The organism is Bacillus sp. PS95 (assembly GCF_037963565.1).
Classification (GTDB): Bacteria; Bacillota; Bacilli; order Bacillales; family Bacillaceae; genus Bacillus; species Bacillus subtilis.
Genome location: NZ_CP150160.1, coordinates 2562681 through 2616804, shown reverse-complemented (window position 1 = coordinate 2616804; position 54124 = coordinate 2562681). Strand labels below are relative to the sequence as shown.

At 38.6% G+C, this 54124-nt stretch carries 72 protein-coding genes and 4 pseudogenes (2 of these 76 only partly in view); 63 read left to right on the top strand and 13 right to left on the bottom strand.

Going from position 1 to position 54124, the window contains the following annotated elements; genetic code table 11:
• Positions 1–437, top strand: partial view of a TetR/AcrR family transcriptional regulator C-terminal domain-containing protein gene (locus NSQ12_RS13610; protein ID WP_015714344.1) — the 3' portion only. 244 nt of this gene lie to the left of the window's left edge; only the last 437 of its 681 coding nucleotides appear in the window; its start codon lies off the left edge, out of view; it ends in the stop codon at positions 435–437.
• A gap of 403 nt (positions 438–840) precedes the next feature.
• Here the strand turns inward: NSQ12_RS13610 and NSQ12_RS13605 are convergent, their stop codons facing one another.
• From NSQ12_RS13605 to NSQ12_RS13595, 3 genes and pseudogenes are all read right to left on the bottom strand, one after another.
• Entirely contained in the window at positions 841–957 is a 117-nt protein-coding gene (locus NSQ12_RS13605; protein ID WP_003229898.1) for a hypothetical protein, read from the bottom strand.
• A pseudogene (locus NSQ12_RS13600) lies at positions 957–1349 on the bottom strand (sigma-70 family RNA polymerase sigma factor); the annotation flags it as partial. The pseudogene NSQ12_RS13600 and the gene NSQ12_RS13605, both read right to left, overlap by 1 nt.
• Before the next feature lie 5 nt (positions 1350–1354).
• Entirely contained in the window at positions 1355–1873 is a 519-nt protein-coding gene (locus NSQ12_RS13595; RefSeq protein WP_015714342.1) for an ImmA/IrrE family metallo-endopeptidase, read from the bottom strand.
• A gap of 268 nt (positions 1874–2141) precedes the next feature.
• On the opposite strand from NSQ12_RS13595, the gene NSQ12_RS13590 reads away from it, so the two are divergent.
• Together NSQ12_RS13590 and NSQ12_RS13585 are read left to right on the top strand one after the other, a co-directional pair.
• The gene (locus tag NSQ12_RS13590; protein ID WP_004399117.1) at positions 2142–2678 is read left to right on the top strand and encodes an AAA family ATPase; all 537 of its coding nucleotides are present in this window, start codon (positions 2142–2144) and stop codon (positions 2676–2678) included.
• 355 nt (positions 2679–3033) lie between these two features.
• A complete protein-coding gene (locus NSQ12_RS13585; protein WP_003229900.1) occupies positions 3034–3201 on the top strand; it encodes a hypothetical protein in 168 nt (55 codons plus the stop codon).
• A gap of 266 nt (positions 3202–3467) precedes the next feature.
• On the opposite strand, the gene sknR is transcribed toward NSQ12_RS13585, so the two are convergent.
• Positions 3468–3818 carry a transcriptional regulator SknR gene (sknR, locus tag NSQ12_RS13580; protein ID WP_004398704.1) on the bottom strand — a complete coding sequence of 117 codons (351 nt, stop codon included), beginning with the start codon at positions 3816–3818 and terminating at the stop codon, positions 3468–3470.
• Positions 3819–3995: 177 nt separating this feature from the next.
• Between sknR and NSQ12_RS13575 the strand changes: the two genes are divergently transcribed.
• The 31 genes from NSQ12_RS13575 to NSQ12_RS13425 all read left to right on the top strand — a co-directional run bounded on the left by NSQ12_RS13575 (position 3996) and on the right by NSQ12_RS13425 (position 23252).
• On the top strand, positions 3996–4226 hold the full coding sequence (locus tag NSQ12_RS13575) for a helix-turn-helix transcriptional regulator (protein WP_004398958.1): 231 nt from the start codon (positions 3996–3998) through the stop codon (positions 4224–4226).
• Positions 4227–4255: 29 nt separating this feature from the next.
• Positions 4256–4396 (top strand): hypothetical protein, encoded by a 141-nt coding sequence (locus NSQ12_RS13570; protein ID WP_003229902.1) that lies wholly within the window; start codon positions 4256–4258, stop codon positions 4394–4396.
• Positions 4397–4469: 73 nt separating this feature from the next.
• Positions 4470–5039, top strand: a complete 570-nt coding sequence (locus NSQ12_RS13565) for a helix-turn-helix transcriptional regulator (RefSeq protein WP_015714341.1) — start codon at positions 4470–4472, stop codon at positions 5037–5039.
• On the top strand, positions 5036–5293 hold the full coding sequence (locus NSQ12_RS13560; RefSeq protein ID WP_015714340.1) for a YqaH family protein: 258 nt from the start codon (positions 5036–5038) through the stop codon (positions 5291–5293). The genes NSQ12_RS13565 and NSQ12_RS13560 overlap by 4 nt, the downstream gene beginning before the upstream one ends.
• Entirely contained in the window at positions 5290–5463 is a 174-nt protein-coding gene (locus tag NSQ12_RS13555) for a hypothetical protein (protein ID WP_120028409.1), read from the top strand. Before NSQ12_RS13560 ends, NSQ12_RS13555 begins: the two co-directional genes overlap by 4 nt.
• On the top strand, positions 5423–5617 hold the full coding sequence (locus NSQ12_RS13550; RefSeq protein WP_003229905.1) for a hypothetical protein: 195 nt from the start codon (positions 5423–5425) through the stop codon (positions 5615–5617). The genes NSQ12_RS13555 and NSQ12_RS13550 overlap by 41 nt, the downstream gene beginning before the upstream one ends.
• 88 nt (positions 5618–5705) lie before the next feature.
• The gene (locus NSQ12_RS13545; RefSeq protein ID WP_072175921.1) at positions 5706–6677 is read left to right on the top strand and encodes a YqaJ viral recombinase family protein; all 972 of its coding nucleotides are present in this window, start codon (positions 5706–5708) and stop codon (positions 6675–6677) included.
• 2 nt (positions 6678–6679) lie between these two features.
• Positions 6680–7534: a recombinase RecT gene (locus NSQ12_RS13540; RefSeq protein WP_015714338.1), complete on the top strand. Its 855-nt coding sequence runs from the start codon at positions 6680–6682 to the stop codon at positions 7532–7534.
• Positions 7535–7610: 76 nt separating this feature from the next.
• Positions 7611–8288 (top strand): DnaD domain protein, encoded by a 678-nt coding sequence (locus NSQ12_RS13535; RefSeq protein WP_116758330.1) that lies wholly within the window; start codon positions 7611–7613, stop codon positions 8286–8288.
• Complete coding sequence (locus NSQ12_RS13530; protein WP_074794427.1) at positions 8170–9111, top strand: ATP-binding protein; 942 nt, start codon at positions 8170–8172, stop codon at positions 9109–9111. Before NSQ12_RS13535 ends, NSQ12_RS13530 begins: the two co-directional genes overlap by 119 nt.
• Positions 9102–9251: a hypothetical protein gene (locus NSQ12_RS13525; protein WP_074794430.1), complete on the top strand. Its 150-nt coding sequence runs from the start codon at positions 9102–9104 to the stop codon at positions 9249–9251. The genes NSQ12_RS13530 and NSQ12_RS13525 overlap by 10 nt, the downstream gene beginning before the upstream one ends.
• A 95-nt stretch (positions 9252–9346) precedes the next feature.
• Entirely contained in the window at positions 9347–9775 is a 429-nt protein-coding gene (locus tag NSQ12_RS13520; protein WP_032722181.1) for a RusA family crossover junction endodeoxyribonuclease, read from the top strand.
• Between the two features lie 81 nt (positions 9776–9856).
• Complete coding sequence (locus tag NSQ12_RS13515; protein ID WP_032722180.1) at positions 9857–10063, top strand: XtrA/YqaO family protein; 207 nt, start codon at positions 9857–9859, stop codon at positions 10061–10063.
• Positions 10064–10129: 66 nt separating this feature from the next.
• Positions 10130–10783 carry a hypothetical protein gene (locus tag NSQ12_RS13510; RefSeq protein ID WP_032722179.1) on the top strand — a complete coding sequence of 218 codons (654 nt, stop codon included), beginning with the start codon at positions 10130–10132 and terminating at the stop codon, positions 10781–10783.
• Positions 10784–10873: 90 nt separating this feature from the next.
• The gene (locus NSQ12_RS13505) at positions 10874–11329 is read left to right on the top strand and encodes a hypothetical protein (protein ID WP_032722177.1); all 456 of its coding nucleotides are present in this window, start codon (positions 10874–10876) and stop codon (positions 11327–11329) included.
• Positions 11330–11473: 144 nt separating this feature from the next.
• The gene (locus tag NSQ12_RS13500; protein ID WP_032722176.1) at positions 11474–11662 is read left to right on the top strand and encodes a hypothetical protein; all 189 of its coding nucleotides are present in this window, start codon (positions 11474–11476) and stop codon (positions 11660–11662) included.
• Between the two features lie 523 nt (positions 11663–12185).
• Positions 12186–12905, top strand: a complete 720-nt coding sequence (gene terS, locus NSQ12_RS13495) for a phage terminase small subunit (RefSeq protein WP_032722175.1) — start codon at positions 12186–12188, stop codon at positions 12903–12905.
• Positions 12898–14193, top strand: a complete 1296-nt coding sequence (locus NSQ12_RS13490) for a PBSX family phage terminase large subunit (RefSeq protein WP_015714325.1) — start codon at positions 12898–12900, stop codon at positions 14191–14193. Before terS ends, NSQ12_RS13490 begins: the two co-directional genes overlap by 8 nt.
• A gap of 3 nt (positions 14194–14196) precedes the next feature.
• On the top strand, positions 14197–15729 hold the full coding sequence (locus NSQ12_RS13485) for a phage portal protein (protein ID WP_015714324.1): 1533 nt from the start codon (positions 14197–14199) through the stop codon (positions 15727–15729).
• Positions 15726–16643: a phage minor head protein gene (locus tag NSQ12_RS13480; protein WP_015714323.1), complete on the top strand. Its 918-nt coding sequence runs from the start codon at positions 15726–15728 to the stop codon at positions 16641–16643. Before NSQ12_RS13485 ends, NSQ12_RS13480 begins: the two co-directional genes overlap by 4 nt.
• Positions 16644–16685: 42 nt before the next feature.
• A complete protein-coding gene (locus tag NSQ12_RS13475) occupies positions 16686–17252 on the top strand; it encodes a hypothetical protein (protein ID WP_015714322.1) in 567 nt (188 codons plus the stop codon).
• A 5-nt stretch (positions 17253–17257) separates the two neighbouring features.
• Positions 17258–18232: an XkdF-like putative serine protease domain-containing protein gene (locus tag NSQ12_RS13470; RefSeq protein WP_015714321.1), complete on the top strand. Its 975-nt coding sequence runs from the start codon at positions 17258–17260 to the stop codon at positions 18230–18232.
• Between the two features lie 18 nt (positions 18233–18250).
• A complete protein-coding gene (locus NSQ12_RS13465) occupies positions 18251–19186 on the top strand; it encodes a phage major capsid protein (protein WP_015714320.1) in 936 nt (311 codons plus the stop codon).
• Positions 19187–19196: 10 nt separating this feature from the next.
• A complete protein-coding gene (locus NSQ12_RS13460; protein WP_015714319.1) occupies positions 19197–19508 on the top strand; it encodes a YqbF domain-containing protein in 312 nt (103 codons plus the stop codon).
• A 4-nt stretch (positions 19509–19512) separates the two neighbouring features.
• Positions 19513–19908 (top strand): DUF3199 family protein, encoded by a 396-nt coding sequence (locus tag NSQ12_RS13455; RefSeq protein WP_015714318.1) that lies wholly within the window; start codon positions 19513–19515, stop codon positions 19906–19908.
• A complete protein-coding gene (locus tag NSQ12_RS13450) occupies positions 19905–20267 on the top strand; it encodes a YqbH/XkdH family protein (RefSeq protein ID WP_015714317.1) in 363 nt (120 codons plus the stop codon). Before NSQ12_RS13455 ends, NSQ12_RS13450 begins: the two co-directional genes overlap by 4 nt.
• Complete coding sequence (locus NSQ12_RS13445; protein ID WP_015714316.1) at positions 20264–20767, top strand: HK97 gp10 family phage protein; 504 nt, start codon at positions 20264–20266, stop codon at positions 20765–20767. The genes NSQ12_RS13450 and NSQ12_RS13445 overlap by 4 nt, the downstream gene beginning before the upstream one ends.
• A gap of 12 nt (positions 20768–20779) precedes the next feature.
• Positions 20780–21217 (top strand): DUF6838 family protein, encoded by a 438-nt coding sequence (locus tag NSQ12_RS13440; RefSeq protein ID WP_015714315.1) that lies wholly within the window; start codon positions 20780–20782, stop codon positions 21215–21217.
• Positions 21214–21405 (top strand): hypothetical protein, encoded by a 192-nt coding sequence (locus tag NSQ12_RS13435; RefSeq protein ID WP_032679171.1) that lies wholly within the window; start codon positions 21214–21216, stop codon positions 21403–21405. The genes NSQ12_RS13440 and NSQ12_RS13435 overlap by 4 nt, the downstream gene beginning before the upstream one ends.
• Positions 21406–22806, top strand: a complete 1401-nt coding sequence (locus NSQ12_RS13430; protein ID WP_015714313.1) for a phage tail sheath family protein — start codon at positions 21406–21408, stop codon at positions 22804–22806. It begins immediately after the preceding gene.
• A 2-nt stretch (positions 22807–22808) separates the two neighbouring features.
• Positions 22809–23252, top strand: coding sequence for a phage tail tube protein (locus NSQ12_RS13425; RefSeq protein WP_015714312.1), 444 nt, complete (start codon positions 22809–22811; stop codon positions 23250–23252).
• 371 nt (positions 23253–23623) lie between these two features.
• Here the strand turns inward: NSQ12_RS13425 and bsrH are convergent, their stop codons facing one another.
• The gene (gene bsrH, locus NSQ12_RS13420; RefSeq protein WP_074794433.1) at positions 23624–23713 is read right to left on the bottom strand and encodes a type I toxin-antitoxin system toxin BsrH; all 90 of its coding nucleotides are present in this window, start codon (positions 23711–23713) and stop codon (positions 23624–23626) included.
• Between the two features lie 807 nt (positions 23714–24520).
• Between bsrH and NSQ12_RS13415 the strand changes: the two genes are divergently transcribed.
• From NSQ12_RS13415 to NSQ12_RS13330, 18 genes and pseudogenes are all read left to right on the top strand, one after another.
• Positions 24521–24970, top strand: coding sequence for a phage portal protein (locus NSQ12_RS13415; RefSeq protein ID WP_003229933.1), 450 nt, complete (start codon positions 24521–24523; stop codon positions 24968–24970).
• A gap of 41 nt (positions 24971–25011) precedes the next feature.
• Positions 25012–25149 carry a hypothetical protein gene (locus tag NSQ12_RS13410; RefSeq protein WP_003229934.1) on the top strand — a complete coding sequence of 46 codons (138 nt, stop codon included), beginning with the start codon at positions 25012–25014 and terminating at the stop codon, positions 25147–25149.
• Between the two features lie 2 nt (positions 25150–25151).
• Entirely contained in the window at positions 25152–29909 is a 4758-nt protein-coding gene (locus NSQ12_RS13405; RefSeq protein ID WP_003246092.1) for a phage tail tape measure protein, read from the top strand.
• Positions 29902–30561 (top strand): LysM peptidoglycan-binding domain-containing protein, encoded by a 660-nt coding sequence (locus tag NSQ12_RS13400; RefSeq protein WP_004398548.1) that lies wholly within the window; start codon positions 29902–29904, stop codon positions 30559–30561. The genes NSQ12_RS13405 and NSQ12_RS13400 overlap by 8 nt, the downstream gene beginning before the upstream one ends.
• Positions 30562–30573: 12 nt before the next feature.
• A complete protein-coding gene (locus NSQ12_RS13395; protein ID WP_004398524.1) occupies positions 30574–31554 on the top strand; it encodes a hypothetical protein in 981 nt (326 codons plus the stop codon).
• Positions 31551–31814: a DUF2577 family protein gene (locus NSQ12_RS13390; protein ID WP_003229938.1), complete on the top strand. Its 264-nt coding sequence runs from the start codon at positions 31551–31553 to the stop codon at positions 31812–31814. The genes NSQ12_RS13395 and NSQ12_RS13390 overlap by 4 nt, the downstream gene beginning before the upstream one ends.
• A gap of 12 nt (positions 31815–31826) precedes the next feature.
• Complete coding sequence (locus tag NSQ12_RS13385) at positions 31827–32252, top strand: DUF2634 domain-containing protein (RefSeq protein WP_004398572.1); 426 nt, start codon at positions 31827–31829, stop codon at positions 32250–32252.
• Positions 32245–33291: a baseplate J/gp47 family protein gene (locus NSQ12_RS13380; protein ID WP_003229940.1), complete on the top strand. Its 1047-nt coding sequence runs from the start codon at positions 32245–32247 to the stop codon at positions 33289–33291. The genes NSQ12_RS13385 and NSQ12_RS13380 overlap by 8 nt, the downstream gene beginning before the upstream one ends.
• Complete coding sequence (locus NSQ12_RS13375; protein WP_003229941.1) at positions 33275–33853, top strand: YmfQ family protein; 579 nt, start codon at positions 33275–33277, stop codon at positions 33851–33853. The genes NSQ12_RS13380 and NSQ12_RS13375 overlap by 17 nt, the downstream gene beginning before the upstream one ends.
• The gene (locus tag NSQ12_RS13370) at positions 33850–34122 is read left to right on the top strand and encodes a hypothetical protein (RefSeq protein WP_003229942.1); all 273 of its coding nucleotides are present in this window, start codon (positions 33850–33852) and stop codon (positions 34120–34122) included. The genes NSQ12_RS13375 and NSQ12_RS13370 overlap by 4 nt, the downstream gene beginning before the upstream one ends.
• Positions 34123–34124: 2 nt before the next feature.
• Positions 34125–35225, top strand: a complete 1101-nt coding sequence (locus tag NSQ12_RS13365; RefSeq protein ID WP_003229943.1) for a pyocin knob domain-containing protein — start codon at positions 34125–34127, stop codon at positions 35223–35225.
• A gap of 9 nt (positions 35226–35234) precedes the next feature.
• Entirely contained in the window at positions 35235–35570 is a 336-nt protein-coding gene (locus NSQ12_RS13360) for an XkdW family protein (protein WP_009967793.1), read from the top strand.
• On the top strand, positions 35567–35731 hold the full coding sequence (locus NSQ12_RS13355) for an XkdX family protein (RefSeq protein ID WP_003229944.1): 165 nt from the start codon (positions 35567–35569) through the stop codon (positions 35729–35731). The genes NSQ12_RS13360 and NSQ12_RS13355 overlap by 4 nt, the downstream gene beginning before the upstream one ends.
• Positions 35732–35818: 87 nt before the next feature.
• Positions 35819–36712 (top strand): hypothetical protein, encoded by an 894-nt coding sequence (locus NSQ12_RS13350; RefSeq protein WP_003246010.1) that lies wholly within the window; start codon positions 35819–35821, stop codon positions 36710–36712.
• 44 nt (positions 36713–36756) lie between these two features.
• Positions 36757–37183: pseudogene (locus NSQ12_RS13345) on the top strand (holin family protein).
• A gap of 44 nt (positions 37184–37227) precedes the next feature.
• Positions 37228–38046 (top strand): N-acetylmuramoyl-L-alanine amidase CwlA, encoded by an 819-nt coding sequence (cwlA, locus tag NSQ12_RS13340; RefSeq protein ID WP_003229946.1) that lies wholly within the window; start codon positions 37228–37230, stop codon positions 38044–38046.
• 164 nt (positions 38047–38210) lie between these two features.
• Positions 38211–38690 (top strand): hypothetical protein, encoded by a 480-nt coding sequence (locus NSQ12_RS13335; RefSeq protein WP_004399085.1) that lies wholly within the window; start codon positions 38211–38213, stop codon positions 38688–38690.
• A 15-nt stretch (positions 38691–38705) separates the two neighbouring features.
• A complete protein-coding gene (locus NSQ12_RS13330) occupies positions 38706–39068 on the top strand; it encodes a hypothetical protein (protein ID WP_003229947.1) in 363 nt (120 codons plus the stop codon).
• Here the strand turns inward: NSQ12_RS13330 and NSQ12_RS13325 are convergent.
• The 6 genes and pseudogenes from NSQ12_RS13325 to rapE all read right to left on the bottom strand — a co-directional run bounded on the left by NSQ12_RS13325 (position 39065) and on the right by rapE (position 43407).
• Positions 39065–39211: a hypothetical protein gene (locus NSQ12_RS13325; RefSeq protein ID WP_009967791.1), complete on the bottom strand. Its 147-nt coding sequence runs from the start codon at positions 39209–39211 to the stop codon at positions 39065–39067. The genes NSQ12_RS13330 and NSQ12_RS13325 overlap by 4 nt on opposite strands.
• A gap of 117 nt (positions 39212–39328) precedes the next feature.
• A complete protein-coding gene (gene yqcF, locus NSQ12_RS13320) occupies positions 39329–39907 on the bottom strand; it encodes a type VII secretion system immunity protein YqcF (protein ID WP_015714310.1) in 579 nt (192 codons plus the stop codon).
• Positions 39908–39921: 14 nt separating this feature from the next.
• Positions 39922–41517, bottom strand: a complete 1596-nt coding sequence (gene yqcG / locus NSQ12_RS13315; RefSeq protein ID WP_204551337.1) for an LXG family T7SS effector endonuclease toxin YqcG — start codon at positions 41515–41517, stop codon at positions 39922–39924.
• 369 nt (positions 41518–41886) lie between these two features.
• A pseudogene (locus NSQ12_RS13310) lies at positions 41887–42046 on the bottom strand (hypothetical protein).
• A 109-nt stretch (positions 42047–42155) separates the two neighbouring features.
• Complete coding sequence (gene phrE, locus NSQ12_RS13305) at positions 42156–42290, bottom strand: phosphatase RapE inhibitor PhrE (RefSeq protein WP_014114495.1); 135 nt, start codon at positions 42288–42290, stop codon at positions 42156–42158.
• A complete protein-coding gene (gene rapE / locus NSQ12_RS13300; protein ID WP_015714307.1) occupies positions 42280–43407 on the bottom strand; it encodes a response regulator aspartate phosphatase RapE in 1128 nt (375 codons plus the stop codon). Before rapE ends, phrE begins: the two co-directional genes overlap by 11 nt.
• A gap of 307 nt (positions 43408–43714) precedes the next feature.
• Between rapE and NSQ12_RS13295 the strand changes: the two genes are divergently transcribed.
• The 3 genes from NSQ12_RS13295 (at position 43715) to NSQ12_RS13285 (ending at position 45748) form a co-directional block, all read left to right on the top strand.
• Entirely contained in the window at positions 43715–44380 is a 666-nt protein-coding gene (locus NSQ12_RS13295) for a CotZ-related putative spore coat protein (RefSeq protein WP_015714306.1), read from the top strand.
• 76 nt (positions 44381–44456) lie between these two features.
• Positions 44457–44804 (top strand): S-Ena type endospore appendage, encoded by a 348-nt coding sequence (locus tag NSQ12_RS13290; protein WP_015714305.1) that lies wholly within the window; start codon positions 44457–44459, stop codon positions 44802–44804.
• Positions 44805–44854: 50 nt separating this feature from the next.
• On the top strand, positions 44855–45748 hold the full coding sequence (locus tag NSQ12_RS13285; RefSeq protein ID WP_204551513.1) for a hypothetical protein: 894 nt from the start codon (positions 44855–44857) through the stop codon (positions 45746–45748).
• 107 nt (positions 45749–45855) lie between these two features.
• Here NSQ12_RS13285 and NSQ12_RS13280 read toward each other — a convergent pair whose 3' ends face one another.
• Entirely contained in the window at positions 45856–45996 is a 141-nt protein-coding gene (locus NSQ12_RS13280) for a DUF255 domain-containing protein (protein ID WP_231940260.1), read from the bottom strand.
• 282 nt (positions 45997–46278) lie between these two features.
• Positions 46279–47274, bottom strand: coding sequence for an acryloyl-CoA reductase (locus NSQ12_RS13275; protein WP_029318099.1), 996 nt, complete (start codon positions 47272–47274; stop codon positions 46279–46281).
• Positions 47275–47431: 157 nt separating this feature from the next.
• On the opposite strand from NSQ12_RS13275, the gene NSQ12_RS13270 reads away from it, so the two are divergent.
• The 8 genes and pseudogenes from NSQ12_RS13270 to NSQ12_RS13235 all read left to right on the top strand — a co-directional run.
• Positions 47432–48025, top strand: a complete 594-nt coding sequence (locus tag NSQ12_RS13270; protein ID WP_015714302.1) for a TetR/AcrR family transcriptional regulator — start codon at positions 47432–47434, stop codon at positions 48023–48025.
• A gap of 541 nt (positions 48026–48566) precedes the next feature.
• Positions 48567–49930 (top strand): annotated as a pseudogene (locus NSQ12_RS13265) (PepSY domain-containing protein).
• A 28-nt stretch (positions 49931–49958) separates the two neighbouring features.
• A complete protein-coding gene (locus NSQ12_RS13260) occupies positions 49959–50429 on the top strand; it encodes a FixH family protein (protein WP_326225407.1) in 471 nt (156 codons plus the stop codon).
• Between the two features lie 313 nt (positions 50430–50742).
• Positions 50743–51507 (top strand): YqcI/YcgG family protein, encoded by a 765-nt coding sequence (locus NSQ12_RS13255; RefSeq protein ID WP_004398670.1) that lies wholly within the window; start codon positions 50743–50745, stop codon positions 51505–51507.
• 371 nt (positions 51508–51878) lie between these two features.
• Positions 51879–52196, top strand: coding sequence for an arsenical resistance operon transcriptional regulator ArsR (gene arsR / locus NSQ12_RS13250; protein ID WP_004399122.1), 318 nt, complete (start codon positions 51879–51881; stop codon positions 52194–52196).
• A gap of 60 nt (positions 52197–52256) precedes the next feature.
• Positions 52257–52697 carry an ArsI/CadI family heavy metal resistance metalloenzyme gene (locus tag NSQ12_RS13245; protein WP_003229954.1) on the top strand — a complete coding sequence of 147 codons (441 nt, stop codon included), beginning with the start codon at positions 52257–52259 and terminating at the stop codon, positions 52695–52697.
• A gap of 22 nt (positions 52698–52719) precedes the next feature.
• Positions 52720–53760: an arsenite efflux transporter Acr3 gene (gene acr3 / locus NSQ12_RS13240; RefSeq protein WP_004398718.1), complete on the top strand. Its 1041-nt coding sequence runs from the start codon at positions 52720–52722 to the stop codon at positions 53758–53760.
• Positions 53761–53771: 11 nt separating this feature from the next.
• Positions 53772–54124: the 5' portion of a thioredoxin-dependent arsenate reductase gene (locus tag NSQ12_RS13235; protein ID WP_004398596.1), read on the top strand. Its footprint extends 67 nt past the window's final position; the window shows 353 of its 420 coding nt (coding positions 1–353); its start codon is at positions 53772–53774; the stop codon falls past the right edge of the window.

Below are 54124 nucleotides of genomic sequence, written 5' to 3'. Positions count from 1 at the left end.
TGGGGCTTGCGATAACGGTACGGAACGTGCTCAGCCGATATCCTTGCTCTACGCAGCTCATGATGATGACGCTGCCCCATGAACCGGACATCATCCGATTCACGAATCGAATGTTACTCTGCGTGGAATCAACACCACTTAAGCAAGAGCAGAAAATGCAAGTGGTTACTACGCTTGTAAACTATGTCTTCTACTTCGTTTTAGACGATTATCAGCATGAGCGCAATGTCACTGCTATCCTAAAGGACCAAGAAGAGCATCCGGGGGAGGAGATGATACGCCTTCTTGATTCCATGAGCGAGACAGATGCGGGATTATTCCGGAGGATGTTTACGAACGGGCTGTTTGAGTTGATGGGGACTGACAGAGCATTTGAGTTTGGCTTGAAACTGATTTTATATGGGATTGAGAGGGTGATAAAGGAACAGGAGAGGTAATAATTAAACTGCCCGCCATCGGATGGGCAGTTTTAATGAGATTTTCTCGTCCCTCTATATGTGTCACCGTACTGGAGGAGCACTACTTAGGGATTGGAGTCAACAGAAGAGATTGTGAAGAATTGTACTTAAACGATCAGTGATTTAATTGAAGAAGAAATAAAATGAGTAGTTCTTTAAAACGAACTGCTTCTAACCAATGTTTTTTAACTGATTCTTCATATTCATTAAAAGTCCTCTCATTGTGATAGTCATATATGTAAGGGTATCGAGAGCATTGATGAGGCCTCTATAAAGAAAGCAGAGACTAGGAATGTACTGAAGTATACCGATCTAAGGATTTTCTCAGGAGAGCTTTTAGAACGTCCGGCTTTGAATGCCTGAGGGAGGATTATAAGTCAAGTTATTTGTTACGATCCTGCCTGTCTTTCTCGGAGAGCTTATCAGCGATGAAAAAAATGATTTTCATAACTCTTTCAAATAGAGAAAGCCGGAGTATGAGATCCGGCTTCTTCTGCATTATTTCCCCTTCGCCTTCTTCCGCTTTTCCTTCTCTGCCCGATAAAACTCATGAAACATCTTCATCAGCGCCCGTTTTTCAATCCGCGATACATAGCTGCGTGAGATACCGAGTTCTTTGGCAATCTCTCTCTGCGTTTTTTCCTTCTTCAAATCAAGTCCAAACCGCCCGACAATCACTTCTTTCTCACGGTCATCTAAAATGTCAATGTATTGTTTTACTTTTTCAAGCTCCATATTGAGCTGGATCGTATCTATCACGTCTTCGTTTTCTGATTTCAAAACGTCAATCAGGCTTATTTCATTCCCTTCCTTATCCTGCCCGATCGGATCGTGAAGGGAGACGTCTTTTTTTGTTTTTTTCAATGCGCGCAAATGCATGAGGATTTCATTATTAATTACAAAAGGGGGGTGCACAGATTTCCCGTAACTGTTTGATTAAATAAAGGTTGAGTCAGCTTCCTGTAATAAATGCTCAAACGTTTCTTCGCAAACGAAGGGGATACCTTAAATAACCAAGCTATATTTTCAATTGCATGTGATTGTATGTACGAAAGATTAATATTACGCAACATGAAAGTTGGAATGCAAAAGTGATATGTAAAATAATTGGACTGCCACTCTAAATAATCTGTCCAAGTTGCAGGCATTGTTTTTTTATCGCCTTCATGTCTATATATATGGCAAAATTCATGAGCGAAATCATACCATTGTTCAGTTCGGCTTTTTCGGCTGTCCAAGCATATATTATAAATCCCGCTGTGTTTAAGTGCGAAGCTTGTAACAGGTTTAAACGAAAGCCTGATATCTAAAGCCTCGGCAATCCGTTCAAAATTAATTTGTTCTGGTTCTGTAATATCAATCTTCTTGTATAAGTTTTCAATCCAATCCTCTAAATGACTGTTTGTATACCTCAAGATGAAAAACCTCCTTAAAGACGACAATCTAAAAATTGGATTCGTTTAAATATTATATGGAAATCAAGACTTTTTTCATAGGAAAATGCGTCTAAGGAGATGGAATATGAATCCGTTTAATCATGACTGTTTTCGTAAGTATTATGATTTTAACACGCATCTGGATTTCCCTCGAAAAGTAAAGGTCTTTTAGGGATTTATGTCAAAATAATAGTAAGTACGTTATGCAACAAACAGGGAGTTTGGTTGCTTAATAAGGAGGGGAAGTATGAAAAAAAATATTCACATATTGGGAGCCTCTGGTGTCGGAACTTCAACATTGGGTGCTGCATTATCAAAGCGTTTGCCTCATACGCATCTTGATACTGATAATTACTATTGGTTAGACAAATTCACTAAAAAAAGAGAAATTCCTGAAAGAAGAAAGTTGCTTGAAAAAGACTTAACAATCAATGAAAAATGGATTCTTTCTGGTGCAGTGTGTGGCTGGGGCGATAATCTAAAAAGTTATTTTGACCTTGTCGTCTTCTTATGGATTCCACAAGATATACGGCTTGAGAGACTAAGGCACAGGGAATTTCAGCGTTATGGAAACGAAGTGTTAGCCGGTGGCAGTAAATATGAACAATCAAAAACATTTTTAGAGTGGGCTTCTTTATATGATAATGCTGGAATGGAAGTTAGAAGTAGAGCTTTGCATGAACATTGGATGGCAGATTTATCTTGTCCAGTGTTAAAGATTGAAGACGACTGCTCAGTCAATGAAAGAGTTGACCGTGTCTTGGATTATCTGAGTTCTAATTAAACTAACGGATAGCAATAGCTGCATCAGAAAATAAATCCAAAAATCAAAGACAGTTCCAGTATGGCATTTAATGAGCTGTTTTTTTAATACCGCTATCAATTTGCCTACTATTTTTGGTAGCATCCCCACAACAGAGAAGAGATTGTTCTTCATAAGGAAGTTTTTGGATCAGTTGCAGGAAATGGAACCTCAACGATTAGATACATCCTAAAACCTGTCCAGCTAGTGCTTATGTTGGTTACCATTGAGTGAAAAGCACTTGCCGATCCTTTTTTGTTGGTGTAATCATTAGTGAATTATTACAATTGCAAATGATAGGGGCAAGGGAATAAATGGACTTCAAAGGAGTTTAATCATGAAAAATAATGATAAGAAGAAAGAGGTTCAAAGAAAATACAGAGAAGAGATTAAAAAAAAGAAACAAAAGAATGAAGATAATAAAAATTTTATTAAAGAAACAATTATTGTTGTTACGATAATTGTATTGTTTATTTTTTTCACATACACTTTGCAAGGTTTTTAACAAGAAGCCCTCTTTTCCCATTTCGATACTCTGCAATTTCCCTCACAATAAACGCTCAATTTTTTTACATGAGAATATAAAAGAAACATAAATGAAAATATAAATGAGAAAAACAACAAAAACCCTTGTCACGTAAGGGTTTGTAAAGGATTCAAAATCACTTTTTAAATGAGGGTATGAATGAAATATAAATGAGAATCTAAATCTTATTAGTAAACAGAATTAAACATAATAAACAGAAATAAATAATAATAAACTAACTGCGTTTATTTATCTGATTTCCGTCTTTCTTTTAATTGCTCCGTTATAATCTCCAAAGCAGCCTGTAAGATCTCATCTGTTACCTCACCGTCTTTTGCTGCAAGGAATGTTTCAGGATCGTTTAACACTTTTTTTGCTTCATCCTGAAATACTTTTTCATTGCTTTCTCCTTTAAGAAGATAATCCAAAGAAACATCAAGTATGTTTGAAATATTAATTAAGGTTTTATAGTCAGGCTCACGACTACCTAGTTCATAGGCGGTGTAGGCAGGCCGAGTAATTCCAAGTTTATCAGCCATATTTTGTTGGGTTAGTTTCTTTTGTTTTCTGCACTTTTTCAAGTTCTCGGAGAACATATTAATCACCTGACTTTTGTTTTTATTCTATATCTCATTGTAACGTAACAAAGGGTTACATATAAGTTTTGGTAACAAAACGATACTTTTTTTTATGAAAATGTGTTGACAATGTAACGAATCGATACTATTATCTAAGTAACGAAACGTTACATTTTCTGATTAAGGGGGTGAAAAATGATGAGAAAATGGCTTAAGAAAAACCGCTTAGAAAAAGGGTTTACTCAAGAAGAAGTTGCCAAAGCTGCACAGATTGGTAGAGCATACTACACCATGATAGAAAATGGTACTAGGAAGCCTAGTGTTATTGTCTCAAAAAAAATAGGAGAGAAATTAGGCTTTGACTGGACTATTTTTTTTGAGGATGTATGTAACGAAACGAAACATAATTCTAAGGATTCAGCATGATTAGAATTCACAAAGGAGGCCTTTTAATTATGAAAGTCATCTTGAAAAAAGGACCACTGTTTGAACAGGCAGAGGCCAAAGCCTACAAATACCTCAGTGGCATACTTGTTCAGCGTATGAATGAACACCAAGAGAAGCTTGCGCAAAAAAATAAAAAGGAATCAGCCTAAGTCATTTATAAACAGCATGGTCTTTCAACTTCAATTTTAAAACTAAAAACCTAATATAACAGGAGGCAAACATATGGAGAACAACCCATACAACATGCGGAATTTACCGCAGATTATGCGTAGTGCCCGTAAGGCTGCAGGTCTTTCCCAATACCAAATCGGAAAGTTAATCGGAGGTAAGGATCAAAGGTATGTTTCAGATGTTGAAAATGGACTTGCCAAGCTTACTCCAGAGTTATGTATCAAGTGGTTTGAGAAGTGCGATGCCTATGAACATATTGATCTTGTTCATTACTTATTTAAACTTCATCCCACAGCCGCTGCTCCTATTGATCCGGCACTCAATGAATGTGCAAGTAATGCGGTGATTAATATGGTTCACCAATTGGAGGAAGCATTACAAGCAACCAAACATTTAGCCCGTTGGCTTACTGATAATAGACCAGGTAAAACTGAAGAGCTGCCGATGGCTGATATTAAGCAGATTTTTGATTTGATTGCGGCTAACAAAACATTGATTTATTCACTTGTTCGTACTCACGGGTTGAAAATGCAGGAGCTTGCAGATAGGTGGACGCGGAAAGCTCTAGTTGATCAAGTTGCTATGGCAAAACAAGAAGGAAGGCAGGCGGTTTCAGTATGAATACTAATCATTTCTTGAAGTCAGATGTTCCTATCGCAAAAAGAAAAATCGAATCAGCAGAAGAGCTATCAATCATGCTGTCAGAGGCTTTACGTGATGGTGATTATGAAGAAGCGATTAGTCTCGCTGGAAGCATCAAGGTTCTTACTGAGGATATTAGCCGGCTTGCAAACAAAGGACGTCTTTATGAAACGGCATTGAAAATGCAACAGCAAGGTATCAACTTAACTGTAGTGAGCAGGTGTATAGGATGATGGTTCATTTTGTTCATAAACCGGCAACTGCTCTGGAAGTTCGTAAATGGTGTGCGATGATTCGTAACAATAGTGAATTCCATCTGTTATGGGATAGACGTGCAGACAAATTCAGAGAGGAGAATAAGAATGGTCGAAAATCCAATGGTCATAAACAACTGGCACGATAAGCTGACTGAAACGGATGTGCAAATAGATTTTTACGGTGATGAAGTAACACCAGTTGATGATTATGTAATTGATGGCGGCGAAATCATTCTGAGAGAGAACTTGGAAAGATATTTAAGGGAGCAACTTGGTTTTGAATTTAAAAATGCGCAATAAAAAAGCCCACTCGGCAAAGTGGACTTCTTTAAAGGCTATCTAAAAAACTCATGTGCAAATATTTTATCAGATAGCCTCAATAAAAACAATGGGGGTTAGGGTTATGACAAGAAGAGCTGAGGTTCTTGCTAAGACTTCTGAAATGAGCCGTGATGAATGGCTTATTGAAAGAAGAAAAGGGATTGGCGGCTCAGATGCATCCATTATCTTGGGGTTAAACAAGTGGAAGACACCTTTTGAATTATGGTTAGACAAAACAGGACAGGTCCCTGTTAGTGAATCGCAAAGTGAAGCTGCTTACTTTGGATCATTGCTTGAAGACATTGTTGCAAAAGAATTTGAGATTCGTAGTGGCAAGAAGGTTAGACGTAAAAAAGCAATACTTAGACATCCAGAACATGATTTCATTTTGGCTAATGTAGACCGAATGATCGTTGGTGAAAAAGCGATCCTTGAATGTAAAACAACCTCTGCTTACAACTTAAAAGAATGGGAGGACGAAGAAATCCCCGAGAGCTATATCGTTCAGGTCCAGCATTACCTGGGTGTACTTGGACCTGAATATCAGAAGGCTTACTTTGCTGTGCTGATTGGCGGAAACAAGTTTGTTTGGAAAGAGATTGAGAGAGACGACGAGTTAATTGACATGATCTTTGAAGCAGAGATTGAGTTCTGGAATGAAAAGGTCTTAGGTGGACAAGCTCCTGCTTTAGATGGGTCAAGTGCTGCGGAGGAATACCTCAAAAAGCGATATGCCGAAACGGAAAATAACAAAGCTATTGATTTAACTGCGACTAATCGAGAACGTATTCAACAATATTTGCATCTTAAAGAACAGCTCTCAGAGCTTCAAAGTCAGGCAAAAGAATTAGAAAACCAGATCAAACATGAAATGAAGGATGCAGAGTATGGGTTTATCGGCAACTATCAAGCTTATTGGAAGCCTGTTGTCTCAAATCGAGTTGACACGAAAAAGCTGAAAGAGCAGTTTCCGGATATTTACGAGGAGGTCAAAAAGGAAACTCATTTCAGACGTTTTAGAATCAAGGAGGTTAGCTGATTATGGCTACTAATCAATCAATTAAAAACAACATCCAAAAGAAACAAAAAAGCGCACCTGTGCAACAGCAAGGAGCAACCATGAAGGGTTTACTTTCCTCCCCATCCGTTATTAAGCGATTTGAGGAAGTATTAGGGAAGAGGGCTACACAGTTTACTGCCTCTATCTTAAGCCTATATAACAGCGAGCAGATGCTGCAGAAAACAGATCCTATGAGTGTCATATCCTCAGCAATGGTGGCAGCTACACTCGATCTGCCTATAGATAAAAACTTAGGATATGCCTGGATTGTTCCTTATGGAGGTAAGGCTCAATTCCAGCTTGGGTACAAAGGATATATCCAGCTTGCCTTACGAACAGGCCAATATAAGTCCATCAATTGCATACCGATTCATGAAGGAGAATTGCAGAAGTGGAATCCATTGACTGAGGAGATCGAGATTGATTTTGAAAAACGAGAATCAGACGCGGTAAGTGGTTATGCAGCTTATTTTGAGTTGATAAATGGCTTCCGAAAAACAGTGTACTGGACAAAGGCACAAGTAGAGAAACACAAAAAGAAATTCAGCAAATCTGATTTTGGATGGAAAAATGATTGGGATGCGATGGCTCTTAAGACTGTATTAAAAGCAGTTTTGAGCAAGTGGGGGATTCTCTCTGTGGAAATGCAAAAAGCAGTTATTGAGGAAGATAAAACAAGAGAACGGATTGACATTACCAATGAAGCGGATAGCTCAGAAATTATCGATTCCGAGCCTTCAAACAAAGACGAACCGGAAAAAACAAGCGAACAAGAAGCTGATCCTTTTGACGGTAAGCCTGTAGACATAAAAGAAGATGAACTTCCGTTCGATTGAGGCCGGCACCTGTGACATAACTGCACTCTGTGAAAGGAAGTAGGTGAGTGACTTGGACATAAAAGCAATGGGGTATGTGGTCATACCCCGACTACCATTCAAAGAGTTTAGGGATGAAAAAATTTATGATCACTTGTTCAAAAGAGCTGAATACAGGCCAAATCAAGAGCTAGAGCTTGGGCAGACCATTATCAAAATTGTGGAACTTGCAAAAGATTTTAACTGGTCAGCTGCACAGATCAAATACTCACTAGACCGAATGGAGAAACAGGGATATATCAAATTGCACCGTCTTCCACAAAAAAGAGGGTTCATCGTCACCATACTTCATTATGCGGACTACATACAGCTAGGAAATTACATGAAGAAAAAAGCTTTGGAACCAGCTGAGATTGAACATCAGGAGGTCGATGACAAAATGAAAAATGCCTTTGAGCTATATGAAAACAAAGTTGCTCGGTCAGTCGGTCCTATAGAGGCACAGCGAATTGGATACATGGTCGACGATTATGGTGAAGAAAAAGTGATGGAGGCTATCAAGACAGCGTTTCAGCTAAAGGGGAAATCAGCAAGTTTGTCATATGTTCAAGCCATCTTATCAAATCCATTCACTCAAAAGAGAAAGGAGAAACAATATGGCTATAAACAAAGCAGTCAGTATAGACACCGCATTTCAAACGATCATGCAGGAACTTCGGGAAAAGTCAGCCCGCTTTTTGGGAACAAAACAGGCCGCATCCGTAGAAAAGGCTGAATTTAATTGTCCTTATTGTAATGATCGTGGAATTGTCGTTTATCGGGTCCATAAAGATACTCCTTGGCATTTAGATGAACAGTTAGATCTTATGGTTCCAGACGAAATGGTACTCGAAGATGATTTTCTTTTGGGGAAGGTTTGCACGCCGGACAAAGCTAGTGAATGGAAAGATACTTATTCAAAACAGTGTGAATGTGTGAGACGAAAGAAAATAGCCAGACTCATGTCAGCTAGTGGCATTACAGAAGAGTTTGAAAAGCTTCTCTTTGGTAACTTCATCACGGACGGTAAGCCAGACATGATCAAGGACGCCTATGAATGTGCAGTGGAATACTATAAAGATTTTCAAAAAATCAAAGGAGAACGGCAAAACAGTATCGCATTACTTGGACAGCCAGGTAGCGGTAAAACTCATTTGCTCACGGCGATAATGAATAATCTGATCAAGAAAAAATCAGTACACTGCATGTATTTCCCTTATGTAGAGGGCATGGGTGATTTGAAAGCTGACTTTGACAATTTAGAAGCAAAACTGGATGCCATGAGAAAGGTCGAAGTTCTATTCCTTGATGACTTATTTAAACCAATAAACGGTCAACCAAGGGCAACCGACTGGCAGGTTGAACAAATCCAGTCAGTCCTAAATTATCGTTATTTGAATCATAAGCCTTTGCTGATTTCTTCGGAGTTAACAATTGATGAGATTTTGGATATAGACGAGGCTCTTGGTTCACGTATTCACCAGATGTGTCGTGATTACATAGTGATTATTAAAGGCGATCGAATGCAATTAAATCATAGGTTAGGTGATTGGGAATGAAGGAGAAAATGAATGTAAAAGCAACTGGTGGACTTTATATATTTGGACCTTCAAATCCAACTGAAGGTAAAGATCTTACACCAACAATCCGTTTACTTAAGGAAAAAATAAAGCAAATGGAGCGGATGCTGAGTGCTTAAAGCAGTCGTGTCTCTGCTGACAATTTTACTCTCCGCATCGAGAATAGAAAAAGAAATTCAGCTATGGGAACAGCTTGACGGGAGGTAAAGAACAGTTGGATTGCATTAAGTTCACTGTTTATGGTGAGCCAGTCGCACAAGGACGGCCGCGTGGATCAATACGAAATGGGAAGGTGCATATGCGTGATCCAGCGAAATCAAAGCACTTTAAGCAGTATGTGGCATTGGTTGCATCTCAGCATCGCCCAGAAACAATTATTACTGGTCCAGTTGCAATGGATGTCAAAGTGTATAGACCAATGCCAAAATCAGTTTCAAACTCATCAAAGAAGAAAGAAAAAGCTGAAAAAGGTCTTCTGAGGCCGACCACAAAGCCCGACGTTGATAACTATGTAAAGGGTGTGAAAGATGCTTTGAATCATCTGATATACAAAGATGATAGTCAGGTTGTGGATCTGAAAGTCAGCAAGTTTTATAGCGATGAGCCGAGGGTGGAGATCAAGATAAAAGAGGTTTCTGCGTAAAAATAAAAAACACTGAAGCGCTTAGCCTCAGTGTTCTTGATATGAACTGGTACTTCTATCATAACATAGGGGGCGCTTCAAGTGTACAATCCAAGAGAAATAAACATCAAAAAAGACTTCACTATTCAGCAGAAGATTGACCCAGGGAAAGTTAAGATCATTGTTTTAGACGGGAATCAAGGTACTGCCCATGTCTTAGATGCTCCTGAGCACGGTAAAACAGTGATCCAAACTGTGAAGGGGAGCTTTGCGCGGGTTGATCATGAGATAGGGTTTAAGGTGGTATAAACTTTGTTTTAAGAAGCACTTAAAATTGGTTTGTAGTAAAATAAACTAAAACGCTGGAGGATAGTAATGTTTTTAAAGGGATCAGGTGCTGTTTTCTATTTAAGAGTTTTGTCACCTTTAAATGAATTTATAGAATATCTGGATGATGTTGAAGATAGGTTTGAAATAGCAAAAAAACGATATGAAAATGAAGCAAAAGAATTAAGCCCAGAAATTGAAGAAGATTATTGGGATTATTATATTGATGAATACCATGACTTCAATATCACATATCCTTCAATTTTGAGAAGTAGTGTATTTACAAGTATATATAGCTTTTTAGAGTACCACCTTATAAGTAGATGTTTAGATAAAGCAATTTTAGAAAAAGTTAAGTATGATAGAGGGATTTTTAAAGCCAAAAGTTATTTTAAATTAAGATATAAAAGTAATGAGAAATTTAAAGAGTCAGAAATATTCTCGAACAATGTTTGGAATAAAATAGTTGATTATTCTAAGATTAGAAATTGTTATATTCACAATTCAGGAATAATAACAATGATACCAGATGAAACAAAGCAAAAAGAATTAATTCAAATTATTAGAAAAACCAATTATATTGAAATTGATGACCGTGACAGAATACATATACTAAATAGGGAATTTTGCAAAGAATTTCACGAAGTTGTTTACAAATTTATTTACGATTTGAATGATTTATTATTAAATTTAAAAGATTAGTCCAAGACGGAAAGCCTGCGGACACTGAACTTACAGCATTTACGTTGTTTGTTTGGTGTCCGTTTTTTATTTGAAAAGGAGGACACAATCATGAATCAAAAAGAAATTGAAAATCTAATCAATAGCTATCACTGGATGGTGAAAGAGGTTCATCGATTGCAAAGAGTACTCTATGGTTCCGTAATTCCAATGAAGAATTGGGGTATTGCACAATATGGATTAGAAGCTGCTATGCCAAAAGGAAGTCCTGGGAAGAGTCAGGCTGAGCTGAGGCAAATGGATATGAGAGAGGAACGTCTTTTCAAACGTCTTAAGTATTATGAAGAGCGAGTATATGCAGTTGAGCTAGGTGCCGAAAAGATCAAAGGGGAGCAGCATAAAGTCATTTATGACTGCATGATGGAGGGAATGAGCTACCGTGCTATTAGTCTTCATCTTGGCTTTTCACGGGAAACTGTACGCAAAATGAAAGACGTGTTGATCAGCCAATTATGCCAAGATTGTCACTTTGAGCGTTTGTTGAATCTGAAAAAATCTGTGGTGTAAAATGGGAGGCAGGTCGGCGCGGCAGAAATTTTATTGAGCCACCTAAACTATATAGTACACAGGATAATAAATCATTCGACAAATTTTGCGAACCATTCCATTTAAAGACCTCTTGCCCGATAATAAAGCAAGAGGTGAAAGATTATGAAATTTGAGGTTGTTTTTTGGTTTGATAATGAAAATGTAAGAACAGCTAAAGTAATTGCCGAATCTGAAAAAGCACTTATAAAAGAATTGCAAGAATGTGAACATTGGTATGAGTTTGAAGATGGTAAGCGTATTGCGAATGTAAACATGCGACTTGTAACGCAATTTGATGTGAAAAAAAGATAAAACTAATTAAAAAAGAGTATCCCTCGGGATGCTCTTTTAATTTGCGATGTAACCATGTCCTTTATCTTAGAAGAGATTATTTGCGACTAACAGCCTCTGAGTAATGGCTTAGCTTAGAGAGGATATGATTAATGAAACCTAGAACTTATTATAAACGTATCAATATTAGCAGTACCGATGAAGGCAGCTAATTAAGCAGGTTACTTAAATTAATATTTATAGAAAAGAGGTAATAAAGTGGATTGGTCTTGGTGGGTCGCGATAATTATTGCATTGGCAGTTGTATTTGGTTTTTTTGATAATAAACATAAAAAAAAGAAAGGAAAAAAATAAATTATCTTATTAGGCTATTAGATGATCAAGATTATCGAAAAATAGAACTGTAATAGGTTCTTTAAGTGCGAGAAAAAGTACCATATGCGCTCTCCTACATGGGGGAGCTTTTATTTTTTTGCTGGTTATATTTATTCCAGCACATTGATTTCAAAACAACTCAATTCAAAGGAGGCGGCGGTGGATGTAGATGATTGAAAAGCACATACAGGCGTATAAAGATTACGTTAAAGGTATGAAATACAAGGATCTTGCCGAGAAGTACGGAGTGTCAGTGAACACCATTAAATCGTGGAAACAGCGGCATGGTTGGCAAAGAAAAAAGGGTGCACCCTCCAAGAAAAGTGTGCACACAAAAAAAGTAGGTGCACCACTCGGTAACAAAAATGCTTTAGGGAATAAGGGTGGTGCACCAAATGGAAATCAAAACGCTGTGATACATGGATTCTTCTCAAAGTTCCTGCCAAAAGAAACACTAACCATCATGGAAGAGATTCAGGAGCGCTCACCTGTCGATATGATATGGGACCAAATACAGATCCAATATGCCGCGATTATTAGAGCGCAAAAGATCATGTTCGTTTCTGATAAGGAAGAAATGATTAAAGAATTGAAAAAGAAAAAGTCTGTCCTATCTGAGACAAACGAAGTTGAAGAGGAAGAGTATGAATTCCAATTTTCTTGGGATCGTCATGCAACGTTCTTAAATGCTCAATCTCGGGCAATGGCGGAGCTCAGGAATCTAATTAAACAGTTTGATGAATTAGCTCATGCAGAAGACGAACGACGCCTTAAATTGGAGCATATGTGTTTAAATATCAACAAGAAAAAATTAGAGATTGAAGAACTTACAGAAGAAGATAAACCTTTTGAAATCACCATTGTGAACAAAGGTGATGACAGTGATTAAACAAGTAAATCCACATTTTAAAGAATTTCTCTTTGACTGGAATCAAAAGTTTCAGTTTCTTGTTGGTGGTTATGGATCATCCAAAAGTTATCATGTTGCTTTGAAGATTATTCTGAAATTGCTTAAAGAAAAACGGACTGCTCTTGTTATCAGAGAAGTGTACGACACACATAGGGACTCCACATTTTCTCTTTTTGATGAACTTGTAAGTGATCTGAAATTAGATCATATCGTTAGGTGTGTATCTTCTCCTATGCAGATTCGATTTTCAAATGGCAGTCGCATCATCTTTAAAGGGATGGATAAGCCAGCCAAACTGAAATCAATCAATAATATTTCGCTTATTTGGATTGAGGAATGTTCAGAAGTGAAGTATGAGGGATTCAAGGAGCTGTTAGGACGTCTTCGTCACCCGACATTGCCGCTTCACATGATACTTTCAACAAATCCAGTTGGAGAAGATAATTGGACTTTTAAACATTTCTTTAAAGATGATCGAGAGAAACGATTTGTACTGGATGATAAGGAGCTTTATGAAAAGCGGATAATCGTTAGCAACGACACCTATTATCATCACTCAACGGCGGATGATAATCTTTTTCTGCCAGAAAGCTATGTCCAGCAACTTGAAGAATTGAAGGAATATGACCCTGACCTTTACCGAATTGCGCGGAAAGGTCATTTTGGCGTGAATGGAATTCGGGTACTACCGCAGTTTGAAGAATGGCCTCATGAAGAGGTTTTGAAGGCTATTGCTGATATTAACCGCCCTCTTAAACGAGTTGGCATGGACTTTGGTTTTGTTGAGTCGTATAACGCCGTCGTTAGGGTTGCTGTTGATCCTGAAAAGAAATACCTCTATATCTACTGGGAGTATTACAAAAATGGATTGACTGACGATAAGACAGCCGAAGAACTCAAGGAATTTGTAGAGACTAAAGAGTTAATCAAATCGGATTCAGCAGAGCCCAAAACAATACGTTTCTTTCAGCAACACGGTTTCAATATGGTGGGTGCCCGTAAGTACCAAGGATCACGTCTCCAATACACAAAGAAGATCAAACGGTTCAAGAAGATCATTTGCTCTGACAGTTGCGAGAACACGATTTATGAACTTAAACCGCTCACTTATGCTACTGATAAGCTGGGGAACATCATAGAAGATGAGTTCACCATAGACCCGCATACACTGTCAGCTATTTGGTACGCTCTCGATGATTATGAGGTAACCGATTTGAAAGAAGAATCTAAAGGTAGACCGCAAAGATCAAGACCAGGAAGGAGGTAAAGCATGTCAAAACAATCTGTTAAAGCACGAGTGATCAAAGCTTCTCCACCTACTGAATCAACGAAACAAATTTATGAAGATGAATTTGCGGACAGCTATGACAGCAATATTTTGCCGCCTCCGTATAACCTTAAAGAATTAAAGATGATTGCTGAGTATTCAACGATATTGCAGCAATGTGTTGATGCCTACAGGACAAATATTGTGGGTTTTGGTTTTGATTTTGAGTATTCGTTTGATGTCAATTCTCCAGATGTGACAAATGAAGAAAAAACAGAAGCTGAAAGTGAATGGACTAAGCTTGAAGAGTTCGTTAAATATCTTCACTTTGATGAGTCAGCAGAGACTTTACTCGGCTTTGTTATTGAAGACCGAGAAAAGACAGGAAATGGCTTTATCGAAGTGATTCGAAACGGTGAAAATAAGCCAGCTGGTATTGAATATATGGACGTTCAAAATGTTCGGGTTTGCAAACTGTCTGAACCAATCGAAGTTGATTTTACATACTTCGAACAAGGACAAATGAAATCAATCAAAAGAGAAAAACGATTTCGTAAGTATGTTCAGATGATTGACGGCCGTATGGTTTACTTTAAAGAGTATGGGGACCCACGCACTTTAAATCTGGAGTCAGGTCAATATGATGAGCAGACTCCATTCGAGAAACAAGCTAATGAAGTAGTTCATTTCAAGATAGGAAGCGGTACTTATGGTAAGCCCAGATGGATTGGCCATATTGTTAATTTGTATGGTGCTCGTAAAGCTGAAGAGCTGAACTTCATGTACTTCAAGCAAGGTAGACATATTCCCGCAGCCATTACAATTGAAAATGGTATGTTGTCAGAGGACTCATATACACAATTGCAGGATTATATGAATGGTCTTGAAGGAGTGGAGAACGCACATAAGTTTCTTTTACTTGAAGCGGAAGGCATAGCGAAGGGGAAAAACATTCATGGTGATGAAGAGATTGCTCCAGTAAAAGTTGATATTAAATCACTTGCTGAAATCCTTCAAGAAGATGCTTTGTTTCTTGAATATGACCAAAAGAGCCGAGATAAAATTAGATCGGCTTTTCGTTTGCCTCCACTTTATACTGGTGAAGCTCAAGATTACAACAGAGCGACTGCAGATACAGCAAGAAAGATTACTGAGGAACAGGTCTTTCAGCCTGAACGAAAGTTGATCACAGGTAAACTGAATGCTTTATTTCTAAATGATCTTGAAATTCATAAGGTTCGTCTTATGTTGAAAGGGCCAGACTTTAGAGATCCTTTAGAAATTGCTAAGGTTCTAACACCGTTTATAACAGCAGGTGCAGTTTCTCCGAATGATCTACGTGATTTGGCTGGCCGAGTACTCGGTAAGACACTTGAAGAATGGCCAGAAGAAGAATACAACAGGCCGCTTGGTAAAACTAACGAGTCGTCCGCTTCCGATTCTTTGGCTGCGCTGTTTAAATCTAAGAACGGTACTCCTGATATGATCGGGTTATTAAAAGATATGCGGGATGTTCTGGAGGATTTGAAGAGATGAACAAAGCGGATAAGCTATTGGACAGTTTGAACGCATTTATTCAAAAAGCCAAGGAAAATCAGTATAAACAATTGGGGGAGATGGTACCTGACTTTCCTGGCAAATCTAATATACCCAAGTATGTGGAGGAATATGAAAAAGGCATCGCTAGATTACTCAGGCGCCAGCGTAAGAAGTTTTTAGATGGTGTGAATGGTTTTATAGGCAAAGACTCAAAAGAGACGCTAGAAGCCCTTCTAGTGTTTTTTACGCAGAACCTATTTGCCGAGGACGACTTTGAGGAAGAATTTCAGGAACTTACCGAAGGATTCCTGCAACAGACTATTGAAGAGCTGGCTGAAGTAATCATGGATTCTATAGATCCAGAAGTGCCTTTTAAAGTCTTATCTACCCGTACAGTTAATTGGATTAAGGATTGGTCAAAGAAGTTGGCTGGGATCATGAAGCTGAATACTCATGAAGCAGTGGAAAACGTACTGACTGATGCTATCGAGAAGGGATTATCTATACAGGACATTGAATTGACTCTCAAAGACATGCTGCAATTTGATAGGGACCGGGCACGTACTACGGCCATCACTGAAGTGCTTGCTGCTTCCTCTGCCGCGCAGCATGAATCATATGCACAATCGCCAGCAGTAAAGAAAAAGAAGTGGCGGCACAGCGGAGGGAAGAAGAACAATCTTCGTGAAAATCACATCGATCTTGACGGCACAGTCATTGGAGTGGATGAAGAATTTCATATACCAGGTAGCGGAGAGACCTGCATGTTTCCACGAGATCCTAAACTATCGGCAGGGGAACGGGTAAATTGCCATTGTGTTCTATCGCCTGTGGTAGATAACGAGATTTTGGGATTGTCAGCAGATGAAAAAGAAGAGATTCGAAGAGAAGCCTTAGCAAACATGGAATAAAATTGTATAATTTCCTCATTACTTTAAGAAATGAGGGAAGTCATGAGCTGGCTAGAGTTTTTTTCTACGATTTTTAATTCTTGGCCTATTGCAATTGTGATTATCGTAATTCTTTTGAGAAAGACACTTATGTCTAAACTGGGTAAATTATTGAGTTTAACCTATAAAGATATAAATATTAATTTCCAAGAAGAATTAGAAAAGGTCAGTAAATCACTGGGTGAATCTGAAAGTGACTCTGATTCTGAAGATGAGAATGTACTAGAAAAAGCACGTGAAGAAGTGGAATTTATTACTGATATAGCAGAGCTTTCTCCGTCGGCGGGTATTATAGCTTCCTGGGTCAGTTTCGAGACGACAATAGACGGATTAATAGAGTCAAAGGGTGTAATACCTGAGGGGTTAAGCTGGTCTGAGAAAAAAAGAGCTTTAGAAAAATTATATAAAATCGATTTAAACATTTACAATTCAATAAATCATTTAAGGAAATTCATGTTGGATGTTAATCATTACTCAAAAAAGGCAGATGATTCATTAAGTTTGATAGAAGCTATAGATTACTATGAACTAATTTTAAAAACATCTAAGAAAATTATTGAAAGGAGGTGAACAATATGCCAAGAGAATTGGTAAACGCAAAAATCACACACGTTTCCTACGTAGACAAGGCTGCTAATCAAAAGCAGTTCTTTTTTATGAAATCAGAAAAACAGCCAGACTTTCAAAAGGAAGTCGAGGTCCTTACGAAAGAAGCGGACGAGCAAAAACTTGTGTACGGTATTGTATATGAACCAGACACAGTGGACGCTCACGGAGATTTCATGACAGCGGCAGAAATCGAAAAAGCCGCTCATGGATTCCTGAAAGATGCCCGAGAAATTGACAAGCAGCATGATTTTCAAGGCGGCGTTGGTGAAGTGGTGGAATCCTATGTCGCGCCTGCAGACTTTGAAATGAATGGGGAAACCATCAAAAAAGGATCATGGGTCCTTGTGACGAAGGCTTCCGAGGAAGTATGGGAGCAAATCAAAAAAGGTGAAATTACCGGTTATTCAATGGCAGGGACTGCTGAGACAATTGAAAAACAAGAAGAAAAGCCCGTTTCTCAAGATAAAACAGATGAGAAAGGGCTTTTTAATTTGCTCAAAAACTTTTTTGTTGGAAAACAACAGCAATCTTATGAAGAGCCAGTTACAAAGGCGGGCAGAAAGTTTTCCGCTTCAAACCTACAAGAAATTAAAAATGCTCATACTGCTCTGGGAAATTTACTGAGCCAAGTGGAAACAGAAGAGGGGGAAGAAGAAATGACTTCGGAGGAAGTAACGAAATCCATTCAAGAAGCATTAGAGCCAATTAAGAAACGGCTCGAGACATTAGAAAAAGAGGAAGAGCTTAAAAAGAAAGATAAAGAAAAAATAGAAGAAGATGCTGAAAAGGAGGGCGAGAAGTTGAAAAAAGCAATTTCAGAAGCTGTTCAACCACTCGCTGATCGTATTGAAGCAATTGAAAAAAGCCGGGGAACATCTAAGCAAACTGAAGAATCGGGTTCTGAACAAGTTCAAAAATCAATCTGGTCAGGGTTGTTTTAATGGATAAGGAGGATACGAATGAGGAATCAAGAGGTTATTAATAAAGCAGAAATGACGCTTTCTACTTTAGAGAGCGGTGGGATTATGAATCCTACTCAAGCTTCAACTTTTATTCGAATGGTACAAGATACGCCAACTATTTTAAGAGATGCGCGAGTTATTCAAATGGATCATGATACGCAAAAAATCGAGAAGATCGGTTTTGGTCAGCGTATTTTAAGGGCAGCCCAAGAGGGAGTTGCGCTAATTAAAGATCAAAAGTCAGTTCCATCAACTAGTACAGTTAACTTAAGCACAAAAGAAGTAATTGCTGAAGTTAACATCACTTATGACACACTTGAAAACAACATCGAAAAAGATGGTCTTCAAAATACAATTATGCAAATGATAGCAGAACGTGCTGCAGTTGATATTGAAGAATTGCTTGTAAATGGTGATACATCTTCGTCCGACTCATATCTTGCACAATTAGATGGCATCAGAAAACAAGCTACATCTCATATTGTCGATGCTGCAGGTGAGGAACTGACACGCCAAACGTTCAAGCGAGGATACAAAGCTGTACCTCCTAAATATTTGCGAATTCCGCAGGAGTTCCGTTTCTATACATCGCCTGGTATTGAGGTTGAATGGAAAGATCGTGTAGCGGATCGTCAAACGAACTTAGGGGATGCAGCTGTTCAAGGTGGTCTTTCTTCTGCGTTTGGTGTTCCGGTCAAAGGTATTGCGAACTTACAACCTTATACGATTGGAGAAGGAGATACAGCCACAGATGTTTCTGATATCATCCTTACTCATCCGAAGAATATTATTCTCGGATTCTCTCGTAACATTCGGATTGAAGTAGATAAGGACATCCGTCGCCGTATGTTTATCATCGTTTTGACAGCGAAATTGGATAGTGTTTTTGAAGAAGAAGACGCAGTAGCCAAGATTGTGAAAGTGAAGGAGTAGGTGGTCTGGCGTGTATACTGCAAAGCTTATTAAAGGCAAAACATACAATGTGATGGGAGTTACCTTTCGATCAGGTGTCAGTCAAACAGTATCGAAAAAACTCTATGAGTATTTAAATGAAAATCCATATTTTGTGCTAGATAAAGATCTTAAGAATCAAAAGGATGATCCGATAAATTATACTGAATCGGAATTGAAAGGTATGAATAAAGCAGAGCATGAATCCATTATTTCTAATCTTGGTGGCAATCCGTCTGACTTCAAAAACGCAGATGAAAGAATTGCCTACATCCTTAACGAAATAGATAACAAAGGGGAGTGACCTTATGCTGTTAATCACTCCCGATGAATTAAAGAGTTATTCAGTTTTTGAGTCTGTAAAGACCAGGCCTGACGAGTTGTTAAAACAGGATATACTTGAGGCAACTGCCGATATCATTCTTAAAGTTGGACATGATTTTACAGATGCAGAGTATATTCCTTTGCCTGAAACGGTTCGACTGGCCCTATTAAAGTTGTCTCAGTTTTATGCTCTTATAAATGGCGACGAGTCAATTATTAAAGGATATACAACTGAAAAAATTGGTGACTATTCATATACTCTGGGGGATGGCAGTTCTCTTCAAAAACCTGATGTGTATGCATTAATAAAAGATTATGTGAAACCGGCTGACCCTGATTTAGAAGGGATTGAAGCGAAAGTGCGGATGAGATCAATATGAGTTATCAATCCTTATTGACTCACAGATGTGACATTTACCATCTACAGGAGAAAAAAGAAAATAGACAGCAAAAATTCGGGGTGCCGGTTGAAGATGTTCAACCGGCTTTTTCGTACCCTGATGAGCCGGACATAGAAAATCAGCCGTGTTATTTTACAGAAAAGAGTCAGTCCATTATCCAACAAGAACCGAATGTAGCTATTTATCAATCATTCCTTGTGCATTTCCCTGCTACTGCTGATATTCGAGTAAATGACAGGGCGGTTTGGGATGGTACTGCTTATAAATTACAGAAGCCCCGCAAAGTCAGGAATCATCATTGGGAAGTTACGGCAGTACGGGAGGTTGAATATTTGTGAAGATCAAAGGTCTTGATCAGTTCATTCAGTCATTAAACCGTGCTTCTCGTGGAGAATTGAAAGGGAAATACGAGGAGTGGCTTGAAGCTATGGGTTTTGAGTTCCTAGACATTATTCAAGATGAAATTATCAGGACGAAGACGGTAGACACACGCCGCTTGCTTAATTCCTTTCAGAAAGGTGACCAGGGTAATATCTTTTCAATGACAAAAGGCAGCTTAAAGTTGGATGTTGGAACAAATCTGGAATACGCCTCATACGTCAATGATGGTCACTTTACTATCGATCCGTCTAAAAATCAGGATAGACGGTGGGTTCCAGGGCGGTGGAAAGGCGACCGTTTTGAGTATGACCCTGCTGAAAGAAATTCCGGAATGATGCTAAGGTTCCAGTGGATCGACGGTTCTGGTTTTTGGGATAACGCCATGGCTATTTTTCAGTTGATGTTTGAGAGAAGCCTTGAGCGGAAGCTGCAACAATGGATCGATGAAGAATTTTAAGGCGGTGCTGCCATGAATCAAGAAGTAGGTTCAATTATGGGCTATCTATACAAACTGTATCCTGTTCAAGTGTATGAAGAAGGAATACCGCAGGACTTTGCTGTTCCGTCTCTTTACTTTCCACCGGCTTCAACGGTCGATGGGGCGGACACAGTATCTACGTTTCAGAAAGCCTATGTTTTAAACGTAAAACTCTTTCACGAAAACGCACAGAAGGCTCATAATGAAGCAGAAAGGATTGCGGATACACTTAGAAGCAGAAGGGGCATAATTCCGCTTATACAAGAATCTGGCGAGGATACGGGGGATTTTATTCGCCTATCTCGAATAGAAACGCGGGTATCAGATGATTACGCCACCATTGTCTTAAACTGGACGAGCCGCTATTGGTATGAGCAGGAAGAACAGCGTTCAATTGATGGTTTTAAATTTAAAAGTGGGGTGAAATGATGGCCACTAAAAAAGAGAAAGCAGAAAATGCTTTTTATATTAAGGATTTGCGAGAGCACAGTCGAGAGCTCTTTGGGGTAAGACCCGAGGTGTTTGACGGTGCTCTTTTTCATGTTCATAAAACAAGTATTACAAAATCGGAAGCGAAGAAGTTGATTACTCAGTTTCTTCAAAAGGAGGTCAAATAGATGAACGGCGGAACATTCACACCCGGCAAGGAAAAAGAGCGTGCCGGTATTTACTTTAACTTTAAAACGACCGCGGAGAACCGTGTTTCTGCCGGAGAACGTGGAACAGTTGCGCTACCGATAGCATCCAGCTGGGGTGAGGTTAAGAAATTCATTTCTATCTCTTCAATCGAGGACTTGAATAAAAAAGTGGGGTTGAACATTGATGATCCTTCGCTGTTGCTTTTACGTGAGGCAATGAAAAAGGCAAGTACAGTCTTGCTTTATCGTCTGACGGAAGGTCTTCGTGCCTCAGCAGACATTAGCGAAGGTGTAAAAGCTACTGCTCTTTATGGCGGCACAAAGGGGAATGACATCATTATCAGTATTACAGAAAACGTTATTGACTCTTCGAAAGTTGATGTCACTACCTACCTTGATCAGTCAGAAGTGGATAAACAAACAGTGTCTAAAGCTGAAGAGCTTAAACAAAATAACTATGTCACGTTTACGGGGAAAGGGGATTTAACAGTCACTATTCCGTTAACCGGTACGGCCCCTGAAGACGTCAGCGGTGCTCTTCCGGCAACTTCCGGAATCCGCTTGTCAGGTGGAACAGACAAAACACCGACCAATGCTGATTATACAGCTTTCTTGGAAGCGGCTGAAACGGAATACTTTGACACAATTGCACTGCCTGTAGAGGATAACGAGCAATTAAAAGCAACGTTTGTTGCGTTTATCAAACGGCTGAGAGACAACCAAGGGCAAAAGGTTCAAGGTGTACTTTCAAATTACAAGGGAGACCATGAGGGTATTATCAATGTAACTGGTGGCGTCCTACTTCAAGACGGAACGGAGATCACTCCTGAAAAAGCTACTGCTTGGGTTGCAGGCGCAAGTGCGGGGGCTACATTTAATCAATCACTTACATTTGTAGAATACGAGGGAGCTGTAGATGTCCTTAACCGAATTGACAACGATGAAATCGTTGAACGATTGTCAAATGGCGAATTCTTGTTTACTTATGATTCTCGTGATAAATCAGTATCGGTTGAAAAGGACATTAATTCACTCACAAGCCTAACAGCAGAGAAAAATAAGATGTTCCAGAAAAACAAAATTGTCCGTGTACTTGATGCAATCAATAATGACCTGACATCTCAATTGAAAGCATTGATCAAGTCTCGCAAAGCAAGCGGCAGTGACGTTCCTGCTACAAATGACGGACTACAGTTTGTAAAAACGCTGATTACTCAATACTTGAGTGTTCTTCAAGATAATGGGGGCATTACTGATTTTGATTCAGAGAATGACATTACAATTGCTCTGAATAATGATCGTGACGGCTTCCTGATTGATCTAGCAGTTCAACCGGTGGATGCAGCTGAAAAGTTCTACTTTAATGTTGAGGTGAAATAGGAATGGCATTAAAAGCGCAAAACACCATTTCAGGTAAAGAGGGCAGGTTGTTTCTTGATGGAGAAGAAATGGCCCATATCAAAACGTTTGAAGCCAATGTAGAGAAAAACAAATCCGAGGTCAATATCATGGGTCGTCGGATGACGGGGCACAAAACGACCGGAGCAAATGGAACGGGAACAGCCACTTTTTATAAAGTGACTTCTCAATTTGTTCTTATTATGATGGACTATGTGAAAAAGGGAAGCGATCCTTATTTCACCTTACAAGCTGTTCTGGATGATGCTTCTTCAGGACGTGGTACTGAACGAGTCACCTTGTACGATGTAAACTTTGATTCTGCGAAAATCGCTGGGCTTGATGTTGATTCTGAAGCATTGGAAGAAGAAGTGCCGTTTACCTTTGAGGATTTTGATGTTCCTGAAAAGCTTAAGGAAACTTTTTAAGAATCAACTGTAATGCATTTCAATTCTTCTTGAAAAATTTTAGACGGAACTCGTAGAATCTAGGGAAAGCTAATGGAATCTAAGAAAATCTAGTACATTACCACTTGATAACGCTGTGGTAAAGTGGTTAAAATAGTAGTATAAATACTATTGATACTATTGGCAAAGGTATTCACGAATATCAATGTAATGCATTTCTTTTTCTTGGATTTCTGTGTATTTCTTTCATGAGAAATGCATAAAATAAAAAAGACCCGGTTGCCGCCGGGTCGGTATAAATGTTGGCCCATCAAGAGGGCTGGCTTAACAACTTCATGAAAGTATTTAGGATAGACTTTACCCTTTAACTTTGCCGAGCTCAAGGGGTGGGTCTATTTTTTCTTTATATAAGTCAACAGGGCAATTATAAATGACCCGAAAGCAAGCATAAGCATTAATGCTTGAAATGTTGACAAGTGCATCACCCCCTTTCATGAGGGAGTGAGCCAGACCGCCCTTGAGATGTTGAAAGCCAATATTCATTTATACTAAACCATATTGTACCATAACACTTTCGAAATCCTAGGAGTTTTTCATAAAAGAAATAGGGTGAAGACTTCTAAAGATAAGGCCATTTTGAGATCTGAGATAAAAAAAGTAACGAATAAAAGATACAAATAATTATATAATCAATATATATTCATGTTATAATGGTACCAAGCAAAAGTATTGCAACTACTGGTGTAAGCTTATAGTTGGTACCAATTACAACAATACAACTTGTTAACGTGTATTTCTTTCATGAGAAATGCATAAAATATAAAAGCCAGGGTGCTGCAACACTCTAGCTCTTATAAACGAAGCTACCTTTTCCTTTTAAAGCGTCTATTCGGGCGAATATTCCGTTTATATCTTTTATTCGGACTAATCACCCGTCGCGTCTGTTGACACAAACATACTTTAGACACTGCAATGTCTTTTGATTCGTTTGTGTCTTTCTTTCTAAAATATCTGTCTGCAACAACCTTTAACGCTATCGGTGCCAAAACTTGCAGAAACTGGACAGTGGTCATTGTTTTTCACCTCCTCTCAGGAGGTGTTTACATGAATTCATTATCTACCACCCTCCTTTATAGATAGGAAAAGGTAGTTTCAAGAATCTATTATACATGAATATTATGGTAAGCACATCCCCTAAATAAATTGATCATTTCAATTTGTTTGCACAGGAGAATGTGCTTTTTTTATTGCGAAAAACTTTAAATCGAATTTTGAAGGAGTTAATAAACATGAGTGAAAAACAAAACGAAAAAGTATACGATCTTTCATTCTTTATGCCAGGACAAACAATTGAAGCGGAAGAGGTAGAAGTTCCGATTTCTAAACGGTTTGTAGACAAAGAAGGCAATGTTGTTCCATTCATTTTCAAAGCAATTACGACTGAACGAATTGACGAACTTGAGAAAGAGAACACCACTTACAAAAATGTAAAAGGCCGCGGCCGTGTGAAGGAGTTGGACAGCCAACGCTTTTATGCTCGTATTGCGGTTGAAACGACTGTTTATCCGAACTTTAAAGCTAAGGAACTACGTGAGGCTTACAAAACAGAAGATCCAGTGGAAGTCGCCAAACGTGTTCTTTCAGTCGGCGGTGAATATGCAAATTGGCTGAACAAAGCAATTGAAATCAACGGTTTTGATGATGATCTCGAAGACCTTGAAGAAGCAGCAAAAAACTAGTAAAAGACGGGGACAAAGAGGCTGTATACCTTTACTATGCTATGCATGAGCTCAAATACGCCCCGTCAGAATTAAGAGAACTATATGAGGCTCCGAAAGCATTCAAGGCGCTCTTATATGGATTAATCGGTTTTAAGCTTGAGCTGTTAGAAAAAGAAGCGAAGAAGGGAGGTAATTAACTATGGCTAAACTAACAGCCACGTTTGAATTACATGATAAGATTTCCCGCAAGCTTCGAATGATACAAGGCAATGCTGAAAGACTTAAGAGGGCTGCTAATGGCCCTCTTATTTTTGAGGCTGAAGACCGGACTGAAAGAGTTATGCGGCAAATTGATCGATCAGCCAACCGTTTGACGGCTCGGGCTCGATTGCTTGAAATGGGTTTAGATGATCGAGTTTCGAATGGCTTACATTCTATACGCCAGCAAGCAGAGGATCTTACCGAAGGCAGTCATGAGGTGACGGTTTCCGTAAATGATCAAGCTACACCACGTTTTCGTTTGATCCGTGGAGGTCTCACTGATTTGAATAGCTCGCACGCTGAGCCAACTGTTTCAGTACGTGATCATGCTTCTAACCAATTAGATGAGATCCGTCGTCATGTGACTGATGTAGATAGCGAACATGCAGAGCCAACTGTTTCTATTAAGGATAGAGCTTCAGCGGCTCTGGATGCTATTGAAGCGAAAATAGACAGCTTGAAGGGTGCTACCATTACTCTGGCAGTTGCAGGTGGTTTTTCTGCAGGTTCAATTATGGGTTCTGGTAAAAGCACAATGTCTCAGGATGCTTATGTGTCAGCAACTTCAAACGTTAATAAGAAAGATGTTGCAAAAATGACGGATCAGATCTATTTCAACAATAAAGCGGGCAGTTCTCGGGAAGAAGTCAGTTTATCTCTAAGAAACTTATCGCAACAGACAGGGGCGTCTAAAAAAGCTCTGGCTGAATTGACTGAGTCATCAAGTAAGATTGCCCAGCTTATGAATGCTGATCAGGCAGAGGTAGATCGTGCTTTCAGTTCAATGTATAACAACTTGAAATTGTCTGGGAAACAAAGCGGAGACTTAATTGCTTATGTATACCGGAATGCCGGTGACCAGGCTGATGATTTATTAGACACGATGAATGAATACAGTTCCACCTTTAAAGACTTGAAGCTCACAGGCGGCCAAATTGCAAACGCGATGATAAAAGGAACAAAGGGTGGAGCCAGAAACTTCGATAACCTAGCCGATAGTATGCGTGAGTTTAACATCCGCCGAACCGAAATGTCTGATAGTCAAGTGGACGCATTTAAAACACTGTTCGGAGCCAAGGAAACTAAGAAAATGTTCAAGGGCTTCAAAGATGGTTCAATAAGCGGAGAGGAAAGTTTATTTAGGGTGGCAAAAGCCCTTTCTAAAGTGAAAGACAAAACAAAGCGGGCTGCTATTGCGACTGAGCTTATCGGGACACAATATGAAGACCTTAAGCAGCCTATTTTAGATATGGCTGAGGGTATTGGTACAAGTGCCAAAACAAGCGGTGAATTGGAACGAAGCTTTACGAAACTTCGGGATAATAACCCGATGACACCGGTTAATGATGCCATGAGAGATTTTGAAAGCATATCTAAGGATATGGGAACCTCTCTGCTAACTGGATTAGGACCGGCCTTTGATAAAATCAGCTCGTTCATTAACAGTAAAGAAGGTCAGGAAAAACTTAAAGAGATCAAAAAAGATATTGCTGATCTAGGTGAGGAGATAGGTGATAAGTTAAACGTAGCCATTGAGTGGAGCGTCAACCATTGGGATGATTTGAAAACAGCGATTAAAGTTGTGATCCCCTCTTTAATTGGATTGATTGGTTATTTGAAAATACTTCGTCCGCTGTTAAAAGGCATAGGTACTGTCGGAAGTGATGCAGCAGGCGTAATCCGAAAATTAATTCCAAAACGTACTCCTAAAGCTGGTACTAATACGCAAAGTGAAAGGAGGAATAGAAACAGTAATCGTAATGCTAGCACAAGGGGCAGAGAATCCAAAACTGCCACAGGTCCAACGAGTTTACCTCGAAGCGGCAGCTTGACATATTGCTGTTGTAGCGATGGAGGTAAAAATGATCGCATTCGTAGAAGACGAGGGAAAAGAGTTTTAGGTCGACGCGGTAATCCAAACCGAATGAACCCTTCTGATAGTTCAATTGCTGTGTCATCTGAACGGTTGGAGAGAAGGCGTTCCGGTAGAACTGTAGGTACTAATCCAACTAGAGATTCAAGATCAGCAATAATCACTACGAGATCGGAGCTATACTCAGCTGGTAGAGCTGCAGGCGGTACATCGAAGTTCGGGAAAGTCTTAAGTCCTCTGAAAAGTGTTGGCAAGTTTGCAAAGGGAGTCCCTCTATTAGGAACAGCGTTAGCGGCAACCGATTTAATTGGGATGAATAAAGATAATGTTGGTGAAAAAATTGGATCAGCTGGCGGTGGCCTTGCTGGAGCGGCTACAGGAGCAGCTATTGGCAGTGTTATTCCAGGAGTGGGAACAGCTATTGGTGGATTAGTTGGTGGTATAGCAGGCACCATGGGCGGCTCAAGTTTAGGTAAAGCGTTTGATGGTTCAGAAGTAAAGAAGAAACTAAACAGTACATTATTTGATCAAAAATGGTGGTCTGAAAAATGGTCAGGCATTAAGAGTAATGCGAAGACTTCCATCAATGGGTTAAGTGATACATGGTCTAATGTAAAAGAAAAGGTGAAGTCCACTTTATTTAATAGTGAATGGTGGTCTGAAAAGTGGTCTGGCGTTAAAAGCTGGGCACAAAACAAATGGAATAGTGCATCATCTGTTTGGGAGTCCGTAAAGGGAAAAATAAAATCCACTTTGTTTAGTGAGAAGTGGTGGTCAGGTAAATGGGAAGGCGTAAAAAGTTGGGCTCAAAGTAAGTGGGACAGCGCGTCTTCTGTTTGGCAATCAGTTAAAGGAAAGCTGAAATCCACTCTATTTAGCGAGAAGTGGTGGTCAGGAAAATGGGAAAGTGTAAAAAGCTGGTCCAAAAATAAATGGGACAATGCTAAATCAATATGGAAAAGTGTTAAGAGTTCCATCTCAGAAACCCTTTTTAGTAAGAAGTGGTGGTCTGAAAAGTGGCAGAGTGTAAAGGAATTGGGAAGCAGTATTTTAGGCGGGGTAAAAGAAGTTGGTGGTAAAGTAGCTTCAAGTGCGAAAAAAACTGCTGGTAAAGCGTGGGGATATGTGAAGAGTGGCGTAAATTATTTATTTGGTTCGGGAAAAGAAAAGCCAAAGAAACATGCTACTGGTGGTTACATTACGAAGCCAACAATATCTTGGATTGGTGAAGCTGGTAAAGAATTCGTTATCCCTGTTGAGAATAATAAAGGTCGCGGCAAAATGCTCCTTTCTCAAGCTGCTTCGAAATTAGGGATGAGTGTGGTTGATGATATAGCGTCTGCTTCATCTGCAGGAGGTGAACCGGCAACTTCCCCGCTAGTCCGTAGTGCGGCGGTGACTGCTTCTGTATCTCCTATTATTGACACATCCAGTCTTGATGAACAAGCAACATCATTTGGTCAACAGTTCACGAAGAGCTTTGATCAAGGAATTAGAGATAATGTTGTTTCTATGGAAGCATGGAAACAGAAAAACGTTGGACAACCAATGAACAATTTAATCTCTTATTCTCCGAATTACGGAAAGCAAGTGGTCAATGGTTATGCTAAAGGTCAAAACAGCACTTCGACCGGTACAGATGGCTTCTTGCAGACGAAGGTTAAAATGCCATTTCAGAACACTGTTAATAAATCTTCATCATGGGGAAGCGGAACGATCAAAGGTTTTGCTTCCGGACAAAATAGCTCACAAACTGGTACTGATCAATACGTCAGCACTCATATTAACAAGCCGTTTATCCGCTCTAAAGAATCATCAAACGGATGGGGAAGCGGTATGATCGGTAATTTTGTTTCAGGCATGACTTCTAAGGCAAGTGAAGTCAATGAGGCTGCCAAGGAACTGGCGAAAAAAGTTGAGAAGGCATTTCGTGAAGAGCTGGATATTCATTCACCTTCCCGTGTCATGATGAGTCTTGGGCGTTTTGCCTCTATAGGTATTGTAAAAGGTCTGGATTCTGTTGATGTAAAAAAGTTTGCTGAAAAACAAGCAGGCTCACTAGCTGCCGCTTATTCTGGAATGGGCGCAGTAAGCGGAAATGTGAAGCAATGGCTCATGGCTGCTATCATGGCTACAAAGACACCGATGAGCTGGCTTCCAGGGCTGATGACAATTGCTCAGCATGAGTCAGGCGGTAATCCGAAGGCAATCAACTTATGGGATAGTAATGCGAAAGCAGGACATCCATCTCAGGGGCTCATGCAGACAATCCCAAGTACCTTCAACGCACACAAATTGCCGGGCATGAATAACATTCTTAACCCGATTCACAACGCTGCTGCTGCGATTGGCTATATCAAAAGCAGATATGGATCAATTAATAATGTACCAGGCATTAGAAGCATGAGACATGGAGGTCCATATGTTGGCTACGCTAACGGCGGACTTATTACCAAAGAGCAGATTGCCCGTGTCGGTGAAGGAAACAAAAGGGAATGGATCATTCCGGAGGAGCGAGGCATCCGTGGACGTTATTTATTAGCCCAAGCAGCTAAGGCACTCGGAATGGAAGTCACAGACCCATCTGAAAAAGGTCAAACTGAATTATCTTCAGGTCAGGTAACAGCTGCCACAACGGGTCGTAATCAAACAACGTTTAAAGCTGCAGGTGGCAAAGAGGTCATTATTCAGTTTAATGGCGATCAGCATTTTCACAATGACCAAGACATGAACAGTCTTGTAGCTAAGATTAAGCAGGCCCTTGTCGATGAGCTTGAACAGGATATCAACATTGGAACGAAGGGAGTCGTTGCTTTTGACTAAATCCATATATGAATTCTGGATTTCACAAGGGAAGGACAAGCTGCGGCTTCCGGTCCTTCCTGAACAAATTGATATATCCAACACAATTCAAAATGAATCAGTAAAAGTGGCTAGTTTTGGGGAGATCACTTTTATTGATAAACCGGGAGCGAAAGAAATTTCGTTCTCTTCTTTTTTTCCAAAGAAACACAGCCCGCTTGCTGAGTATAAGGGATTTCCTTCTCCTGAAAATGCTATTGCAAAGATCGAGAAATGGGTGAAATCTAAAAAGCCGGTTCAATTCTTAATTACTGGAACGAAAATTAATTTAACTTGCAGTATCGAGGTTTTTTCTTATACAGAGGGCCAAAAAGATATAGGTGATCGTGATTATGAAATAAAGCTGAAGGAATACAAAACTGCTTCGCCGCGGAAGATCAAGCAGAAGAAAAAGACGAAGAAGAAACGGCCATCTAAATCAGCTCCTAAAACATACACCGTTAAGAAAGGCGATACACTGTGGGACCTTGCCGGCAAATTTTATGGAGACAGTACAAAATGGCGCAAGATATGGAAAGTCAATAAAAAGGCTATGATCAAACGAAGCAAACGGAATATAAGACAGCCAGGACACTGGATCTTTCCTGGGCAAAAATTAAAAATACCGCAGTAAGCAGGTGATGACATGATAGAACTTTTCGTCATTAAAGAAACGGAATGGCTTGAGCTGGTAACTGAAAGTGTTTCCCTCGAAGGGCAACGGTATCAGGCGCCGCGATCGATTACGGCCAAGATCATTACGAAACAGGGAACCCATTCATATTACAGCGTATCTGAAGGGGATACAGTTTTATTTAAGTGGAAGGGCAAAGAACTGTTCCGGGGCATTGTGTTTTCTCGCAATCCGGAAGAACACTGGATGACTTTTACGGCTTATGATATGCTGCAATATTTGGTCAAGAACAAAGATGTTTATGTTTTCTCAAATCAACGTGCAGACGAGATTATAAAACGGTTGGCGCGAGATTTTCAGATTCCGACTACATCCATTGCAAATACAGGTTACACCATTAAATCATTAGTGTTTAAAGATGATACGAGCCTTTATGACATGATTCTAAAAGCCTTGAAACAAACGAAAAGCCAAACCGGAAGGAATTATCAATTATATTCTGCGAAGGGGAAGCTTGGCCTTCGCGCTTGGCCAGATCTGTCAGAAGTATGGGTGTTGGAGACGGGTGTGAACATCACCGGCTATCAATACAGCACTTCAATTAATGACACGGCCACAAAAGTAAAGCTCCGCCGGCAGAAAGACAATAAAACATACACAGCCACTGCAAGTGACAGCTCAGGGATCAGTAAATATGGTGTGCTTCAGTATGTCGAAACGGTTTCTGATAACATTAACCAGGCGCAGCTTCAGGAGCGTGCGAAAGTCAAACAGGCACAGAAAAAAGGTGTTAAAAAAGAACTCAAGAGTATTCAAGCGATTGGCATTCCGGATCTTCAGAGCGGGTTGCCCATCTATATCTCAATTCCGGAAGTCGGGGTTAAGAAAACATACTGGATCGATACAGACAAACACGAATTTAAAGGATCGACACACACGATGACCATTGATGTGGTTGAGAAAAATTCTATCCCTGATGGTGTTTCCTCATGAGATTAAGTGAAGCAATCAAACATTTGGCTGTCCGTGCAGTTGATTCTGAGTCGCCAGTGGATATTCTACCGGCTGAAGTGGTTTCCGTTTCCCCTGTTGAAATAAGGCTTAATGAAAATGACAAATTAATAATACCTGCTGATTTGATTATTGTTCCAAAGCGGCTGCGGGCCGGTGAAGAAGCATTAAATACAGGTGAGCGTGTGATGATTGTCTCCTTAAAAGGCGGGCAATCATTTTTTATTCTCGACAAAATATAGGAGGTGTTTGGAATGGCTTTGTCTCCGGAAATCGAGTTTGAGGATATAGAAGATGACAGCGAAGTCATAGAGACCTCGCAAACCTACAAAATAGATTTTGAAAATGGCCGTATCACAAATGAAATCATCACAGGCCTTGAAGCGATCAAGCAGTTTGTATATTTGTCTCTCCATACTGAGCGATACGCATATTCTGTTTACAGTCATGACATTGGAAATGAACTTCAAGACGTGCTGGCAGATAACGAAACAACAGACGCATATAAGAAAATGGAGATCCCTCGGCTGATAGAGGAAGCACTGATCTATGACGATCGGATTTCTGCTGTTACAGATTTTGAAATAGAAAAACAAGGCGAATCGTTCCGTGTCTCCTTTACAGTCGAGACTGACGAAGGAACATTGGAGATCGAGGAGGTGCTTGGCGAGGATGTTTGAAGATCAAACCTATGAATCGATTATGGATCGAATGTTGAACAGCATTTCAGCGGACATTGATAAAAGGGAAGGCAGCGTGATTTATAACGCGTTAGCTCCTGTAGCCGCAGAATTGGCCAAGTCTTATATTTGGCTCGATACTGTTCTGGAACTTGTCTTCTCAGACACGGCCCAAGGGGAATTTTTAGATCGACGAGCTACTGAAGCAGGCATTGAGCGGACTGCTGCCACAAAAGCAGTCAGGGCAGGGGAGTTTACTGAAGGCGTGACCATTCCTGTAGGGTCTCGCTTTTATGTTGATAATCTTTATTTTCAATACACAGCTGACGGGACGTTGGAGTGTGAAACAGCGGGGGAAGCAGGGAACGCAAACATATCCGGTCAGAATCTATTGTCATTAGACACTATACCTGGGCTTCAAAAAGCGATTGTGAAAGAGATTCTGATTCCTGGACGTGAAGAAGAGGATGATGACAGTTTAAGAGCTAGATATTTTACCCGCGTGCGTCGAGAAGCTGTCAGTGCCAATAAAGCACACTATAAACAATGGGCTGAAGAAGTAGACGGAGTGGGGAAGGTAAAGGTCTTTCCGCTTTGGAACGGGGACGGTACAGTCAAAATTGTCGTGACCAATGCTAACTTGGAACCTGCTTCCGATATTTTAATATCAAAGGTGAAAAACTATATTGATCCTGAACCCGGACAAGGTGAGGGACAAGCGCCAATAGGTGCCTTTGTCACAGTGGAGAGTGCGGTATGGAAAGAGGTTGAGATTTCAGCCGAGGTACTTCCCGAGGTCAATAGCTCTATCGATCAGGTAAAGCAAGAAATTGAATCAGGTGTTTTAAATCTTTTTAAAAAGATTGCCTTTGAAGATAACGTCATCCGTTTATCGCAGATTAATAATATCGTCTACAATTCACCTTCAGTAAGTGATTACGCAGATATTAAAATCAACGGCGTGGCCGAAAATTTGGTTCTGAGTGCCGTCGAAATCCCTAAATTGGGGCAGGTGAACATCATTGAGCAAACTCGATGAAATGACTGCTTACCTGCCGCCGTTCCTTACCAAGTTAAAGGAAATGGCTGAACTTCTTAAAGCGGAAGCTCCGGAATTTGAGAAGCAAAATAACAGCATCTTTGATCTGACAGATCAGCTGTTTGTTACTACGGCAACCTGGGGGCTTGAACGATGGGAAAAGATTTTGAACGTACCGCGGGAATCAGGTGACACCGATGAGATCCGCCGATTGCGCCTAATCTCTAAAATGTCCAATATACCGCCGGCAACATATAGGGCCATTGAACACGCGTTGAACCGGTTCCTGAAAAATCCGTCAGCTCAGGTTCGGCTGCTTCCCGGAGAGTACCGTTTTAAGGTTGATATTGATATAGATGATATGCAGCATATGAGCGAGCTCATAGAAACATTGGAGAATATGAAGCCAGCTCATTTGGCATATACCTTGCGAGCTGCTTTGAATGAGCCACTCCAAATAAAAGATACTGTCATTTTGAATAACAGAAGGTATCGAAAAGCAAGTGAGCTAAAGGTAGGTTATTCCGTCACGCTCAATAATAACGAGGTGGTCCTTGTATGATTACACAGCTTTATAGAGAGCGTACAGCTGCAGATTTGAAAAATAGAATATCGAAAGTGCTGCTGAATGGAAATGAAACAGAAATTGTGGAACTCACCATTCAGGGTGCCGTTGTCACGGTGCTTACTCAACGAGAGGAAGACATCAAACATATTAAGAGTGTTCAGATACTTGATGATCAAAACAACGTGATTACGGAAAGAACAACAGATTTAGACGTTAGTAATAATAGAACGCTAGATTTTAGGATTACTTTTGAGGTGGTTTAACAATGGCTTATGATGCAAAAACAGATTGGCTCCCGGACGATCCGATTAATGAAGATGATGTGAACCGTTGGGAGAAAGGCATTCAAGATGCGCATAAAGATTTAGCTGTACATAAAAATGACATGAACAACCCTCACAATACAACAAAGGCGCAAATCGGGCTAGGGAACGTTGATAATGTACAGCAAGCTTCGAAAAAAGAATTTGAAGAGCATCGTAATGATTTACAACGGCACATTACACCAGTGGAACGGGAGAATTGGAATGCAAAAGAAACAATTGTCGGAGCTCAGGAAAAAGCGGATAAGGCTTTATCGGATGCAAAATATTACGTGGATACCAACTATAAAAATAACAATCTGACGTTAATTACTGGAGACAATGCTATTCAAGATGCAAGAACAGGAGGGGAAGAATATCCTTTAGGACTGACCTTAATGGACATTGGGCAGGGAAATACTACAGGCTACCCCTTGGGTTATGGCATTGTCAAAAATGAAAAATATAATAATTACCGTTTCACTCAATACTTTTACGGAACAGGGAATGAGTCTGGGACTTACTATGACAGTACAGGAGTTTGGATTAGACACTGGTGGAGTGGTTCAGGCTGGACTCCGTGGCAAAAGATATCAGGTTTTGCTCATGCGAATATTGGAACTACAGGTGTTCAGTATTTAAAAAAGATTGATCACACTAAAATTGCATTTAACAGGGTCATCAAGGATAGCCATAATGCTTTTGATACTAAAAACAATCGATTTATTGCTCCGAACGATGGAATGTACTTAATCGGGGCAAGTATATATACCTTAAATTATACATCTTATATAAACTTTCATTTGAAGGTTTACCTAAATGGAAAAGCATATAAAACACTGCACCATGTAAGAGGAGACTTTCAGGAAAAGGATAATGGGATGAATCTTGGTTTAAACGGCAATGCGACTGTACCCATGAATAAAGGAGATTACGTTGAAATCTGGTGCTACTGTAATTACGGAGGAGACGAAACACTGAAAAGGGCAGTAGATGATAAAAATGGTGTATTTAACTTTTTTGATATACAAGAACTTGGAGGCCGAAACTATCCAAGATTTTAGGAGGTAACGATGAATATAGGTGAAGCTATTCTTTTTAAATACCCAACAGCTGATCCCACAAAGGATTTTATTGTCCAGAATAATGGTGATGGAACTCCCTCATATATAGCAGAGTGGAATATTAGGGCACCTATACCCACGGAAGCAGAGTTAAAAACTTGGTGGGAAGAGCTTCAGAGTACATCTGCATATGAACCACCAGTTCAAGTGGATCTACTTGCAAGAGAGTTGTCACAGGAAAAACTGGCTCGTAAACAGCTTGAAGAATTAAACCAAACTTTGGGAAGCGAGCTTTCAAAAATAAAGTTGCAACTGCTTACTCTACAAGGAGGGCAAGGTTCATGAATTATTGGGTGCTGGCTTTGCATTATAACTGGGCTTCTTCTGAAATGGTGAAACAGGCAATTCATCTCAAAGATTGTTCGCCCGAAGATTTACAGGAAGGAATAGAGAAAAAACTCATTACAGCTGAACAGTATAAAGAGATCACAGGAGAAGCCATTTAGGGCTTTTTTATTTTTCCTTAAAGGAGGTGGTTCCGTTGTAAACCCATGCTCACCACTAATGATCTACAATAGCAAGGAGGATTTATAATGGCATCATATAGTTTTCAATTTTCAACAGATGCAACTGGTAAGCCGGGGGCAGCCAAGCCATACAGAGAAGGAAACAGAGATTTTGTTGTGCCGGTAGCTTCAATCTCCGGTAATTCAGAGCTGCTGACGAACGCAGTTTTAAAAGCCACTGAAGTCTACACGCAATATGGACAAGATCGATTAGGTCAGGTTTTAATTTCAAAAGTAAAAGGTCACGCTTATTCTGATCGTGAAGGTACCTTATTCATTGAAGAAAGTAACGATATGAATTCATGGACCACAATCTCTTCATTGGTTGTTAAAGCAAATACGCTTGGCGAGACTGAGTGGATTCATTTAACTAAACGATATTTCCGTTTCAGATACGCAAATGGTAACCTGCAGCAATCTGAATTCTTACTTTACCAGTCATTGGGCGCAGGTGAAGAGGATATAAACATTAACCATACTGTTCCTATTACAGCAGTTGCTCCGTTCTCAGTCCAGTTAGATAAAAGCGGGTTAACTAATGATGGTCGTTTAAAAGTTCAAACTGAAGGCTTGAATCTTAGCTCATTAGACACTCAATCAAAAACAATGGATATTGTCTTTCACGATAAAACAGAAACCATAGGTGAGGGTAACCCATTCACCGTTGGATCATTCAAAACGTTGCTCATTGAGGTTTATGGGACGGCTGAGACAAGTGAATTGAAGTTCTGGGGTAAATCCTTATCGGGAACAAAAAGAGCCCTTAGAGGGCAGAAAGTGGATGACGGAACGTTTGCCACTAGCACAAAAGGAAAATCAGAAGCTTGGTCTTTTAGCATTACTGGCTTTAAAGAAATTGTTATGGAGCTTACAGCTTTAACAAATGGAAACTTTTCAGTTAGAGGGACGGCCGTCTCATAAGATCCGGCTGTCCTTTTTTATTTGCCTCGGAGGAGGTGATTAGAATGGAGGAGACAAGTTTGTTTATCAATTTTGAAACATTAGATTTAGCAAGAGTATATTTATTTGGAGGGGTGAAGTACCTTGATTTACTTCTAGTACTTAGCATAATTGACGTTTTAACAGGAGTAATCAAGGCATGGAAATTCAAAAAACTGCGAAGTCGAAGCGCATGGTTTGGCTATGTCCGCAAGCTACTCAATTTCTTTGCGGTCATTTTAGCAAACGTGATTGATACAGTACTCAATTTGAACGGTGTCTTAACCTTTGGTACCGTTCTTTTTTATATCGCTAATGAATGAAGGTTTGTCAATAACTGAAAACTTAGCACAGATTGGTGTTAAAATACCATCATCAATAACAGATCGATTACAAACAATTGAGAACGAAAAAGAACAGAGTAAGAATAACGCAGACAAAGCTGCTGGCTAAGCCAGTGGCTTTTTTTATCTTACTGACAGAAGGAGAGAGGGTATATGGCCATTAAAGTTGTAAAGAATCTAGTCTCTAAATCAAAGTATGGATTGAAATGTCCTAATCCAATGAAAGCTGAATATATCACTATTCACAACACTGCGAATGATGCTTCAGCAGCCAATGAGATTTCTTACATGAAGAATAACTCTAGCTCAACAAGTTTTCACTTTGCAGTAGACGATAAACAAGTCATTCAAGGTATTCCAACGAATCGTAACGCTTGGCACACAGGAGATGGAACAAACGGTACAGGGAATCGCAAGTCTATTGGTGTCGAAATTTGTTATAGCAAGTCAGGAGGGGTACGATATAAGGCAGCGGAAAAGCTTGCTATTAAGTTTGTGGCTCAGCTACTTAAAGAACGTGGATGGGGTATTGATCGAGTCCGCAAACATCAAGACTGGAATGGTAAGTATTGCCCGCACCGCATTTTGTCAGAGGGAAGATGGATTCAAGTTAAGACTGCAATTGAAGCAGAATTGAAAAAGTTGGGCGGAAAAACAAACTCAAGCAAAGCAAGTGTAGCTAAAAAGAAAACAACAAACACAAGCAGCAAAAAAACGTCATATGCGCTACCATCCGGTATTTTTAAAGTGAAGAGCCCAATGATGAGAGGGGAAAAGGTAACACAAATTCAAAAAGCACTGGCTGCACTATACTTTTACCCGGATAAAGGAGCAAAAAACAACGGCATTGACGGCGTGTATGGTCCGAAAACAGCAGATGCAATTAGACGATTCCAGTCTATGTACGGGCTTACTCAAGACGGTATTTACGGACCAAAAACGAAAGCGAAACTTGAAGCTCTCTTGAAGTAAATAAATAGTCTCCTTGAGTATCTTTCTCAAGGAGATACTTATGTTTATTTTGTTACAGATAGTTCAAAATTATTCTAATATTTGAGTAAAAAGTATTATTTTTCTAGTCTGAACATAATGTTATCATTTACATGTAAATAATTTAAAAGAAAGGGATTGATTTCATGTTTAAGAAATTACTTTTAGCAACATCTGCATTAACATTCTCTTTATCATTAGTTCTTCCGTTGGATGGACATGCCAAAGCTCAAGAGGTAACATTACAGGCACAGCAGGAAGTCACTTATCAAACTCCCGTTAAACTATCCGAATTACCAACTAATACAACTGAACAATCTGGTGAATTTCACACAAATGGTATTAAAAAATGGATTGCTAAAGAAGCAATGAAGGCAACAGCCAGTGCGCTTCGACATGGTGGGAGAATTGTTGGTGAGGTAGTCGATGAGTTAGGTGGATCAGCAGGAAAAACATTCGCAAAACATACTGATGATGTAGCAGATGCTTTGGACGAGTTAGTTAAACGAGGTGACGTTGTGGAGGACGCAATTATTGACACGGTTTCCTCATATCTAATTGATGCTGGTGTAAAATCTTCTACAGCTAGAACTATTGCAAGTGTATTTACTTTCTTAGCTTTTTAATTGAGGTGATTTGAATTGGTAACAGTAGAAGAAAGGCTTGACAACCTAGAAAAAAAAGTCGAGAAGCAGGCTTTTCAACTAAGGTTAGTCCAACAATTAGCAGCTGATTATGATCGGTTTGGCTTATTTGATCAAGTTTTGGCCTATGATTTAAGTGAAAAACAGTATCAAGAATTAAGAGAGTTAACGAGCCAGTACACTGATAAGATTAAAAATGGCGAAGAGGTCTCTCTTCATAACTTTACTGAAGAATTTAAAAGAATTTTGAAAGATATTGAAAAAGAAGTGGATTTCGAAAAGTTTATTTCTCTCTGGTTAAAGGGACCAGAAGAAGGTTTTGGATTTTCTAAAGCTTTACATAACCATTTCTTTAATTAAAGATAAGGACCAGCCACATAATAAGCTGGTCTTTCTTTATTTTCCCTCAAGTTCGAACTCCTATGAACAGAATACCAGGTATCTATCCTTCCAAATATATTGTTATTAGCTTGAGGGTTTGTGTGTTTTTCTTCATTAATCATAGAATTCTCCTTACCTCAGTCATTTTCTTCTATTATTTGCAGCTGATTTCAAATTAAATAAAATAAGCCCTTCTCATTGAGAGGGGCTTATAAAGTGACTCTTCTTTATTAAAGTCATTAAACAACAGATTCTCTCTTTATATCAAAAATATCAATCTGTTTTGATTCCAGAAGATCTTGTAAATAATCTGAGCCGTGTTTTTCAGCTACTTGCAATTCTCCTTCGGATATAGGTAAAGCCATTAGCCAAGTAACATTTTTGTTACTAAATTCAAGTAGTTCTAAATCTTCCTCCCATAAAAATGGGGGAACGAACATAATATGTTTCATATCGGTTTCCTGATCATACATACTAATCACATTTTTAAAAATAACACCTGGTGCACAAGTGAAATTTGAGTTGATTATATTAAAGGCACAAGTTGATAAAACATTAGCATATATGTCTGAAGCTGACTCCATTGCAGCTACGATTTCTATCCGCAACGGAGTGCCATTCACCTCATAATTAATAGAATGATCCGACAAACCTAGAGTTGAATATGACGTGATACCTTCCTGAGGCTGGTCACTGACCGATAAAATATCAATGCTGCTACTCTTGTTATCATCCCAATATTTCGTAACCTTCGGTTTACCTCCAAAAGCTCCTAAAACTGTTCTAGCAATTACTTTATTTTCTTGTGTAACGCCCATTAGACAATCTCTCCTTAATCTCCAAAGTAATCATCCGTCATATCTTCCCCTTTATGACTCCTATTGGAGGAAGGTAATTCAGGTTGATAATGGTCTGGATTATTATGTTCATCTAAAAATTGCTTTCGACTAATATTTCTTTCCATTGCACTTTGTTGATGTTTTCTAAATTCATAACCTGGTTTATGACCCATATCCCATGGTTCATCTTTTTTCATTACCTGTTTTGTTAACGGGTCTTTAACAGATCCGGTTGAATCCTTAGCATTTTCCCAAACCTTATCTCTAACGCCTTTACGGAAATAAGTTGGTCTTTTGTACGTTTTAGGAACTTTAGGTTTTTTGCTGGTGTTAGTAGATGTTTCGCTAACTCGGGAACTCGATTTTGCATTAAGCTTTTTGTTAATTCCACGAGCTCCGAAAGGAACCAACATTGCCATTGCTCCACTAAGGCTCTGTTCTTGCCTCTCTTTAGAGACTTTATTCCCGAACATATCGCGTCCTGTTATGGCCTCGCTAAAACCATTTGCAGAAGCAAGTCCATAAAGTCCTTTGCTGGAGTTTTGAAGAGCATGGAATGTCTTAGGTGTTTTGTATACATCGAGAGCTTTGTCTGCTCTATACAATGCCTTACTTGTTGAATAAACAGATTTTCCGCCTTTAGCTAATTTACCTGCCCATCCTACGATAGGGATGTATCCTGCCGCAGCCATTGCACCGGCAGCGACCCGTTGTCCAGCAGTTAGCTTTTCGCCGGTAACAGGATCAACCCCATCAGCGGCTCTTTTATAATCATAATATCCAGAGACCTCTCCTGTAAAATTACAAACAGCATCCCAAGACTTTTCATACCATGGTCTGTTCGCCAGTTCTTCTTGTTCTTTTGCTATTCTTCTTTGTTCCGCCTGTTGGTCCTTAAAAGAGATGTAGTCTGTTGATTGTTTCTTTACATCCTCAGTCATCTTGTGAATCTCACTGTCTCTATAAGCCATCGCATTATAGTGAATAGGAGAGGCGCTTTTGCCTTTTGCTGTCGCATTCATTAAAGCTTGATAATCAGCTTGAATCATTTGTTCATTTGCTTCTGATAGTCCGTATTCTGATGTTAAGTTTTCGTCAACTTCATCCATTTTCTCAATGGCTTCTTTTCGTTTCTTTTCGGCAGACGAAAGTTCATTTTTAAAAGTTTCTGTCGAGAACAGATCCAAAGGCAGTATATCGTTGATATCATTTAATATATCTTGCATGGCTTTTTTCTGTTCAGACATGATGGATTTTGATTTGGTGGAGGCGTTAGCAAGCTCATGCGCTAAAAAGGTTTCTTCTATGTAGGCATCTGATAAGTTGGCGTCTTCTAAGAAACCAGGAATACTCGTTAAGAAAGAAATTTTCATCTCAATTAAATCAATCCATTGGTCAGCAATGCCAGCTTGATCTTCATAAAATGATTTGATGTTATTAGCACCTTTGCCTGAAAACTCGCTATCATCTAAATCTGCAACAGCTTTGAACGCTTTCTTTAATTTGACCATTTTACTTTTTAAATCTTTGTATTCCTTTGCTCGCTTTTCAGCCTCGGTGAGCAAGGTTTTGGCTTCAAATACTTTCATGATCATATCCTTTCATTTAATCGTCATAACAAAATATTACCATGGAAGAATGATGAAACTAACTGTTATGTGGATCAAATGGTGGAAATGAATCATTCGATCTGTGTCATTTTACCTATTTGTTAATCCTTTCAATGAAAGGGGACTTTCCAATTGTAACATCGCCATCATGAAAAAATTCGATAACGTAGCCAAATTCACTAAACATAAAAGTATCTGATCCAACGGCAGTTACATCATCAATTACGTTTAAGGCATGCACAAGACTGGTTTTTAATGCTGGCTGTTCTCCGTAACCCCAAAGAATAATAATGTTCCTATCTTTAAAATGGTGGTTAGCTAGCCAATCGTAAATCTCTTCCTCGTAAACTATAGATTGATGACAACAAACTTCTTCCCACTTGATTCGTCCCCAAGATGTAAAGGGAAAACTGTTTGAAAGCAGTTCATAATATTTTGTCGTTAAGTCTTCTGATAAGATTTCTTTGTTTTTCCCTAGAGCTTCTAAGCATTCATCAAATAAGTCCAAGATGTTCACCTCAAAAGCTTTATGTATGATGGATTTTTTCAGTATTAGAAATAAGAAAAAGCCGTTATGAAACGGCTAAAGGGAAACAGAACTAATGTTGTTTATCGAATCAAACAAGGAATTCATGAGTAGGTGCTAGAGTTACATTCCGGGATGCTTCCTTCATTTCGCCATTAGACATAGATCCGAAAAAGGCAAGTCCAATTAAAACGGCGGATAAACTGATAAACAATTTAGATTTCATACATGCATTCCCCTTTCGATATTTGCTTTTGAGCATATACCATCTTCTTGAAACAGATGATACTATCCTCTATTTTTCCATTATAATCGAAAAGGTTGCCTCCTAACAATGCCAGCTCTTCCAGATAAGGGTATCCTTTGCCATTCTCTAAACGAGAGAAAATGTTGAGGAGTTTAGGTGTATCGCCATTTCTTATATAAAGAACGTCTAATGCTTCAAATAAGTTCATAAAAAGTTCGTCTTTAAAATCTACAGCACTTCTAATTCCTTTGCGGAAGCAATCCATTGCTTGTTCTTTTTTGCCTTGTTTAAAATAAATCAATGCTAGGTCATGATAAGCTTGCGGAAGTACGTCAGAGTTAATTTTTCTGTATTGAACCAAGGCTTGTTCGATGTAACGAGCAGCCTTATTTAAGTTGTCCATTTTGTGATAACAATTGCCGAGATTGAAAAACGCAGTGGCATAGATATGAGTATTTTTACTTTTAAGCAGCTCAGCACCTTTTAAAGCTTCTTGAAGGTGGGGGAGAGCTTTCTCATGATTTTCAAGGTCATCATAGTTACCGGCAATGACAAAATGGCACTGTATACGCCGAACAGAATAAAGCTCGTGTTTTTTATAGATGTTATATGAAAGCTCAGCGTAATGCATCGAAATGTGTGTCATTTTCATATGATAATAGACTTCAGACAGTTTAAAATAAAACTCAGCTTTTTCAATCTTGTCGGAGATTGTAGGAATTTTGCGTTCAGCTTTTTTGTAATATGTAATGGCCTTTGTGTATTCACCGTTTCTAAACTCATACATCCCGCGGAAGAAGTTATAATAATATGCCCGCATATTGTCTAGCTTCTTCTTATGCCCTTCGATTTTCTTTAAATATTCTGAAAGTTCCATTCGGTTTTCATCGGATGGCATCGTGTATTCCAACATGATTTTATGGCGGAAGGCCATTAATTGATAATAAATAAGCAAATCTTGATCTTCTTCCATAACCTCTATATCACGTTCGATTTCAGCTTTTAACATTTCAGCATCAGTAACGTTGAATTTTTGAATATGCCTATGCCATTCATTAATCTTCATTCCCACTTCAGCTGATGTGATTGATATCAAGATATTCACCCTTCCCTTAACTCTACTAGTAATGTAAATATTAACAAGTTTTTGTTCGCAGAAAAAGGCAATAGGGCACCGCAATTTAAATTTTCGGTGAGACCGCAATAACTTTTTTATTACACTTGTTGGCCTCTCATCTTCTTGTTTTAGTTAGTCAATTTGTCTAGAAGATCACCAATTACATAGCATCAAATACAAGTCAATGAAGGTGTACCTCACCAAATGCACAATTAATCTCACGTCACATATTATAAGTTATAAAAAGCCACTTTAACTTTAAAGCAATGAATTGAGTTGGTTTAACTTGACATGCTGCATCATTGAAAAACTTAAACGAATTCAAAGTGAAAAACAAATAAAAGTTGATGAATGTTTTGCTGTAACACCAGTTTTTTTAATTAATCAAGAAGGAGAACATTTTATTGCATCTGGCATATCGAATGGAGAACTATTTCAGACGTGTTATTTTAAAGTTATTTCGGTTAATGAACTGCGAAAATGTGTTGTGCTAGAATTACTCGTTCCTTGTTGTATGAAAACATTATGTGCCAATAAGGTTTTGTATCGTTCAGATTCACGTATTTTGATTGATATTTCATTTTTTTGTGGTATTGGTGAAGTTAAAATTCCTGTATATGATTATCTGATTTTAAAACCAAGTATAAAAGATAAATTTGAAATTTGTTTTTTAACAAATGAAAATAAAACAGGAGTTCTATGGAACAACGAATCTAACTTTGCTAATACTGCTACAGTCACTCTTCATCATAAAGATACCAAGAATTCTTCGATTAAAATTATTCTTCAGACTAAAGAAAATATATATTCATTAGGTGTGAATAAAGGAGAAAGTTGCTCTATTACGGTTAAAGATCTTGAGTGTCTTAAGATCGAATCATCAAAAAGAAAATCGAAAGGACAAATAGATGTTCAGCTGAATCACATTATTAAATCTATTAAATATTTTTAAGTTTGGTTGATTATCCAATCGAAATTGTTTTTAATAACATATTTTTATAAAGATAATATGAATGAGGAGGATAATTATGGCTATTTTGGGCGGTTGTAGTAACGAGCAAACGGGTTTTGTAAACGATGCTGTATGTTTCACGATTGATTTGGGGGATACTGGAGCTGTAGCTACACCAGTTTGGGAAGACGCAACTTCTTTTGTTATAAATGGAACAATAATGGTAGAAAACAATGGGATTGTAGGAGTAGGCCCCACAGCTTCTCTTACAGTTAATGGAACAGCAGTTGCGGGATTTACAGTAGCACCAGGAGAAAGTAGATCAATCACTTTGAATGATATCAACTCAATAGGTATTGTTGGGGCAGGGGGAACTGGAACAGCAAATGTGACCGTTTCTTTTTCATTAAATTATCAATATTAATCAGTTTGTATCTTTGATTCCACAAACTTTTGCTGAAAGTAGTGACAGAAATGTGCGCTCAACTTAACGCATGTGGAGGTAGTAGTAGAGGACCAACAGGACCGACCGGAGCAACGGGAGCAACCGGACCAACGGGTGCAACCGGAATAACAGGAGCAACCGGACCAACGGGTGCAACCGGAATAACAGGAGCAACCGGACCAACGGGAGTAACGGGAATAACCGGACCAACGGGTGCAACAGGACCAACCGGAGCAACGGGAGCAACAGGGGCAACCGGAATAACGGGAGCAACAGGAATAACGGGACCAACCGGACCAACGGGTGCAACCGGAATAACAGGAGCAACCGGACCAACGGGAGTAACGGGAGCAACAGGAATAACCGGACCAACGGGTGCAACAGGACCAACCGGAGCAACGGGAGCAACAGGAGCAACCGGAATAACAGGAGCAACCGGACCAACGGGAGTAACGGGAGCAACAGGAATAACCGGACCAACAGGAATAACCGGACCAACAGGAACAGGCGGAAGTGTAACAGGAAACTCTATGTATGCATCTAATACAGTTGGTAGTACAATTGCAGTGGTACTGGGTGGTTCCCCAGTACCCTTACCGAACAATCAAAGCTTAGACGGTTTTACAGTAAATGGAGGTAATAATATGTTTACTGTGCCAGTGGCAGGACGTTATTATCTCTCATATCAAATCAATACCACTCTTTCATTACTTGCTGGTTCTAGATTAATGCGTAATGGTGATCCAATACCAGGTTCAATCATTTCTCCAGCAGTATCAACTTCTAGTTACAATGATGATGTGTTCGCTACTTTGGATGCAGGAGACAGAATATCACTTCAATTATTCGGAGTAGTAGCTACAGTTATTCTTTTAGGAGGGGGATCAACCGGAGCAGCCTTGACTATCATTCGATTAAACTAATAAGTTATAAAAAGGAATTCAAATGAGTTCCTTTTTTATTTGTCTTTAATTACAATTTCAAAGTTATGTACATCTTAAGGGATATGTGTAGATACACGAACTTGTCACTAATGAAAGTTCGAATAACCGATGCTGACCAGAAACGGCTTGTTTTCGCATTTGGCTTTTTCAAAGTCTTCTTCTCTCCAAGGGAACCAGTCAAACAGGGGTGTGGGTGTATTGTAGTAAATATGGAGACTTCTCAGCATTAGTCTATTGAGTTTATTGTGACAAGGTGGGTTCCTATTTATTTGAGCTTTGTTTGCCCATAAACGAAACTCTAGACTAGGAGCCACATTTATAATGTACGATGAATAAGCGTTTTCATATCATTAAGACTGTGTAAGCTGAATGGGGAGGATCACTCCTTATATTTTTGCATTTACATAAAGTAAGCTATAATAAGTAAAGGAATTCCTGTTGAGAATCTCTTTACTAGCCCTTTAAGACATTGTTTCATCTTTAGCAACTGGATGAGTTCTGATGAATAATCATACGATATTTACAATCGTTCTCCCTCTTACTTGTCCTTCCAATATTTCAGGAAGAACGTTAGGAAGTTGATCTAAAGTAATTTCTTGTGAAATAAATTCCTCTAAACTAGATGGTTTAAAATCTGTTGCTACACGATGCCATGTTTTTAACCGTGTTTCCATTGGACAATATACAGAATCAATCCCAAGTAAATTAACACCTCTTAAGATGAATGGAAAAACAGTAGTTGGCAGTTTTGTTCCAGCTGTTAATCCACTAACAGCAACGGAACCTCCATATTGAATTTGGCTTAAGATAGAGGCAAGAGGTTCCCCGCCTACAGGATCAACAGCTGCCGCCCATTTTTGTGATCCTAAGGCTTTAACCTTCCCTCCATAGGTCATATCCCGTGAAATAATTGTACTAGCTCCAAGTTTTCGTAAGTAATCATATTCTGATTCTTTACCTGTACTAGCTTCTACTTGATAACCGAGAGAGTTAAGGAATGAAACAGCAAAACTACCAACACCACCTGTTGCTCCTGTTACCAGAACTTTTCCTTTTTCAGGAGATAGGTTGTTTTCTTCTAGACGTTGAATAGACAGTGCCGCTGTGAAGCCAGCTGTTCCTACTATCATTGCTTCTTTGAGGGTCAAATTATCGGGTAAAGGTACAATCCAGTCTCCAGGGAGACTTGCATATTCGCTAAAACCGCCAAAATGAGAAACACCTATATCATAACTTGTGGCAATCACCTTATCCCCCTCTTTAAAGCGAGGATCATTAGAAGAAATGACTACACCTGCTAAATCTATACCCGGTATAAATGGGTATTTTCTTACGATTTTCCCATTGGGGTTCCCTGCAAGTCCATCTTTGTAGTTAATTCCAGAGTAGTGTACTTGGATGTGGACATCACTTTCTGGTAAAAACGCTGGAGAAACATTCTTTACTTTAATTGAAAATTCATCATCAACTTTGTTTACAACTAGAGCCTTGAATTCGTCTTTCATTTTATAAATCCTCCAATATGCTATCTTGATGTGAAACCACTTTAAGTATACACAATTATTCTGACCGGTCAAACTATTTTGTCTGGTCAGAATAATTTTGTGTGGATTTCATGAACTGTTGTATACTAATTGAAGGTTAGCTTTCTGGAGGTTTATTATGAAGAAAAAAGCAGAAGAAAGAAAGAATCAGATATTAAGGGCAGCTTTCCAAGCTGTGTCAACACAAGGTTATAATTCAGTTACACTACAAAGTATTGCTGATCACGCAGGAGTTAGTAAGGGCGTCGTGCATTATTACTTTGATAATAAGGAAGATACCCTTTCTCAACTACTTGAGTGGATTACAAATAAAATTTATAAACATGAATTGAAAGCAGTGGATTCGGAATCTACGCCACTGGATAAGTTGAAAGCTTATGTAAATTCAATATTTGTCTCTCCCGAGGAAAATGAAAAGTTTTACAAGGTTTATTTAGATTTCTTGTCTCAGGCAACCCGAAATGAAACGTACAGGAAAATTAACCATAGCTTTTATCAACAGTGCTGGGGCATCACATCTAACATTATTATTTTTGGACAGGAAACAGGAGTATTTGACCAAAGTATAGATGTTGAAAAAGCTTCAAAAACAATGCGATCTATTGTAGATGGATTGCTCATTCAATGGCTAATGAGTGAAGATATAAATTCACATGAATATTATAAAGAGATTTGTTATCAGAGCTTTTTAAGTCTTCTAAAGCTCACTTAATTCTATTGGTTCAATCTCTACTCTTTACGTAACAGAAAAAGATATAGCGAATATAAAAACAGAAATGAGGCCTGAAGTATAACAAGCGTTGAGGTAAGCAAGGATTATAGTGCTAGCCTTAAAACCATATAATGAATGACTTCACTACTTCATAAGCATTCACTTTATTTAAGATACCAAACTATATTGGTATCTTTTTTGTTTTGGAGTTTTATTAAATCTTCTTTAGGATTTCATGACTTGCACCAAAGTAAGGTTATTCTTGTTTGAAAAAATGGAATCTAAACAAAACCTATGCGTAAAATCTTAAAAGACCTTAAAAGAGTCTTTTTTTGTTATGAAATAACATAATTCAACAAAAATTAACAAATATTAACATGATCGTATTGTTGTTATAGGGTCTCTTTAGTATTTTTTTAAAAAGAGAGAATGAGGAAGGGGCTATGTAATTTGTCTTGCACATTTCTTTTTGTAACAACATTAAATATTGACTTTGTGATAAGACAATAATTTGTTTTAGAAAATAAAAAGGAGAAAACAAATGTTAAAATCAGATTATTCTGCAATTGAAAAGAAGGAATATTCTAAGAGAAAAACAGCGAGAACTTCACTTTATCAGACAGTTTGGCGATGGCATTTTTATGCGGGTTTGATCTTTTTGCCTTTCTTACTTATATTGGCTGTCACAGGTGGTGTGTACTTGTTTAAGCCTCAAATCGAAAATCATTTATACAAAGATCTATACGAGGTTCAGGCAGAATCAAAAACAGTCTCTCCATCAGTACAATTTGAAGCAATAAAAGAAAGGTATCCTGACGCTGAAATAATAAAATATAGACCCAGTGATCATCCAGAACGATCTGCCGAAGTGGGTATTGTTTCCAAAGACAGTTCCTATATTGTGTTTGTTAATCCACATAATGGGCAAATTATAGGGCAACTTGCTGATGATAATCGAATAATGGATAAAATCGAAGAATTTCACGGTGAATTAATGGCAGGAACAGCAGGGGACAGAATTGTGGAATTAACAGCTTGTTGGGCGCTAATACTTATCGTGACCGGTATTTATTTATGGTGGCCCAGAAATAGAATGAAGGTACGGGGTGTCATGATTCCCAGAGTTACAAAAGGAAAGAAAATATTGACTAGGGATTTACATGCAGTACCTGCATTCTGGATTTCTGCAGGCATGTTATTTTTGGTTTTAACGGGATTACCATGGTCTGGTTTATGGGGAAACACATTTCAGCAATTAACTACAAATTCAGGATTCGGATATCCTCCATCTATTTGGGTTGGAGAAGCTCCGACATCAACTCAAACAAAAGAAGTTGCCGATGTCCCTTGGGCAGCTGAGAATCTAGAAGTTCCTGTTTCAAGTAACTTTCTATTGATGATGTTGTAACGATTGCAGAAGAACAAAACATTACGCCTGGTTATGATATTTACATTCCTCAAAAAACTGACGGAGTTTATACAATGTCCGTTTTTCCGCCCAAAGCACAAGATGAGGCAACGATGCATATAGATCAATACACGGGGGCTGTCCTAGCAGATTATCGTTATGACAACTACGGCACTATGGGAAAAATAATTGCTCTTGGAATAACTCTTCACAAAGGGACACAGTTTGGACTGGTTAACCAATTGATCGGTTTAATGATCTGTATTGGAATTGTAGCAGTTGGGATAAGTGGATTTATTCTTTGGTGGAAACGTAAACCTGCCGGAAAGTTAGGGGCACCAAAATCTCCCGAACTCAAAACCATGAAACTCCTAATACTTATCATCATAATGTTTGGTGTCCTATTCCCTTTGGTAGGAATATCTCTTGTGCTAGTCTGGATAATTGATAATCTCCTCATTAAAAGGATTTCAAAGTTGAAAACCATAATAAATTAATAAAAATTGATTGATTAGTGAGGTCGATTTGAATAGTAGAGGATTGTCTTTCTTTTTCCTAATCATATTAATGCTCCTATTAACTTCATGCACTGTTGATCCTAATGCTGCTGACCAGTATGTACAATCAAAACAACTTGATGTAGAGATAATTTTACCTTCTAGCCTATCAAAGAATAAAGAACAAAATTTAAAAATGAAACTGACGCAAGAAGGAAAAAAAGTAGAGTATGCAACGAATGTAAAGTTTGAGATATGGAAAGAAAATCATAAAGAGCATTTAGAAGTGGTAGAAGCTGAGTATGAAAACAATGGGATATACGTTGCTACAAAGACATTTACTGATTATGGCTTATATAATATTAAAGCAGATGTAAAAACAAGAGACGCACATGTAATGCCCACCAGACAGGTTATAGTCGGTAAGCTACTTGAAGAGGACAAGAACGTTTTTAAACCTGATAACAAAAAGCATCAAGAGCATCAAAATCATCACTAATCTAAGTGCATACTGTTTTAGAGATAATACCAATATGTTTACTTTTTACTCAATTAAAGATCGTTTGTTGGTGTTAAAATAAAAAAATCCAGAAAGTCCGGCGTTATACGTTTTGAGGGCTGAGTGTGCATGAACGTCTAAACGCAGACTTAAACCTGGATTTTTGTTTTTTGTGATAAGCAAATACTACTTACCCATTAAAGCATTAACCATTTAATTAATATTCATTCGGATTTATGAAAAAGTAATTAGACATTCACCTCCTTCGTGCTCCCGCAATACATTATGATAAATGCCTTCGGAGGTGGATTTATTGACTGAGTTATATGCTAAAAGTGATCTTGAAAAAATTAAAGAAACGCTACCTGGTTGGCAATTAGATTCGTTTAACTATTTGAATGAAAAAATAGGTGATAAAGAAAATAAATTTCCTTGTATACCGGGAAGGCAAGCATTTTTAAGCGACCAGCTGCGAATTGCTTTTGTCGGTGATCCTAGGAATCCCGAGACTGCGAAGGAATTAGCGCCATTGCTTACTCGGTATGGAACTATTTCACGAGAGACAGGAAAGTATGCATCATTAACTGTAATATTTCATACACCAGAAGAATTACTGACTGATTACAAAATTGAGGATTACGAATCGTTGTTTTGGCAGTTGCTCAATTCATTGAGTATGGAAGATCCAGCTGATTGGCCAGATGATATACCAGAAAATCCAGATAACTTTCAATGGGAATACTGTTTTAATGGAGAACCATATTTTGTTCTGTGTGCTACACCGGCTCACAGCAAAAGAAAAAGCAGAAGTTTTCCTTATTTTATGTTGACGTTTCAGCCTAGATGGGTTTTTGAGGATCTAAATGATACTACTGCATTTGGACGAAATATGAGTAAGCAAATTCGAAAAAGGCTTGAGGCATATGATGAAGTACCTATCCATCCGCATTTAGGATGGTATGGAAAAAAAGACAATCTGGAGTGGAAACAGTACTTCTTGCGAGATGATGAAAATCAAGTGTCACAATGCCCTTTTATGAAAATGAAGAACTTATTCAAAAAGAAAAGGTCTGATTAAATTGTTTAAAACCTTATGTGGAAGGATGGATTGAATGGCTTATATCTTCACATAAGGTTTTAATTGATGATAAATCTGTGTGCTCTGACTAAATACGTATTATCTCGAATTATTATCGATTCTACATATTCACAAAAATTATTTAATGTTTTTTTCTTGAAATTAGAAATTAGCGTTTATGATCTCCGTTGCTGTAGTAGCAAAGTAGCGATGGAGGAAATAATAAAAATGGAAAACCTCTATCTGGTTACACAAGCTTTTAGCGGGTTTTACAATTAATCAAAATAAATTGATTTATTTGCTTGCATTAATTTAAAAATCATGAGTATAATAAATACATCAAAAAAAATTGATTAAAGAAGGCGATATGAATGGATGAGACGAAATCAGAACTGCTACGGAAATATGAACAAAAATTTAAGGCTCTTGCTGATCAGAAACGATTAGAGATCATGTATGAACTTTGTCAAAGGGGAAAAACCTGTGTTTGTGATCTGACTGAGATTTTTGAGGTGACGCAATCTAAACTTTCTTATCATCTAAAAATTTTATTGGATGCCAACTTAATAACGAAAGAGACAAAGGGAACATGGAGTTATTATGATCTAAATGATGAGGAAGTAAATGGTTTATTATCAGAAGAGCTTTGTTGTATATTTAGAAAAAAAGGTGAAGGAGATTGCTGCTAAAAAAATTTTTTAGGTATTATATCAAATTTTTTTGATTAATATATAAGAGGGGGAATTAAAATGAAATATGTTCATGTAGGGGTTAACGTTGTCAGTTTAGAGAAATCGATCAATTTTTATGAAAAAGTTTTTGGAGTAAAGGCTGTAAAAGTAAAAACAGACTATGCAAAGTTTCTATTAGAGACTCCTGGACTGAATTTCACTTTAAATGTCGCAGATGAGGTGAAGGGAAATCAAGTGAATCATTTTGGATTCCAAGTAGATAGTTTGGAAGAAGTTTTGAAACACAAGAAAAGGCTTGAAAAAGAAGGGTTTTTTGCACGTGAAGAAATGGATACGACTTGTTGTTATGCAGTCCAAGATAAATTTTGGATTACTGATCCAGATGGGAACGAGTGGGAATTTTTCTATACCAAATCGAACAGCGAGGTTCAAAAACAAGATTCCTCCTCTTGTTGTGTAACACCGCCAAGTGATATTACAACGAACTCTTGCTGTTAGTAAAAAAGGTGAGGATAAAGTAATGAAACGTTTATCTTTTTTAGACCGTTATTTAACCATCTGGATTTTTCTTGCGATGGCATTGGGGATAGGATTAGGTTTTATATTTCCGAGTTTTGTTGGTGGATTAAACAAATTACAAGTAGGAACTACATCTATCCCTTTAGCTATTGGATTAGTATTAATGATGTATCCACCACTAGCAAAGGTTCGATATGAAGAAATTGGACGGGTATTTAAAGATATTAAAGTGTTAATTTTATCTTTAGTGCAAAACTGGATCATCGGACCGACTCTCATGTTTATTTTGGCTATCATCTTTTTGCCAGATAAACCGGAGTATATGATTGGGCTTATTATGATTGGATTAGCTCGCTGTATTGCGATGGTTATTGTTTGGAATGACTTATCAAAAGGTGATACGGAATACGCGGCAGGATTAGTTGCTTTCAACTCAATTTTCCAAATGCTTTTTTTCTCAGTTTATGCTTACATTTTTGTAACAGTTATTCCGCAATGGTTAGGGATGGAAGGAGCAGTAGTGAATATTACGATGGCAGAAGTCGCAAAATCAGTATTCATTTACCTTGGAGTTCCTTTTATTGCAGGAATGGTGACACGTTATATTTTTGTAAAAGTGAAGGGCAAAGAATGGTATGAAAAAGTGTTCATTCCTAAGATTAGTCCAATTACGTTAATTGCTTTGCTATTTACAATTATCGTCATGTTTTCCTTAAAAGGTGATGTAATTGTTAGCTTGCCGTTAGATGTTGTCCGAGTTGCGATTCCATTATTGATTTACTTTGTTTTAATGTTCTTTGTTTCCTTCTTTTTAGGGAAGAAAATCGGGGCAAACTATGCTGTAACTACTACTTTAGCTTTTACAGCAGGAAGCAATAACTTTGAATTAGCGATTGCTGTAGCTGTTGGTGTATTTGGAATTCATTCGGGTGCAGCATTTGCCGCCGTAATTGGTCCGCTTGTAGAAGTGCCAGTCATGATAGCACTTGTTAAGGTTGCTTTATGGTTTCAACGAAAATACTTTGGAAGTCACTCGATGTAGAGGTGGAATATATGGAGAATAAAATCATTTACTTTTTATGTACAGGGAACTCTTGCCGGAGCCAAATGGCTGAAGGATGGGCTAAACAATATTTAGGTGATGAGTGGAAAGTGTATAGCGCGGGGATAGAAGCACATGGATTAAATCCGAATGCTGTTAAAGCGATGAAGGAAGTTGGTATAGATATCTCTAATCAAACGTCAGATATAATCGATTCTGATATTCTGAACAATGCTGATTTAGTTGTTACGCTTTGTGGAGATGCTGCTGATAAATGCCCGATGACGCCTCCACATGTAAAACGTGAGCATTGGGGTTTTGATGATCCGGCAAGAGCACAAGGGACAGAAGAAGAAAAATGGGC

What these genes read in the sequence shown, in the direction of transcription:
- NSQ12_RS13605 (WP_003229898.1), bottom strand. Translation starts at nt 957, where the DNA reads ATGCAGAAGAAGCCGGATCTCATACTCCGGCTTTCTCTATTTGAAAGA.
- NSQ12_RS13590 (WP_004399117.1), top strand. Translation starts at nt 2,142, where the DNA reads ATGAAAAAAAATATTCACATATTGGGAGCCTCTGGTGTCGGAACTTCA.
- NSQ12_RS13585 (WP_003229900.1), top strand. Translation starts at nt 3,034, where the DNA reads ATGAAAAATAATGATAAGAAGAAAGAGGTTCAAAGAAAATACAGAGAA.
- sknR (WP_004398704.1), bottom strand. Translation starts at nt 3,818, where the DNA reads ATGTTCTCCGAGAACTTGAAAAAGTGCAGAAAACAAAAGAAACTAACC.
- NSQ12_RS13575 (WP_004398958.1), top strand. Translation starts at nt 3,996, where the DNA reads ATGATGAGAAAATGGCTTAAGAAAAACCGCTTAGAAAAAGGGTTTACT.
- NSQ12_RS13570 (WP_003229902.1), top strand. Translation starts at nt 4,256, where the DNA reads ATGAAAGTCATCTTGAAAAAAGGACCACTGTTTGAACAGGCAGAGGCC.
- NSQ12_RS13565 (WP_015714341.1), top strand. Translation starts at nt 4,470, where the DNA reads ATGGAGAACAACCCATACAACATGCGGAATTTACCGCAGATTATGCGT.
- NSQ12_RS13560 (WP_015714340.1), top strand. Translation starts at nt 5,036, where the DNA reads ATGAATACTAATCATTTCTTGAAGTCAGATGTTCCTATCGCAAAAAGA.
- NSQ12_RS13555 (WP_120028409.1), top strand. Translation starts at nt 5,290, where the DNA reads ATGATGGTTCATTTTGTTCATAAACCGGCAACTGCTCTGGAAGTTCGT.
- NSQ12_RS13550 (WP_003229905.1), top strand. Translation starts at nt 5,423, where the DNA reads ATGGTCGAAAATCCAATGGTCATAAACAACTGGCACGATAAGCTGACT.
- NSQ12_RS13545 (WP_072175921.1), top strand. Translation starts at nt 5,706, where the DNA reads ATGGGGGTTAGGGTTATGACAAGAAGAGCTGAGGTTCTTGCTAAGACT.
- NSQ12_RS13540 (WP_015714338.1), top strand. Translation starts at nt 6,680, where the DNA reads ATGGCTACTAATCAATCAATTAAAAACAACATCCAAAAGAAACAAAAA.
- NSQ12_RS13530 (WP_074794427.1), top strand. Translation starts at nt 8,170, where the DNA reads ATGGCTATAAACAAAGCAGTCAGTATAGACACCGCATTTCAAACGATC.
- NSQ12_RS13510 (WP_032722179.1), top strand. Translation starts at nt 10,130, where the DNA reads ATGTTTTTAAAGGGATCAGGTGCTGTTTTCTATTTAAGAGTTTTGTCA.
- NSQ12_RS13505 (WP_032722177.1), top strand. Translation starts at nt 10,874, where the DNA reads ATGAATCAAAAAGAAATTGAAAATCTAATCAATAGCTATCACTGGATG.
- NSQ12_RS13500 (WP_032722176.1), top strand. Translation starts at nt 11,474, where the DNA reads ATGAAATTTGAGGTTGTTTTTTGGTTTGATAATGAAAATGTAAGAACA.
- terS (WP_032722175.1), top strand. Translation starts at nt 12,186, where the DNA reads ATGATTGAAAAGCACATACAGGCGTATAAAGATTACGTTAAAGGTATG.
- NSQ12_RS13485 (WP_015714324.1), top strand. Translation starts at nt 14,197, where the DNA reads ATGTCAAAACAATCTGTTAAAGCACGAGTGATCAAAGCTTCTCCACCT.
- NSQ12_RS13480 (WP_015714323.1), top strand. Translation starts at nt 15,726, where the DNA reads ATGAACAAAGCGGATAAGCTATTGGACAGTTTGAACGCATTTATTCAA.
- NSQ12_RS13475 (WP_015714322.1), top strand. Translation starts at nt 16,686, where the DNA reads ATGAGCTGGCTAGAGTTTTTTTCTACGATTTTTAATTCTTGGCCTATT.
- NSQ12_RS13470 (WP_015714321.1), top strand. Translation starts at nt 17,258, where the DNA reads ATGCCAAGAGAATTGGTAAACGCAAAAATCACACACGTTTCCTACGTA.
- NSQ12_RS13465 (WP_015714320.1), top strand. Translation starts at nt 18,251, where the DNA reads ATGAGGAATCAAGAGGTTATTAATAAAGCAGAAATGACGCTTTCTACT.
- NSQ12_RS13455 (WP_015714318.1), top strand. Translation starts at nt 19,513, where the DNA reads ATGCTGTTAATCACTCCCGATGAATTAAAGAGTTATTCAGTTTTTGAG.
- NSQ12_RS13450 (WP_015714317.1), top strand. Translation starts at nt 19,905, where the DNA reads ATGAGTTATCAATCCTTATTGACTCACAGATGTGACATTTACCATCTA.
- NSQ12_RS13440 (WP_015714315.1), top strand. Translation starts at nt 20,780, where the DNA reads ATGAATCAAGAAGTAGGTTCAATTATGGGCTATCTATACAAACTGTAT.
- NSQ12_RS13435 (WP_032679171.1), top strand. Translation starts at nt 21,214, where the DNA reads ATGATGGCCACTAAAAAAGAGAAAGCAGAAAATGCTTTTTATATTAAG.
- NSQ12_RS13430 (WP_015714313.1), top strand. Translation starts at nt 21,406, where the DNA reads ATGAACGGCGGAACATTCACACCCGGCAAGGAAAAAGAGCGTGCCGGT.
- NSQ12_RS13425 (WP_015714312.1), top strand. Translation starts at nt 22,809, where the DNA reads ATGGCATTAAAAGCGCAAAACACCATTTCAGGTAAAGAGGGCAGGTTG.
- bsrH (WP_074794433.1), bottom strand. Translation starts at nt 23,713, where the DNA reads ATGCACTTGTCAACATTTCAAGCATTAATGCTTATGCTTGCTTTCGGG.
- NSQ12_RS13415 (WP_003229933.1), top strand. Translation starts at nt 24,521, where the DNA reads ATGAGTGAAAAACAAAACGAAAAAGTATACGATCTTTCATTCTTTATG.
- NSQ12_RS13410 (WP_003229934.1), top strand. Translation starts at nt 25,012, where the DNA reads ATGCATGAGCTCAAATACGCCCCGTCAGAATTAAGAGAACTATATGAG.
- NSQ12_RS13405 (WP_003246092.1), top strand. Translation starts at nt 25,152, where the DNA reads ATGGCTAAACTAACAGCCACGTTTGAATTACATGATAAGATTTCCCGC.
- NSQ12_RS13395 (WP_004398524.1), top strand. Translation starts at nt 30,574, where the DNA reads ATGATAGAACTTTTCGTCATTAAAGAAACGGAATGGCTTGAGCTGGTA.
- NSQ12_RS13390 (WP_003229938.1), top strand. Translation starts at nt 31,551, where the DNA reads ATGAGATTAAGTGAAGCAATCAAACATTTGGCTGTCCGTGCAGTTGAT.
- NSQ12_RS13385 (WP_004398572.1), top strand. Translation starts at nt 31,827, where the DNA reads ATGGCTTTGTCTCCGGAAATCGAGTTTGAGGATATAGAAGATGACAGC.
- NSQ12_RS13380 (WP_003229940.1), top strand. Translation starts at nt 32,245, where the DNA reads ATGTTTGAAGATCAAACCTATGAATCGATTATGGATCGAATGTTGAAC.
- NSQ12_RS13370 (WP_003229942.1), top strand. Translation starts at nt 33,850, where the DNA reads ATGATTACACAGCTTTATAGAGAGCGTACAGCTGCAGATTTGAAAAAT.
- NSQ12_RS13365 (WP_003229943.1), top strand. Translation starts at nt 34,125, where the DNA reads ATGGCTTATGATGCAAAAACAGATTGGCTCCCGGACGATCCGATTAAT.
- NSQ12_RS13360 (WP_009967793.1), top strand. Translation starts at nt 35,235, where the DNA reads ATGAATATAGGTGAAGCTATTCTTTTTAAATACCCAACAGCTGATCCC.
- NSQ12_RS13355 (WP_003229944.1), top strand. Translation starts at nt 35,567, where the DNA reads ATGAATTATTGGGTGCTGGCTTTGCATTATAACTGGGCTTCTTCTGAA.
- NSQ12_RS13350 (WP_003246010.1), top strand. Translation starts at nt 35,819, where the DNA reads ATGGCATCATATAGTTTTCAATTTTCAACAGATGCAACTGGTAAGCCG.
- cwlA (WP_003229946.1), top strand. Translation starts at nt 37,228, where the DNA reads ATGGCCATTAAAGTTGTAAAGAATCTAGTCTCTAAATCAAAGTATGGA.
- NSQ12_RS13335 (WP_004399085.1), top strand. Translation starts at nt 38,211, where the DNA reads ATGTTTAAGAAATTACTTTTAGCAACATCTGCATTAACATTCTCTTTA.
- NSQ12_RS13325 (WP_009967791.1), bottom strand. Translation starts at nt 39,211, where the DNA reads ATGATTAATGAAGAAAAACACACAAACCCTCAAGCTAATAACAATATA.
- yqcF (WP_015714310.1), bottom strand. Translation starts at nt 39,907, where the DNA reads ATGGGCGTTACACAAGAAAATAAAGTAATTGCTAGAACAGTTTTAGGA.
- yqcG (WP_204551337.1), bottom strand. Translation starts at nt 41,517, where the DNA reads ATGAAAGTATTTGAAGCCAAAACCTTGCTCACCGAGGCTGAAAAGCGA.
- phrE (WP_014114495.1), bottom strand. Translation starts at nt 42,290, where the DNA reads ATGAAATCTAAATTGTTTATCAGTTTATCCGCCGTTTTAATTGGACTT.
- NSQ12_RS13290 (WP_015714305.1), top strand. Translation starts at nt 44,457, where the DNA reads ATGGCTATTTTGGGCGGTTGTAGTAACGAGCAAACGGGTTTTGTAAAC.
- NSQ12_RS13285 (WP_204551513.1), top strand. Translation starts at nt 44,855, where the DNA reads ATGTGCGCTCAACTTAACGCATGTGGAGGTAGTAGTAGAGGACCAACA.
- NSQ12_RS13280 (WP_231940260.1), bottom strand. Translation starts at nt 45,996, where the DNA reads ATGCTGAGAAGTCTCCATATTTACTACAATACACCCACACCCCTGTTT.
- NSQ12_RS13275 (WP_029318099.1), bottom strand. Translation starts at nt 47,274, where the DNA reads ATGAAAGACGAATTCAAGGCTCTAGTTGTAAACAAAGTTGATGATGAA.
- NSQ12_RS13270 (WP_015714302.1), top strand. Translation starts at nt 47,432, where the DNA reads ATGAAGAAAAAAGCAGAAGAAAGAAAGAATCAGATATTAAGGGCAGCT.
- arsR (WP_004399122.1), top strand. Translation starts at nt 51,879, where the DNA reads ATGGATGAGACGAAATCAGAACTGCTACGGAAATATGAACAAAAATTT.
- NSQ12_RS13245 (WP_003229954.1), top strand. Translation starts at nt 52,257, where the DNA reads ATGAAATATGTTCATGTAGGGGTTAACGTTGTCAGTTTAGAGAAATCG.
- acr3 (WP_004398718.1), top strand. Translation starts at nt 52,720, where the DNA reads ATGAAACGTTTATCTTTTTTAGACCGTTATTTAACCATCTGGATTTTT.